The following is a 57,671-nucleotide window of genomic DNA, read 5'->3' on the forward strand; positions in this document are numbered from 1 at the left end:
ACAATACTTGCATTTCCGCTGGCATCCAACTGAACAGTGATGTTCTGGCAGATGGCCGTTGGGTCGACTGTGTCTTCGATGGTGACAGTGGCGGTGCATTGGTCTGTATTGCCACTTGGATCAGTCGCGGTAAGTGTAATCGTGTTGGCTCCTGTGTTTGCACAGGTGAAGGTCAATGGCGTGGCACTCAGCGTTACCGAACAGTTGTCGTTGCTTCCATTATCAACATCTGCTGCTATGATACTTGCGTTGCCGCTGGCATCCAACTGAACAGTGATGTTCTGGCAGATAGCTGTTGGATCTACGGTGTCTTCGATGGTGACAGTGGCAGTGCACTGGTCTGTGTTGCCACTTGGATCGGTTGCAGTCAACGTGACCGTATTTGCGCCAGTGTTCGCACAGGTGAATGAAAGTGGTGTGGCACTCAGCGTTACCGAACAGTTGTCGTTGCTGCCGTTATCAACGTCTGCTGCTACGATGCTTGCGTTGCCGCTGGCATCCAACTGAACAGTAATGTTCTGACAGACGGCCGTTGGATTCGTTACATCTTGTACCGTAATGGTGGCAGAGCAATTATCTGTGTTTCCACCTCCGTCTTCAACAGTCAAAGTCACAACATTAGCACCAAGATCAGAACAGCTAAAAGCGCTTGTTGAAAGTGTGTACGCAGCAATACCGCAATCATCCGAACTTCCATTGTCCACATCGAGACCAGAAACGGTGATGTTTCCAGTAGCATCCAATTGAACAGTGATGTTCTGGCATGCAGCAACTGGTGCGGTATTGTCAGAAATTGTAAGTGTTGCTTGGTCGCAATTTGTTGGGAAAGCTGCCTCACATATCTCATACGTAACGGTGTATGTTGCAGGTGGCGTATTCGGAGCTACATCCACGCTTCCATCTGCATTGATGGTTACATAGCCTGTTGGATCTGGAGTGATTATCGTGAGAACAACATCAGAGATGGATGGAGCACTGCCTCCAAGGTCATCGTTGGTTAGGACGTTTATCACGTTGGTTTCACCATTCTGACAGTCTATTGATGGCACCAAATCATCAACGGCATCAATCGGCTCACAAACACTGATCGTAATTGCAACTCCACAGGCATCGTCCAAAATAGAAGGAACTGCATAGTAGGTGGTTGTGGTACCCGCAACAGCCGGGAAAGAGGTAGTGTACTCGATGGAGGAGACGGTTACCGGAAACTCATTGAAATACCTTGTGCCAGCAGGAAAATGTTCATCAATTGAATCAACCGGAATGCTTACCGTGCTGTAGCAAAAAGGGAAATCCGTCTGAAGTTGTTCAGGAGTACAGTTTTCGGAAACGTAGTTGGCAGGAACCACAATATCTGCAGTAAGCGGTTCCGTCAATGGCTCACCTTGGCAAGTACCACCGCTCTCATAACCTGTAATCAATCCAGAGTTTTGAAGCGCAACACCTGTTACGGATCCAGTTCCTGTTAGGGTTCCAGTTGTTGTAATTGCACTAGCGCAAGCTGCATCATTCAGTAAAATACAATTGTCTACAACCTGAATGGTAAAAGACAAGGTTGCCAACAGATCTTGCGGATCAGCTGGCAGCGGCAATGTTCCAAAATCCCAAATGATTGAACCTGTTGGACCGGCACTTGGGTCAAAGTAAAGGTTATTAGGAGTCGGAGTTGGTGTAAAGAAAATGCTTCCAACCATACTACCCGGAACCAAGGTTCCAGTTGATGGCATTGGAATGGTGATCACGTGATTCAAGACTTCTTCGTTACCGATATTTCTCACATCGATATTAAAGGTCATCAGATCGCCTGGACCTACGACCAATGGGTCTGGCACAACTGGAGAACCATTCAACTGGCTTACCGAAATTAGACCTTCCACTTCTGGCACATACGAGTCGGACGACATCGTGATGTTGTAAATGATATAAGTGTCTTGCGTAGAGCCGTAACGGAAAGTGGTTGATGTTTGGTTATTTGCCATAACCGTGTTACCCGGATTGGGCACGGTAAAGGCGCTGATATCAAGCCCTGAGTTGTTAAGAATGGTCGGGTTTCGTGGATTGCCGCCTGTAAAAATGGACGAGTTAAAGAAGTTTCCGGTTGTGTTTCCACCATGACTGAGTCCGACCCAAGCATTATTGGCAGCATTCCTGATCTGAAAATAATCACCAGAATAGGGTGCATCACCTTCTCCGGCCATAACTCCAACACGAAGATTTACAGGGCCTGCAGGAGTAGTTTGAAATCCAGTAACCGGAATCTGATACGAAGTGGTACTTGAAGGAACGTATGCGTGTCCGTCAAATACGGTGATATCTCTCCAGGTCATCAGGTAATTTTCGTACACCACTACCATTCCCCAACCTCCGTAGAGTCCAATACTTCCGATGGCACCTTCCTTAAGGGCTACATCAGCAACAAAATATTCTCCTGGGCCATGTGTCTGCACATATGTTGTAATGTCCTTGTATGCAGCAAACATTCCATAGGCACTATCTGCTGTATTGGATGAAAGCGGAAAATAGATCTCAGTCGTTGATTGTGTTGAATAATACGTTGCCCCAGGCCCTTTCAATTTAACCTCGCCCTTATCTACCGTTTGGGTATAATTCGAATAAACGGGTGCGATTCCTGATACGTTGACATTAGCATCGGCACCGTTTTGAGTGTCGGTGGTATTAAGGTTTGTGCCCGTATCTCTCACGAGGCTAATAATTGTCAGATCCACACCGCCAATGGTAATGACATAAGGAGTAGTCAATGTGGCTGTTCCATTAGCACCTGCAGTCGTGTAAGTAACAGGAACGTTAACTGGCGTTCCTCCGTTAACAGAAAGAGTTACTCGATTTGCCCCAGTATTATTCGTGAAGCTAAATACGTAGGTATTCGTTCCATCGCTGAAGGTGTAGATCGGATATCTGTTTCCACTTGAACCTCCTCTGCTTACTTGAAGATCATATCCTGTGTCTGGAATATCATCGTTGTGATTAACAGTATAATTCTGGTTGACAGGGGTAGTTCCAGTCTGAATCTGATTAGTTACGTTGAACGTTAGAGGTGAACTCGCATTCTCCTCTGTTCTTCCAGTCCAATAGAGGCCTGCAAAGAGCACATTCGTGCACTCATCCGCAGCTCCATTCTCGGTTGAGTATTCTAATGTGGCAGATGATGAGTTGAACGTGCTGTCAAGCCCATCAATATCCACATAGATCATCTGATTCTGATTCCCAGTGTTGTCTCCATAGTTTTGCAGCGTCAGGTTTGTGTTCCCGATCATCGCAAAATCACCCTTGATCTTATATGTTGCAGGAACCGTTCGCGTGGTAAACGGAACAAATACCTGACCTAAGGTCAATAACGGAGACGTAAGAAAAAGCAACACAAGTAAAGTACATAGACTTGTTCTACGTGTTTCCCGTAAAGAGAAAATGCTGCTTATTAAAGGTCTGTCCATTTGCCTTTCTGTTCGGAAGCTTAAATTATCAGCTGCCATCATGAAGAGCGTTCTACGACAGCTTATCCAAAAGGTTATGGCTTAGTTTGGCCCGTTTCGACCAACTAGTTGTTTCGGCTTACTAGTACCGTGTAAAAATTAAATATTCAGGGTCGATGGTCGATGAAATCGTGTCGTTGGTCAATCAATAAAGGACCGTTACTGAACCAACAATTTTGGGTTTTCCATTTGGTTGTTCCATTCCATCCCAATAAATACCGTTCTTGAAAATGGCATTTATCTTCCAAACATAAGCTCCCTGTGGAACGAGTTTTCCTTTGTAACGCCCGTCCCAACCTTCGGAAGGGCTTCCATTGAACAGCTCCGTAGATTCCCATAGCATGTTGCCCCATTTGTCGTAAACCCACGCATGATACTCGCCAATTCCTTCGCCTTTAGGCAAGAAAACGCCAGCATCTCCAGGATTATCGATCACCATCGCATTAGGCACAAATAAGCCGTAAGTCAATTCAATATAAATAGAGGTTTGGGCGGTATCAACACAGCCATACTCATTGTACACGTGTAGGACGATATCATAGGGACCGAACTCAGGATATGTGTATGTGGGTTCAAAAAGCTGCGAACCGTCTCCATTTCCGAATGTCCAATTGTATTCGTTTCCACCTGTAGAACTATTGATCAACGTGTACTGATTTCCTGGTTCTGGAAAAGACAAAAGAACCGGTGTGAAGTTGGCTATTGGCCTCGGAAAAGCGAATACGGCAGAATCAACAGTCAAAGTGTCCATACAACCATTTTCGTTGGTGACAATTAACGTCACATCATAACTTCCGGGGTTTTCGTAAAGGTGATATGGATTCGGTTCATCGCTGGTCTGACCATCGCCAAAATCCCAAAGAATAGAAGACATTGGTCCACTTTGATTGAACAGTCCAACCAGAATTGGGAAGCATCCGTCCGGATTTGGAATAGCAAAATTCGCTTCTGGTAATGGGTCAATTGTCAACCATTTGTGGGTAGAATCCACACATCCGTCCGCAGAAGTGGCCACCAAAGAAATCCTGTATGCTTGCGCTGTATCGTAAACTGCTGTGGGGAGAAACTGCGTTGAAGAATCTCCGTTACCAAAGGACCAACTGAAGCTGTTGGCATTGGTGCTATTGTTCGCAAAATCAACTACAACAGGGAAGGTACATGCATCAACAATGGTCTCGGTAAATGCGGCTACAACTGGCGCAAAAGTGGTAACGACAACCGAGTTTGGCACAGACGTACAGCCGTTCTGATCAACAGCAGTCACCGGAATATTATGTGTTTGCGTGATGTACGTTTCATAGCTATTGCCAAAGCCTTGTCCGTTGTCCCAAGTGATGAGATACGTTCCTCCACCTCCACTCGCTTCCACACTTAAGGAAACAACCGTTCCCGGACAGACCGTTGTATCATTTGATGTGATAAGAATGATCTGATCCGGCTCTGACACCTGAACTGTGTCTGCGGACACGCAACCATTGGCATCGGTTACTTCATAGAGATAATCGCCCGCTTCAAGACCCGAAGCAGTCTGGGTATTTTGGCCAATTGCAATCCAATTGTAATCGTATGGGCCAACTCCACCACTTGCCAAAATTGTTGCGCTTCCATCATCAAAACCGAAACACGTGGCATCGGTTACTTGAAGGACGCTCACATCAATTGCAGATGGGCTGGTCATTTCCAGCTCCAGCGAATCCTGGCAACCATTCAGGTCGGTAACGAGCACTTCGTAAACTCCAACACCAACGGCATTCAAAATGGGGTCAACATCTCCATTTGACCATAAGTATGAATATGTTGGAACGCCACCAGTAGCTTGAACCACAAACTGGCCATTTTGAGTTCCAAAACAAGTTACGGAAGTCGTATCTGTCGGATTTACAGTGAGGTCGGTAGGTTCAGAAAGCGTGATGCTTTGCGCAAGCTGACAACCGTTGGTATCAGTTACGATCACATCATACGTACCTGCCGAAAGCGAATCTATATCCTGCGTTGTTTCGCCCGTATTCCATTGATAGGAATAAGGAGCTGTTCCGGCAGAAACCTCCACATTGATGAGTCCGTTTGAAAGACCAAAACAAGAAACATTGAATCCGTTATAGGTCGTTGGAAATGACTGAACATCAATTGGTTCTGGTTCTGATAGTGTAATGCTATCCAAATGAGAGCAACCATTCGCATCTGTCACGGTAACCACATACGTTCCGGCCACAACGTCAGAAATGTCTTTCTCGATGGCCGTGTATCCATTCTCGCCCGTCCAGAAAAAATCGTAGTCCAAACAATCGGCTCCGCCAAGTATGCCTAGGTTGATGGACCCATCAGCCAAGCCTGCGCACGAGATGTTTGTACCGCCAATAACCGTTGGACTTGTAATACTTTCGGTTACCAACGGTTCTGGTTCAGTAAGCAAAATTGTTTCTGTTACCTGTGTTCCATTGGCATCAGTTACCACAACGTTGTACGAACCTGCAGCCAATCCTACCGCAGTCTCAGTTGTCTGACCATTCGACCATTGGAATTGATAGGGTGAACATCCCCCAGAAACGTTGGCAGTTGCCTCACCATCATCGGCACCATTACAACTGATATTGTAACCGCAGGCAAGTGTTGGCGATGAAACCTCCACAACAACTGCCGATGGCTGAATGGTAATGGTAAATGAGCACGCAGCTGTGTTGCCTGACTGATCCTCAGCATCGTATGTTACCGTTGTGGTTCCAACTGGGAAATTATCTCCCGATTGGAAATTGCTCGTCATGGTAACGGTGCAATTATCACTTTCGGTCGGTTCTGTCCAAGTAACGGATGGCGTACAATCTGAACTATCCGGTGTAAACTGAATGTCAGCTGGACAATTAGCTATTACTGGCGAAATCGTATCCAAAACAGTAATGACTGCAACACAATTGTCTGTGTTTCCACTTTGATCCGAAACGGTTAGCGTGATGATTTCCTGACCAAGATCGGCACAGAAGAAATCGGCCTGAGAAAGCGACAACGAGTTAATGGCGCAATTATCTGTTGAGCCATTATCTACATCGGCTGGATCAGCCGCAACGCTGCCTGCTGCATCTAAATAAACAGTCAGGTTTTGGCAGATTGCGTTCGGATCAACATTATCCAAAATGGTTACCGTAGCCGAACACGTTGAAGCGTTGCCGCTGTTATCCACCACACTCAGTTCAACCGTATTCTGTCCCAAATTGGAACAATCGAACGAAGTGATATCTAAACTAATAGTGGCAATTCCGCAAAGATCAGACGACCCATTATCTATCTGCGATGGAACGATGGTTGCATTTCCACTCGCATCTAACTGGACATTGATATCCTGACAAATAGCCGTTGGCGGAACGTTATCCTCCACGGTAACATTGGCCGAGCAGGTAGAAGAATTCCCAGTGGCATCCATAGCGGTGAGTGTCACGGTTGCGGTTCCAAGATTTGAACAATCGAACGTGTTTGGAGTAACGGTTAGATCCGTGACAGCACAATTGTCTGTACTTCCAGCGTCTACATCAGCGGCCACGATGGAAATGCTTCCGCTGGCATCTAACTGAACTACGATATCTTGACAAACGGCAGCTGGATCGATGTTGTCTTGGACCGTTACGATGGCAACACATGAGGCTGAATTCCCATTGGCATCCGTGGCAGTAAGTGTCACGTTATTCGCACCTAGACTCGAACAATTGAAGGTTGTTGGATCGGCAGCGAGAGTTGGAACTCCACAATTGTCTGAGGAACCTCCATCCACATCGGAAGCCACAATACTTGCGTTTCCTGAGGCATCCAACTGAATAGTAATATTCTGACAAATGGCTGTTGGAGGCATGTTATCTTCCACCGTGATCGTAGTCGTGCAGGTAGAAGAATTTCCGTTCACATCGGTTACCGTCAGCACTGCTTGAGTTACTCCAATTGTCGAGCAATCGAAGGTGTTTGGCGTTAATGAAACGCTTGCAATGGCGCAATTATCGGTTGAACCATTATCGACCTGCGAAGCATTGACACTTGCATTTCCGCTCGCATCCAACTGCACCAAAACATCTTGGCAAAGCGCGGTTGGAGCCGTTACATCAGCCACAGTAACGGTGGAAACACAACTGGAGCTGTTTCCGTTAAGATCGGTTGCTGTGAGTGTAACCGAATTCGGCCCAACATTGGAACAATCGAACGAATTCTGGTCAATAGCGAGATTGACGATGCCGCAATTATCTGAACTACCTGCATCCACGTCTCCGGTAGTAACGCTGATGGCGCCCGAAGCATCCAATTCCACAGTAATGTCTAGGCATAAGGCAACTGGCGGCACATTTTCCTGAACAGTTACCGTTGCGGTACATGTAGAGCTGTTTCCGTTTGCATCGCTCGCGGTGAGTGTAACGGTATTTGCTCCGATGTTGCTGCAATCGAATGTCGAAGGATCAACCGAAAGATCGGCCACACCGCAATTATCGAACGAACCTCCGTCCACATCGGCACCAACAATACTTGCATTTCCAGTTGCATCCAATTGAATGACAATATCCTGACAAACTGCGGTTGGAGCAGTATTCTCCACAAGTATCACGGTTGCAGAGCACGTAGAAGAATTTCCTGCAACATCAGTAACCGTAAGTTCTACCTGAGCGGGCGCACTCACAGTACAATCGAACGAATTAGGCGTAACAGCAAGCGTCACAGAACCGCTGCAATTATCTGTTGAACCATTATCGATCTGCGCAGCTACGATGGTTGCCATTCCATTGGCATCCAACGCAACCGTAATGTCTTGACAAACGGCCGTTGGGCCAAGATCGTCCTCAACGGTTACTGTGGCGTTGCACGAAGAAACAAGTCCATTCACATCCGTTACGGTAAGCACTACCGCATTGGACCCAATTTCTGCGCACGTGAATGTATTCGGAGATACGGTCATGTTGTCAATTCCGCAATTATCAGTACTTCCTCCGTCCACATCAACTGTGCTGATGCTCGCGTTTCCAGCAGCATCCAACGAAACGGTAGTATTCTGGCAAATAGCGTTCGGAGCGAGGTTGTCAGCCACTGAAACGATTGCCGAACATGATGCCGAATTTCCACTCGCATCCACAACTGTTACGCTTACCGAGTTATCGCCAATATCAGCACAGGTAAAATCGGCTGGCGCAACGGTTATATCGACAACGCCACAGTTATCCGTAGAACCTGAACCGAGCTGACTTCCCGTAACTGAAACGTTGCCCGTAGCATCCAGATCAACAGAAATATTCTGGCAAACAGCTACTGGATCTGCCACATCATTCACCGTTACTGTTGCATTGCAAGTAGATGTGTTTCCGCTTGCGTCTGTAACGGTAAGCGTTACCGTAGTCGAAGGAACATCAGCACAACTAAACGTATTTTGATTGAGCGAAATGCTCTGGATCGCACAATTATCCGTGGAGCCATTATCAACCTGCGCTGCGGTGATGGAAGCATTTCCCGATGCATCCAAGGTCACGGAAACATCTTGACAAACCGCCACAGGCGGAATCTGGTCTTGAACCGTTACGGTAGCATTACAAGTGCTCACATTTCCGTTCACATCCGTAACGGTAAGCACAACAGGATTCGGTCCAAGTTGGGCACACGTGAAAGCATTTGGAGAAACCACTAACGAAGCAATTCCGCAGTTGTCCGTACTTCCATTATCTACAACCGTGGCCGAAATGGTTGCGCTTCCGCTTGCGTTCAACTGTACGGTAGCATTTTGGCAAATGGCATTCGGCAATTCAGAATCATCCTGAATAATGGACGCTGTGACCATGTCTGTACAACCGTTGGCATCCGTCACGTTTACGGTATAGTTGCCAACCGTAAGGTTGGAAATGGAAGCAGTTGTCTCATTATTCGGAAGCCACGTGTAGTTGAAAGGAGCCGTTCCGCCAGATACGAACGTACTCAACGCTCCATCCGAACCTCCAACACAAGAAACATTCTGATCAACAATAGCGAGAATTGCTGGTTCGTCAAAAACCATGATGGACGCATCGGCAGAAGCCGTGCAGCCTTGAGCAATGTAAATGACGTAATGCGTTACAGTATAATTTCCGCTAGATGCGTAGCTGTAACTAGGATTTTCGAAGGAGGAACTGTTGCCATCACCAAAATCCCAGAGATGAGAAACCGTTCCTCCCGTGGCACCGGTGTTGGTAAAATTGAACACGTTCCCGTTGAAACATTGCTGATCATCGGCCACCGTGAAATCTGGAGAAACCACCGTAACCGTTTCGGAACTGCTTAGGCTCTGTCCGGCACAAGCATCGGTAACTGAATAGGTATATGTGGTTGTAGCAGTTGGCGATACTGTAACATTATTGCCAGCAGGCGCGCCATTGTTCCATCCGCTGGCATACGGAGAAATACTTCCAGCAGGATTGGCCGTCAGATTGGCGGATTGACCCAAACAGATGGTAGTGGTTCCAGATGTCGAAAGTGAAAGTTGCGTGTCGTTATCAAGAATATCCATGGAAACAGTTGGCGGGGACGCGCAGGTGCAGCCACCACCAACTAGACCCAACACTACTGTTTCTGTTCCTTCCGTCACGAAATCCAAAACACCTTGAATATTGAGAATCACTGAATCTTGCCCAGCTGGAATGGTGATCGTTCCAGGCAAAGCCGTGTAATCTGCGCCTGGAGTAGCTGTTCCTGAAACATTGTAAGCAACAGTAAGCGGAGCTGCGTTGCTTGCTCCAGACAAGCGTTTGAAAACAAAACTTCCGATATCGCAACCTTCATACACTCCAGACACGCTCGTAATGGCATTCAGTTCTGCACCTTCTCCTCCGCCTGCAGAGAAACTACCTGCTTCTAAGAAAACACCCGAATCCAAAGCCCCGTCTCCTGCATCAGCAACCGCTATTTTAATATGGTACGTTAAACATGGAGTTACCACAGCAACTGCTGTCAGCACGGTTGTGTAAGCATCGTACTGAACCGCTGGACCATTTGAATTATCCACGTAATAAGCACAATTGGTGCACGGACCGTTCAGAGCTGGTTCAGAACCGCTATAGCCGTTGTTCACGTTATCGATTGCCACAGGCGTACTTGTTCCGGGAATCAAGGCAATATTCATTGCTCCTCCAGAAAACGGACCCGCAATTCCAGGGCCTGAAATGAAGAACCCGAAAACATCGTTGTAACCCGAACTCACATATTCTGGATATTCTTCTGAGCCGAAAATGTAATTGAATCTAAGCGTGTCGCTTTGCGGGATGAAATCAAACTCCAAAATAGACGCGTCATAGGTTTGAAAACCCGATGCTAAAACCGTCAGGTCAGGATCGCCACCTAATCCATTACCCGCACCGATGGAATTTGCGTTATCAGGCCCTAATGCAACAATGGCTTGTCCAGTGGTTAATAATACTCCACTATTAAGCCCTAGAATGGTGCCATTTCCATTGAACGTTCCTGCTGCAACAGCCGCTCCGTTATACGTGATATTTGAAGCCGTTACGCACGAACCCAACAGCACATTCTCCACGTAATTCTGGACATCTGCAGCGGTTGTAGCTGGAGATACAGCAATTGATTGCGCCATAGCTGAACGGGCAGAAACAAGACTAAACGAAACGGCCAACGCAAGCCAAACGCTTGTTATATGTGAGCGGAGTTGTTTGATAATTATCCTGGTTTTATGGTACAGTCAACGTAAATGCTGAGTTGTACTTAAAGAATCGTTGTACGCCAATTTGCTCAGAAGGTTTACAAATACTGTGGTTTTTCGACCAACCTGAGTCTGAGTCCATCGAGTGTTAACATTGGCGTAATAAACGCGGTAGCTGTTATTCATACTTTTAGCGAAATTCTTAACGCATGGATTTCGGTTTTGTAGATCTTCTTCAATTGATCGGTGCCCTCGGGTTCTTCATTTATGGAATGAAGGTGATGAGCGATGGCATTCAGAAAGTGGCCGGTTCAAAAATGCGCGAGATCCTAAGCGCCATGACCTCGAACCGTTTCTTGGGAGTGCTTACTGGATTTTTAGTCACGGCACTGGTTCAATCATCTTCGGCCACAACGGTGATGATCGTAAGCTTTGTGAACGCAGGGCTCTTGAGTCTGGTTCAGTCCATTGGTGTGATCATGGGCGCAAACATCGGCACCACCATCACAGCTTGGCTCATTTCTATTTTGGGCTTCAAGGTCAAGATATCTGCTGTAGCGCTTCCCATAATTGCCGTTGCGTTCCCAATGCTCTTTTCGTCACGAACATCCATCAATTCGTGGGCGCATGTACTTATTGGTTTTGCCATTCTATTCATGGGATTGGATGAGTTGAAGAATTCCGTGCCCGACCTCAAATCAAATCCACAGATACTCAGTTTCCTTCAGCATTATGCCCACATGGGTTATCTGTCGACCTTCATTTTCATCATTGTCGGTACAGTAATAACGTTGGTGGTGCAATCATCCAGCGCTGCCATGGCGCTTACACTGGTGATGTGCAATGAAGGTTGGATACCATTTGAGCTTGCGGCCGCTATGGTGTTGGGCGAAAATATCGGAACAACCGTTACGGCAAATTTGGCTGCGCTTGTTGGAAACGTGCATGCAAAGCGAGCTGCGGCAGCTCACTTTATTTTCAATGTTTTTGGAGTTGCCTGGATGTTCTTGTTGTTCCCGTTCTTCCTACGTGGAATTTCGTGGTATATGGCCAAATACATGAATATGTTCCCGTCATCGGCAAGCGAAAATTTCAATCCTGAACACATTCCGATTGCCCTTTCTATTTTCCATACAAGCTTCAATATTCTCAATGTGATTCTTCTTGTTGGCACGGTTCCGCTCATCGCTAAAGCAGTGATCAAACTCATTCCTTCAAAAGGAGATGATGCTGATTTCAGTCTCGAATTCATCGGAAGAGGGCTGGTTCAAACTCCAGAAATATCGTTGGTGGAAGTGGAGAACGAGATCATCAAATTCGGCAAACTGAACATCAAAGGCGTTGAGAAGATCAGCAACCTGATTGAAGAAACTGAATACCGTAAGCAACAGAAGTTGCTTACTCAGATCAAGGAATATGAAGAACACACCGACCTGATTGAACTGAAAGTGGCCGAATTCCTGATGGAATTGGCTAAGGCACCATTATCAAACGAGGGCTCAAGAAGGGTTCAATCGTTTCTTTCTGTGGTCAATCATATGGAATCGATTGGTGATATCTACTATCAAATGTCCCGCTCTGTAGAGCAAAAGATCGAGAAGAAGATCTGGTTTGAAGAAAACCACCGAATTGATCTTCGAGAGATGAAAACGAACGTCATCAAAGCCATGCAATTGATGATGAAAAACATCTCTAAAGACCCCGAAAAAATTGTTTTGGATGAAGCCGTTGCCGTTGAAACCAAGCTCAACGAACTGAGAGATGCATTCAGAGCAAAGAATTTCAAACGTATTGAGAAGAGGAAAGTGAGCTTAGAAGCTGGACTGATCTATATGGATCTGGTAAGTGGATATGAGAAGATCGGTGACAATGTGATCCATGTGTCTCAAGCCTTGCGTGGAGATCATTTGGATCTGGAAGATGAAATCGCCAAATAGCCGTTCCCGAACTCAGAAAGGAAGAATGATATCAGGCGTGACGATCGTATCGCTGTGCTGTAGCGAACGGTCTACAATGTAGATCTCATAGCGAATGGTGTCATAAGGCGTGCTTGGTCGGGCTGTGATGCCAACTTCCATTTCTCCTGCAAGCTCTCCGTTTCCTCCGTCAGAACTCAATCGCTTAAACCTTACGTGAAAAGGAATTGCGGGAACAACATTCACGTATTCGCCATTCTGTTTTTCAAAATAATTGACGAACAGATTGTAGAAATAAGGTTGTCCTGGTCCAAAAACTCCCAAGGTATCTCCTTGGTTGAGACCAAGATCACCATCTCCATCTGTAAAACTGAACTTCACTGCGCCCAATGAATCACCAGCGTTTGTGGCAGCCGGATTAGGATAGAATCCAAGGTATTCAATATAGGGTCTATTGGGGTAATCCACTCGTTTCAGACATGAACTCAGCGCAACAACAACCAACACGAACAGCAAGCCCTTTCTCATCATTCAAAATTAGCCTAAACGGCATAACTACGCAACGCTCTCTAAATTGGTTTAGTATGTTCATTTGAGCAACTTTGCCGCGTCATGTCAAAGCCAAATTGGAGCAATTCCTTCTCAACTCTTTTCCGAAACGAATGGTTCTCGGTTGGTTTTCTATTTGCAATATCTCTTGCAATTAGGTTTTGGCATTATTGTGCTGTGCCAATAGGAATGGACGAACCGTTCACGATTTTCCATTCTCAGCAATCTCTTTCTGAGTTGATGGAGCTTTTCCGAAATGAAAACAATCCGCCTCTTTTCTTTCTTATAATGCATTTTTGGATTGGCCTATTCGGTATAGAAGCCGAAGCCATACGTGTAGTTCCGGTTGTAATTAGCGCACTAACGGCACCCGTGATTCTGGTGGTGGTAAGACGGCATTTTGATGAATTCACGGCTTGGTCTGTGGCAATCATGTTTCTGCTTTCTGATCTTCATCAATACCAAGCACATGATGCACGTGCTTACCCTCTTTTCATATTGCTCACGGTTTGGAGCTTACATCACTTTCTTTCGCTAGTTGAAAAACCATCGAAATTGCATGTGATTGGATTAGGTGTTTCTGGTGCCCTTCTTATTTATAATCACTTTTTGGGTTCAGTTGTGCTGATGTCTTATGCCATTGTGACGCTAGCTTCCAAGCAGTTAAGGGTAAGAATCCTGCTTTACATGATAGGAGCTGGAGCTGTTGTTGTACTTGCTTTCTTGCCTTACGCGCCAATCCTATTTCATAGACTGAGCGTTACTGCTGAAAATGGCGGTACTTGGGTTCCTAAACCTGGTTTTGAAGGACTGTACAACCTACTTTGGGCATTCTGCAATCAACCGGTAGTTGTTGTAAGTGTTCTGACCGTAATGGCATTTGGAATCATATTCAGTTTTAAAAATCGCCAATTTCCGAGCACAAAAGAAGGAGTTATCTACGCCTTATTCCTGATTCCATACCTAGGTTTGTTTGTCAGTTCGCAATGGTTTCCTGTGTATATGAGCAGATATCTTTCGTTCATCTCCATTGCTTTTTTCCTTACCGTTATTCGATTATCACTTAAAATCATACCGAACAAATGGATGGTAGTTCCAGCATTTCTGCTGGTAATCGGCTTTGTAGCTTCGTTCCAACCGAAACAAGGCCATCAAACAGATGAAAGAGTGATGATTGAGCATCTAATGTCTGTTCGAAATCCCAACGAGGCCATACTCGTTAACCCAGAGTGGACCAAACTGAGTTTCGCCTATCATTTCAGCCGGAGTATTTTCAAAGATCATACTCACCTAAACGAAAGACTGAATAGAGAAAACATTTTTCCTGTGTATTCCATCAAAGACCTTCCTGAAGGGTTTAAGGATAAATTTTCGGTTGCATATCAGATCACACCGGTCAATAATAATTCGGACTGGATTCAGAACTTCAAAAGCGATATTCAAGTCAATTATCCGAACGTTAGAACCGACACCGCCATTTCAGAAAACATGCTTTTGGTTTACAGGAAATGAAGATTTCGATAGAAAATATCGCAAAAACAATCTTCTCAATGAACGAACACAACGATGTGTTGTTCGAGAAAATTGCATTGGAGCTGTTCCGTTTGCATGCCAAGAAGAATGAAACTTATCGCGATTTTATTGGGCATCTTAACGTTGACCCGAACAAAATATCGAAGTTGGGCGATATACCGTTTCTTCCCATTTCCATGTTCAAACGGCATCAGGTAGGCATTTTCAATGCTCCGCCCGAAGCGATTTTTCTAAGCAGCGGAACTACTGGAATGGAACGGAGTCATCACTTCGTAGCTGATCTGTCGGTTTACGACCAAAGCCTGTTTCAATGCTTTGACCAGTTCTTCGGAAAAGCCAAAGATCTGTGCATTCTTGCGTTGCTTCCCTCCTATTTAGAGCGCTCGAATTCATCATTGGTTTACATGACCCAGAAGTTGATGAAGAAGAGCGGCCATGCCGATAATGGTTTCTATTTGGATAGGCTGACAACACTTTCGAAAGTGCTGAAGAAGAACTCCAAAAACGGGGTAAAAACATTGCTGATTGGAGTCACTTTCGCTTTGCTCGACCTTGCTGAAAAACATCCACAGGAACTGAAAGATTGCATCATTCTGGAAACAGGCGGCATGAAAGGAAGGCGCAGGGAAATGCCGCGTGAAGAAGTTCATGAAATCCTAAAATCGGCTTTCGGTTTGGAAAATATTGCCAGCGAATACGGCATGACCGAACTCTTGAGCCAAGCGTATTCTTTGGGTGATGGCATTTTCCGAACACCGCCTTGGATGCGCGTTTATGTGCGCGAAGCCACCGATCCACTAGCGGTTTCGCTAAGAGGAAAAGGCGCGTTAAACGTGATTGATCTGGCCAACATGCACAGTTGCCCATTCATTGCCACACAAGACTTGGCTCACATTCATCAAGACCACTCGTTTGAGGTGCTCGGAAGAATGGATGATGCGGAAGTGAGAGGGTGTAATTTGATGGTTTCGAGCTAACCGAGGAGACGCGGAGTTCTCGATACTCGCTCGTTCCTCGCGAACTCGAACTGACCAGCGCGTCACTTCGAGTGATTTTGAGGAACGAAAAATCGTATCGAGAAGTCCTTCCTAAACCACCTTTATCAGGAAGTAATTCTTCTTGCCACGCTGCGCTAAAATGTACTTTCCAGCGATCAGAAACGATGCGTCAACATTCAGGTCAATACTCGAAACCTTGTTCTGATTGATGGAAACGCCATTGCCTTGAATCATCTTTCTGGCTTCTCCCTTTGATGGGAAAACGGCAGCTTTTTCACTTAAAAAATCAATGACAGGAATTCCCGCGTCAATGTCTGATTTGGCAATTTCGAACTGAGGAACGCCATCAAAAACTGAAAGCAGATCACTCTCAGAAAGTTTACGCAATGATTCCTCCGTTCCCTTTCCGAACAGAATCTCAGAAGCAGCAACTGCTGCATTGTAATCTTCTTCAGAATGCACCCGAATGGTCACATCTTTTGCCAATGCTTTTTGCAACACGCGGTTGTGTGGCGCAGGTTCATGTTCTGCCTCAATCGCCTCGATTTCTTCCTTCGGGAGAAGTGAGAAAATGCGGATGTATTTCTTCGCATCCTCGTCAGAAGCATTCAACCAAAACTGGTAGAATTGGTATGGAGAAGTCCGATTTGGATCGAGCCAAACGTTGCCGCTTTCGGTCTTGCCGAATTTGCCGCCATCCGCTTTGGTGATCAACGGAGCAACCAATGCTTTGGCCTCGCCCAATCCCATTCTGCGGATGAGTTCTGTTCCAGTGACGATGTTCCCCCACTGATCAGAACCGCCCATTTGCAGCTTTACGCCTTTGGTTTTCAGCAAGTGAGCAAAGTCGTATCCTTGAACCAATTGGTAGCTGAATTCCGTGAAAGAAAGTCCTGTTTCCAAGCGATTCTGAACCGAATCTTTAGACATCATATAGCTTACCGTGATGTGCTTTCCAATATCGCGCATGAACTGGAGGAAGCTCATTCCTTTGAACCAATCGTAGTTGTTGGCCAATTCCGCATGGTTTTCTCCGTTCTCAAAATCGAGGAATTTGAGCAATTGATTCCGAACGCCTTCCTGATTTTTTCGCAGCGTTTCTTCATCCAACAAATTCCGTTCGGCTGATTTTCCTGAAGGGTCACCGATCATTCCTGTGGCACCACCAACCAGCGCAATCGGTTTGTGACCCGCCAATTGCAGATGCTTCAACAGCATGATCGGAACGAGATTTCCAATATGCAACGAATCCGAAGTTGGGTCAAAGCCCACATAACCCGTCACCATTTCCCGGTTCAACATTTCTTGCGTCTCAGGCATGCTATCGTGCAGCAGCCCGCGCCATTTCAATTCTTCTACTAGGTCGTGGTTGGGTTTAAAAGCCATTCTCAATTATTTGGGCGGCAAAGGTAAGTGTAAGTTGAAAGAGATAAAGTTTACAGAGTTGATAAGTCGCTAGCTGAAATTTATCTGTGCTCCTTTCTGTGAAAACCTGCGTTTCTAGGGCTAACAAACGTTTTCAGAGAAAGTCTTGAATGAATCCACGAACGCCAACTCCTCCCATAAAAAGTGAAAAAAGAAAAATGGCGAAAAGAATGAGGTTGTCCATTTTAGAGTTTACATGTTCGCCCATTATCTGCTTTCGCGAAGTGAGATAGAAAATCCCTCCCACCGTTACGGGAAGTACCAAAGCCGCAAAAGCTTGGCTTGCTACCATCACAAAAACAGGTCGTGCGTGGAAGATCGGAACAACAAGTCCGAGCAGCGACATCACGAGAACCACAATCCGAAAATCGGTCCGTTTCATGTCTGGTTTGATGCTGAAATAATCGCAGATCAACCACGGCAAAAGCAAGGTGTTCGGGAATTGAGATGACAACCCTGCAGCGGTAATTCCTACTACGAAAATCGCCACGGCATATTTACCCGCCACGGGTTCGAGCAGCGTGATCATTTCCTTGGCATCGTTCAGCGAATAACCAGCGAGATACAGCGTTCCGGCCGCAGCAGCCATGATGGAAGCCGAGATCAGGAACATCATCGTGGCGCTCACCAGCGCATCGCGGTTCTGGATCTTCATGTCCTGAATTCCCCAACCGGCTTCTTTCACCAAGGTGGTTCTGACGATAAAGATCATGGACGAAACCGTGGTTCCGACCATACCTGCAATCACCAGATACGAACTCGAATTGGAAGCTGCATTCGTTTCTGGAACCTGCGGAATGAGTCCATTCAACATATCAGCAACTGGCGGCATCATCAGCACAAAATTGATAAAGAAGCACAGTCCCATAAAAGCAACCATTCCCGCCAGGGCCTTCTCAAAGGTGGAAGTCGTTCCGATAAGAAAAATGCCGTAGATCAGCGCAATGGAACCGCTGGCCCAAATGAGGGGCGAAATGCCGCCATCGATCCATGTAAGCGACCAATGATGAAGTACATCGGCCACAATGCCCATCACGCCCATAATTCCGCCCGAAACATTGACCGTAAGTGCCACCAACAGGAACATCCCAAAGGCTGGATGAATGTGTTTTCGGAATGCTGCCAAAGCCGTTTCGCCTGTCACAATGGTGTATTTCCCGAACAGGCGGATGAGATAATACGTCACCAAGCACGAAAGCAGAATGGTCCAAAGCAAGGCCATACCGTAGTTGGCGCCAGCTTTTGCCATGGCCGTTACGCTACCCGTTCCAATGTTGAAACCAATGAGAAACAGCCCGGGAAGAATGGATTGGATGAATTTTTTCACGAAGGAAAATTACTCGATCTGCTTAAGCGCTTCAGCAACTTCACTTGTCGGCATCTGGCAGGCCTTGTCCACACACACATAAATGCGTGTTTCACCTTCCACCAATCGATTTTCGAGCAGTGGAAGACCGTTCTCCCGTTCGGCTCCTACCAGCAATTTGTTTGGCTTGTAGTATTGCTCCAATGCTGCGCGTTTCTGTTCCACTTTTGGGCCAACTATTGCCACTTCGTAGAACGAATTTGTGTGATGCAGCATCAATTCCAACCAATTGGAATACCAACTCGCGCCTTGCGAAATACTTGGTTTAACGTTGTGCAGCATCTGCTCAGAGATGTCTAAATATTCCTTCTTATCGAGGTAATGTCCGAGATAGAAAAGTCCCTTCGCCATGCTGGAGTTTGATGATGGAATGACATTATCTGTCAGCTCCATTTTGCGCGCAATGAGCTGCGCATCGTTGTTGGAATTAAAAAAGAACATTCCAGATTCCGGATCGTGGAAATGCTCGATCGTGTACTTCACCAAGGCATCCGCTTCATCCAACCATTTTCGGTCAAACGTTGCCTGATAAAGCGAAATCAAAGCTTCGATGGTGAAACAGTAATCTTCCAAAAACCCGTTAATGGTGGAGCGCTTTCCTTTGTGGTTGTGCCACAGTCCGCCATCTTCTTTACGCTGCGTTTTTAGAATAAAATCGGCACTTTTCAAAGCTGCGTCCAAATGTGGTTTCTCTCCGAAAACGCGATACGCATCTGCATATCCTTTCAGCATCAGCGCGTTCCACGAAGTGAGTTGTTTATCATCCAATCCTGGACGAATACGTTTGCTTCTTTCAGCCAGCAATCGACTTTTGACACTAACGATTTTCGATTTCAGTTCATCAACCGACCAACCTTGTTTCTTTGCAAAATCCTCATCCGTCTTATCGCGAAGCAAAATGTAATTTCCGTGCTCCCAAAAACCTTTTGAGTTGATGTTGTAGTAGGCTTTTACCCAGTCGAAATCATCTCTCAAAGTGGCTTTCAATTCGTCCTCTTTCCACACATAAAACTTGCCTTCTTCGCCTTCACTATCCGCATCCAAAGCAGAATAGAATGCGCCTTCTTCCGAAGTCATTTCTCGTTGGATGAATGCCAAGGTTTCATCCACAATTTCCTTGTAAAGTGGGTTTTTAGTGGCTTGATAAGCTTCTGAATAGAGTGAAACCAACTGCGCGTTATCGTACAGCATTTTCTCAAAGTGAGGAACTTTCCAAAGTCCGTCCACAGAATAGCGCGCAAAACCTCCTCCTATCTGGTCGTAAATGCCTCCGAAGGCCATTTTTTCCAGCGTCAAGTCAACGTGATTCTTGACTTCTTGATCTTCATTTAAGTATGCGTATCGCAACAGGAATTCGTAGTTATTCGGCAATGGAAATTTAGGTGCGCGGTTTGGACCGCCTTCACGGTTATCGAAATCCAATTTCCACTTTTGGACGTAGCCTTTTACATCCTCTGAAGTGAGTTCCGCAGCACCGGTATTTCTTTGAATGAGCTCACTTTCCTTGATTCCTCTGGTGAGATTAGTGGCATATTCCAGGGCCTTTTCGCGGTCGTTTTCCCAAATACCAGCCACTTTTCCCATCACATCCATCCATTGCTCTTTGGGGAAATAGGTTCCTCCGTAAAGCGGCCTGCCATCGGGCAAGGCGAAACAGTTGAGCGGCCAACCTCCGCGGCCGGTCATCAATTGCACGGCATTCATGTAAACCTGATCCACGTCTGGCCGTTCTTCCCGATCGACTTTGATACAGATGAAATGCGCATTCATGTAAGCGGCAACGGTGCTGTCCTCAAAACTCTCGTGCTCCATTACATGGCACCAATGACAAGCACTGTAGCCAATACTCACCAAAATCGGTTTCTGTTCTGCCTTTGCCTTGGCCAGGCTTTCATCATTCCAAGCCAACCAATTGACCGGATTGTGCGCGTGCTGAAGCAGGTACGGACTCGTTTCGTTGATAAGTGCGTTGGTGTGTTTATGGTCTGTCATAGGTGAATTTTGTTGTCCGCAAGATTGAAACATTGCAATGATGAAAACGAACGGAACAGATAAAACGGTCTTCATGTTCGGTAAATGTAGAAATGAATCAGCGCTACCTTTGCACTATGCAAGAGGCTGCTGTTGATACTGTTCAATTCTTGGTAAGCGATTCCGTTGGATTCGTTTCCGAGCTTGATTCAATCATGCCTGTTGAAATTGAGCCGCCTGTGGTGAGCTTGTTTGAAGGTCATATTCTGCAAGATCAACACCATTACGCTTATGAGAACAAGGTTGATCAAGGCAACACGTTCATGTTCGGCATCTTGTTCATTTGCGCTGCCATCATTGTTTATCTACAGCGGAGTTCAGAAGGTGTTTTCACCGATGTTTTGAAGGCAAGTTTCGATATGAATTTGGCCAATCAGGATGCACGGATTGAAAATGCACAACGTAGCAGAAACATGCTGCTCATACAGGTCATTTCCGCTATCTCCATAGCCGTTTTCATTACTGGTGTTTTACTGAAAATGGTTGGTGGCAGTCCGTCCGTGAGTAGCGTTTTCTTCAAGGTGTTCGGGTCATTGGTTGTTTTTGTTCTACTCAAACGAATTGTTCTTTGGTTTCTGGCATTACTGTTCGATCTGCACAGCGAGCTGCGTTTGCATCGTTTCAACCTCAGTATTCTGTTTGGAATTTCTGGTTTGATTTTACTTCCGCTTTCACTGCTTCTATTTTACAGTCCACAGATTCCTTTCAATGCGATCATTTACGTGGGTTCGGGCATTGGTCTTCTGTTCTATATCAAAGGTCTTCAGCGTGGTTTTTCAATTGCCTTGAGTTCTGTCGGAATATCAGCGCTTCATTTGTTTTATTACCTTTGCGCGCTCGAAATACTGCCTGCTTTTGTGCTGATTCGTTTAGCACAGAACATGTAGCGAAAAACCTTCCTCCGACCAATGGAAAAAGTAAAAAGTATCCTTGTTTCGCAACCGCAACCTGAAGGAGACAAAAACCCCTATTTCGACCTAGCTGAAAAACACAATCTGAAGATCGATTTCCGATCTTTTATCCACGTGGAAGGCGTAGAAGCCAAAGATTTTCGAACTCAAAAGATCAACATCCTCGATCATTCTGCTATCATTCTGACAAGTAAGAATGCGGCTGATCACTTCTTTCGCATCTGCGAAGAAACTAGAGTTACCGTGCCTGAGGGAATGAAGTATTTCTGCGTTTCGGAAGCCATTGCTTATTATCTTCAGAAATATGTGGTTTACCGCAAGCGCAAGATCTTTTTCGGAGGAAACACATTTCACGAACTGATTGAGGTGTTGAAAAAGCATAAAGGGGAAAATTTCCTTTTGCCTTGTATTGACGACCTGAAGCCTTCAATTCCAGAATCGTTGGACAACCATGGCATACAATACACCAAGGCCGTGATATACAAGACAGTATGCAGCGATCTTTCTGATCTTGCCGAAGTGAATTACGATGTCCTCGTGTTCTATAGCCCGACCGGAATCAAGTCGTTGTTTGAAAATTTCCCTGATTTCAAGCAGAATAAGACCCGAATTGCCGCCTTCGGGCCAACCACTATGCATGCCGTGAAAGAAAGACACTTGAAATTGGACATTGGCGCGCCAGTGCCGAATGCACCATCCATGACCATGGCCTTAGATCAATACATTACACAGGCGAACAAGAAAAAATAAGCCGCTTGTTAAAAATCTATAAGTGAAAGGGGCTTTGAATTCATCGCCCCTTTTTCTTTTCTAACTTCAACCAACCATGAGCAGATATACTTTCGGGAAGAAGGAAAAACTCTGTTCGAAATTGGTGATTGATGAGTTGTTCAAAACAGGAAAATCGTTCAAGGAATACCCGATACGCGTGATGTACTTGCCGCTTGCAACAAGCGACACGGCAGCCAAATTGCTGATATCAGTTCCGAAGAAACGCTTCAAAAAAGCCGTATCCAGAAACCACATAAAACGGTTGATACGGGAAACATATAGATTGAACAAACCAGATTTAATTGAAAAATGGCAGGACGAAGCAAAATATTTTGCCTTGGCATTTGTTTACATTGGCAACGAAATACCCGAATATGATGCCCTTAATAAGGTGATGAAGCGGGTTTTGGACAAATTGAAATCGATATCGAAATGAACATTCGAACAGTACTTAAGAAATTCCGAGCAGTTTTGATCATCATTCCTGTGGTGATGTTATCGCTTCTTACAAGCAGCTACGTTGATTCTTTCTTCGAGATCAGCAAGAACCTCGACATTTTCATTACGCTCTTTAAAGAGTTGAACCTTTATTATGTTGATGAGACCCAACCGGGAAACCTGATGGAAAAAGGCATTGACGGTATGTTGGAATCGCTCGATCCTTACACCACCTACATTCCCGAAACAGACATCGAAGATTATCGGTTTATGACCACAGGCCAATATGGTGGCATCGGGGCTTTGATCCGAAAAAAAGACAGCTTAGTAGTGGTTGCTGAACCATACGAGGATTTTCCAGCAATGAAAGCGGGCCTTTTGGCCGGAGATGTGATATTGGAAGTGAATGGAAAAACGACCGAAGGAAAATCAACTGGAGACATCAGTTCGGTTCTTAAGGGCCAACCTCAAACTGAAGTAAAGGTCAAAATCAAACGATTTGGTGTAGACAAACCGTTTGATGTGACCGTGGTCCGCGAAGAGATCAAGATCAAAAGTGTTCCTTATTCCAATATGCTTACCGAAGATATCGGCTACGTGAACCTTTCGAGTTTTACGGATAACTGCACAAAGGAAGTAAGTGATGCGATTCAGGAATTGCAAGGTCGAGGCATGAAAAAATTGGTGCTCGATCTTCGCGGTAATCCTGGAGGATTGCTGAATGAAGCAGTTGCGCTAAGCAACCTGTTTGTGCCAAAAGGCGAATTGATCGTAAGCACGAAAGGGAAAGTAAAAGAGTGGAACAAAGATTATAAGGCCACTCAAACTCCTCTTGATAAGGACATGCCTTTGGCGGTTCTGGTAAACAGCGGTTCCGCTTCCGCTTCTGAAATCGTTTCAGGAGTTATCCAAGATCTAGACCGCGGTGTGGTCATCGGACAACGGACTTTTGGTAAAGGATTGGTGCAAACCACTCGGCCACTCAGTTACAATTCTCAGCTAAAAGTGACCACGGCCAAATATTACATTCCGAGTGGACGATGTATTCAGGCTTTGGATTATTCGAATAGAAATGAAGACGGAAGTGTGGGAAAAGTGCCCGATTCCTTGATCACACTTTATCATACAAAAGCAGGACGTTTGGTATACGATGGCGGAGGAATAAACCCTGATATAGAAGTTGAACCATTAAAGCTTTCAGAGATCGCTTTCAGCCTTGGACTAAAAATGCTCTATTTCGATTTTGCCACCGAATATCGCTTTGCACACAAGGAAATTGCCCCGGTTCGTGAATTTGTGGTGGATGATGCGCTCTTGAAAGAATTTCAGGATTGGCTGGAAGCGAAGGAATTTGATTACACCACTGACAGCGAAATCGTGCTGAATAAGCTGAAAGAAGTGGCAGAAGAAGAGAAATATTTCAAACGTATTGAAGAAGAATATGCAGCCTTGGAAGCCAAAGTGAAGCACAACAAGACCAAGGATATGGAAGAATTTAAAGAGGAAGTGAAAGACCTGCTTCGCGGAGAGATCGTGTCTCGCTACTACCATCAGAAAGGAAGGATTGAAGCGATGCTTGAGGATGATGTGGATGTGATGAAGGCCAAAGAAATCCTGAACGACTCCGAACAATATCAGCGTATCCTTTCGGATGTGAGCGCTTCTAAATAATGGCTACTGATCAATAGTCTTAATGCTCAGGCTAACCGACATGCAACATCGGAACATCGCGTTCTGGGGCATGGCAATGATCGCGTTCGGATTGCCTGTTTCGGTCTTTCTGGTTAGCGTAGGAACTTTTGTTCTTGCCGGAAACTGGTTGCTCGAAGGACAATTTCAGAAACGACTTAAGCAATTCTTCTCCGATCCGCTTTCTCTCATACTGATTTCCATTTTCCTTATCCACCTAGTTGGAATGGCGTGGACAGAGAATTTTCAGATGGGACTTAAAGATCTGCGCATCAAGCTTCCGATTCTGCTCATGCCGCTACTGCTATTCACAACCAAACTTCCCGATAAACAGCGCCAGTATCAATTGCTACTGCTTTTCGTGGTTGGCTGCATCATCGGTTCTTTATTCGGAATGTTGCGGTATTTTCAATTGGGCGATAACGAAGTTCTGAACCATCGGAATCTTTCTGTTTTCATCTCGCACATCAGGTTTGGGTTGATGCTCACTCTAGCGTTTTTTATCCTAGCGTATTTCCTTTTTTCGAAATGGAGCGAATGGTCTGTTGCGGAGAAAATGATCTGTGCGGCTTCCATGATCTGGATTCTCGGATTTATGATTCTCTTGGAAGCGTTTACCGCATACTTCGCTTTCGCAGCCGTCTTGCTCTTTTCATCCATACGATTGCTCAGCAAACAATCGGGTCGATTACTTAAAATGGGGATTTGGGGCACCATCTTTCTTTTGATGATCGCATGCAGCGCTTACTTCCAATTTGTTTCGGACAATCACTTTCAAGAGATTCCATTCGACTATAGAACGCTGACCGTAAAAACAGCTAATGGAAATTACTACGCGCACCAAAAGGATGTGCTTTATCGCGAAAACGGCCATCGAGTTTGGAATTTCGTTTGCTTGGAAGAATTGAAGCAAGAATGGCCAACGAGAAGTAGCGTTGATTTTGAAGGAAACGACAAAAAAGGCCAACCCATCAAATTCACCGCCATCCGTTACCTAACATCTAAAGGATTGATGAAAGATTCCGTTGGAATCCATCAACTGAATTCCGAAGACATTGCGCTGATTGAACAGGGATATACCAACTGCAGATATGCCGATGGAATTGGCATAGCCGAACGCGTTGACCAACTACTCTGGGCATTTGAAGAATACTCATGGCATCAGAATGCAAATAACTCTTCCACATTGCAGCGATGGGTTTACCTCGAGGTCGGTTGGTCCATTTTTAAAGAACATGTCCTTTTCGGAGTAGGAACAGGAGATGTTATCAATGCTTACAGAGAATCTTACTCGATAGACGACCACGGATTAGAAGTACAATTTCAAGGCATTTCGCACAACCAGTTCCTTACGATAGCCATAGCACTTGGTGTTGTTGGATTTGGGTTTTTCCTCTTCGCGCTTATCTACCCGCTTTACCTTTATCGGCACGATTATCTGTACGTGGCATTCTTTATTCTAGTAATCGTTTCATTTCTAACTGATAACACATTTGACCGCCAGTCTGGCGTTACGCTCTTCGCATTCTTCAACTCATTCTTGATACTGAGGCGAGAGTTTGCGGAAACGAATTAGCGGAAAATTACGGTGCGTCCAAAAACAGCCCTGATATGGTTAGTTGAACTAGATTATTCGTTCCAGAATTCTGAACACGTTAGTTCCGCTGCCATTCTAATATGGATGGAAACGTCCATTTCGCCAATCACAACATGATTGTTTCAGACAAGCTCATACAAGACCCAAAACCAGTAGCTACTACCAAAAGGGAAATGGAAGCGGAGTTGGCGAGTTTGAATTAGAGTTTCAACAAAACGCCATTCTTTCTATAGATTTGGCGTGAATGTGATCAGGCAGCGGTGCGTAAGAATCTAAGTGCTTTGTTTCTAGGATTGATAGTTTCCTTCCTGTGCATTTCAATGGTAGAAATTGGATTGAGAAGCCTTCACCCATTGACCGCAGGAACGAATCACAACAAATTGTTCTGCCAATACGATTCGGCCTTAGGATGGAGTAAGATTCCAAACTTCCTTGGAGTGCATATAGGTGCAGAATACTCCGTTGAAGAACAGATCAATTCTCAAGGAATACGTGGGCCAGAATATTCCATCGAAAAGAAGCGTGACGAATATCGAATACTGATTCTTGGGGATTCATTTGCCGAAGGCTACATGGTTGAATTCAATGAGCTATTTTCTCAACAACTTAAGAACAGGTTGAGCAAGGAATATCCTGATAGGATAATTGAGGTGATCAATGCTGGCACTGGAGGCTATTCAACAGACCAGGAACTACTATGGCTTGAACAACAAGGAATCAATTACGCTCCTGACCTTGTCGTTCTGATGTTCTACCAGAATGATATTTGGTTCAATAGCCAAGGTTGGTACTACCGCGGGTATAAGCCATTCTTCAACTTGAAGAATGACACGTTAACCCTTCAAAATGTAACTGTGCCAAAACCCGACCTGAGCAATGAAAATGGGCAGAGTTTGTTGAAAGAACTCGAAATTTTCAAGCGTGGACAAATCGTTGCTTCCAAGTTGAAGTATCACTTGACAAAATCTCAATTTCCCAATCCGCTGAAAAATGCCATTCAAACGAAAAACATACCAAGCGAGTATTCGGTCTATAGAAAGGTCGGCAATTCGGAAGTGCAGAATGCTTGGGAAACGACTCGCCATCTGTTAGCAAAAATGAAACAGCTTACAGATAGCATCGGTTCTGAACTTCTCGTGTTCTACGTCAACCCACGAGAGGAACTTTATCCAGTTGTTTGGGAAAACATGCAAGCCACCTATGCACTTGCTGACACCACTTTTTCCGTGTCAACCCCTCGTGCCAAATTGGATCAGGTCTGTTCTCATGAGGGTTTACTACTCTACGATGCAACAACAGATCTTAAACACGCAAGAGATTCGATAAAAGAGCTGAATGAAATGCTTTTCTACACATTGGATGGCCATTGGAACCCGATTGGTAACGCCATTGTTGGAGAACTGCTACAGAAAAAAATAAGTGCCGAATACATCGCTATTCCTTGATAAGGTCTATTTCGAGTACCCGGATCTTCCGTTTCGAGCGCCCATTAGACAGTAATCAAAAAGATGGCGAACACTTTATCTTCGTGCGTTGTTTAAGGTTTAGAGAATAAAATGCGGTTTCCTTGGCTTATTTCATTGGTAACGTTGGGAATGAGTTTTGTGCTTGTTTCAAATGTCATTGCACAGGAAGGCGAAACCAAAAATCAAGACACTAAAATGAAAGTTGAAGTTTGGAGTGATGTGGTCTGTCCGTTCTGCTATATCGGCAAAACGCACTTTGACGAGGCCTTAGCACAGTTTGCAGACAAGGAAAATATTGAGTTCGTATGGAAGAGCTTTCAACTCAACCCGACCTTAAAAACCGATCTTGACCAAACGCTTTACGAGCACCTGTCGCAAAGCAAGGGGATTTCTGTGGAGCAGGCCAAAGGAATGGGTAATCATGCGGCACAAATGGGCGCGAGCGCAGGGCTACAACTCAACTTCGACCAGGCGGTTGTCGCCAATTCGTTCAACGCACATCGCCTCATTCATTTTGCCAAAGCAAATGGCCTGCAGCAAGAAATGAAGACGCGCTTGTTCAAGGCTTATTTCAGCGAAGGAAAGAACATTGACGACAACGAAACGCTTGTCAGTCTGGCAACAGAAATTGGCTTAGATGGCGCAGAAACAAAATCGGTTTTGGGAAGTGAAAAGTATGCTGAAGCTGTGAAGGCAGACATTCAAGAGTCGCAGCAATTGGGCGTTCGTGGCGTGCCGTTTTTCGTTTTCGATGGAAAGTATGCTGTTTCGGGCGCTCAAGATTCCAAAGCATTTTTAGAAACGCTGGAGAAATCGTTTTCTGAATGGAGACAGGCCAATCCACAAGTGGAATTGCAAGTGAGCGAAGGGCAAAATTGCACACCCGATAAGGTCTGCGACTAATCATCAGAGCTAAAATCACTCTCTCATGAAAACGATTGCTACCATTCTAGTTTTGCTCTTGGTACAGGCATTAAGTTTTGGACAATGCTCTTCGGTTGGTATACAGATATCATCTTCAGACACAAATCAAATTCAGCTATACCATGCAGGATTCTTTAACATGGATTCTGGTTACGCCAATATTTGCGAATGGGAAGTAACAACTTTTCAAGAAACAGTAGTTCATCAAGCCACAACATCTGGACAATGGGCAGATCAGTCTTTCAGTTTATTCAATCATTCTGTTCCAATAACCGACTCTATGCGAGTGACTTTGTTCATCACAAATCCAATTATTGGAATCACGTGCTCAGTTACGGATACGCTCTTTTGGGAAGAGACAGAAGTGTTGCCAGGTTCGTTCATCGGTAATTGGAGTGTTCTAGGCGATTATGTTGGAGAAGAAAATGAACTAATTACTTCTATCCTTTCCCTTCAAACAGGAAAAGAAATACAGATCGTACCTTCTTTGGTCACCGATTGGTTTACCATCAGAAATATTGATGGAAACCATTCAGTGGTCATATTCGACTCTATGGGCAAAAGGATATTGCATAGCTCCGCTTGCAGGCAACAAGCCATCAACGTGTCGTTCTTAAAAACTGGCATGTATTACATCCACGTTTACAATGGAAACGGTGATGTGATTGAAGTCCAGAAGATGATGAAAATGTAGGGTTCAGGCTACTTCGGCAAGTAATACGTATAGCCCACAATGACACTCAATCCGTGAACCACTGGGCTAAAATTCCTTTGTGTTGTGCCAACTAACGATTGTGCACTGATTGGTGCAGAAAAACTGATAGGCTGATTTTGCACTGCTGATTCGCCAAGCGTGTAGTTAAAGCCAAGTGCCATTTTGCTGTTGGTCCGTTTCCAGGTTATGCCGGTAGAAAAATGATATGAATTCCAAAAAGTTGTGTTGATGGATGCGGCAACATTTCTCTGCGAATCGAAATCAGTTGAATTAAAATCTGTTCTAAATGAAGCTAGAAAGTTGAACTTTTCGTTGATGGGTTGCTCTAGACCGATGGCCGCATTGACCACCATTCTAAGTTGATTGGTCTTTAAAAGCACGCTATCCACCGTTGCCCCACCGAAGGCTTGGGACGGGCGAACGGCAACCTCCTTGGTGTCGACAAAAACCGTGTACTGTTTAATGGGCAGGAACAACTCGGAGGTAAACATCAATCGCGTTCCCGATTTGAATTGATACTCATAGCCCAAGGCAAATGACCACGGCAAGCGATAATAGGCGTCTAATTTTCGATTCTGCCCTTCAACAATTACAGATGAATTGTTGATGACCGAGCCACCTGGCATGCGGTTCATGTTGTAAGCTAGGTCAGATGCGCTGGCGTTGGCTCTTCCCCACAGGCGGATACTGGTTGATGTTACCGTGAGACCCAACTTGTGACCGTTGTTCTGATAGGAAAATCCGAGTTTATACAACAGTCCAATGTGATTGATAACGCTGTTGTTCTCCAAAACGCGCTGGGCGGTGAAGCTGGCAGAATCTGCCGCCACATCCACACTTCGGTCTATGGACAAACGCGAATCGTTGTTCAAATAGGATATGAACTGGCTGATCCCGACAGCAAATTTGTCGTTGATCTTGTAGCCCAAACTCAGCGCACCCCATTGCTCAATATTGGAAAGCTCATATACGAAATTGGTCTTGTAATACTCAGTACCATCTCCCAGGTCGGTAATCTCAATCTGTTGTTCGGTAAGCAGGCTGATCTTCATCCGATTGCTGAAACGCGTCAGAATTCCGTAGCCTAACTTGAATTTCGGTGCCTTTTTCAAATTGATCATGCCAGAAATAATCTGCGGATAGATCAAGGTTTGAAAGGAAGTAAGGTCTTGTCCCGTTCCAGCTCCATTCTTCAGCTTCGCGAATTCGAAACCGTAAGCATTGGCGCTCACAGAAAGGTGTCCGTTCTCAATTCGTGCTAGCAATGCAGGATTATAATACAACGCACTATTGTCTGATGCACCGGCAACTACAGCACCTCCAAGCAAGGCAGATTGCGCTCCATATTGCTGCGCCCAATATTGATTCTGAGCTGTGATTGTACTAGCACCAAAAAACAAAACAAGGATGGTAAAAACGTTTTTCATGGTTTTAGAAATTCGATATTCCGTTTCAGCCCTTCAAACTTGGTTCGTTTTATAGCCGATTTCTGGAATACCTTTTTAAACACATCTTCGGTCAGTTCTTCCCAATCGCGTTTTGTCATGTCTAACATATCAGGATGCGGATTGAACTGAGGTTCTGAATGTGGTTTCGAGAAACGGTTCCACGGACAAACATCCTGACATACATCGCAGCCGAAGGCCCAATCGTCAAACTGGCCTTTCATCGCGTTTGGAATGGCTTCCTTTAATTCTATGGTGAAATAGGAAATACACTTGGAGCCATCAACCACATAAGGCGCCACGATGGCTTCGGTCGGACAGGCATCGATGCAGGCGGTGCAGGTGCCGCAATGGTCGCGGATGGGCTGATCTGGTTCTAATTCTATATCAAGAATCAACTCTCCAATGAAGAAGAACGAACCATTTTTCGGGTGAATGAGATTGGTATTCTTGCCAATCCAACCGAGACCAGATTTTGCTGCCCAGGCTTTGTCCATCACAGGCGCGCTATCCACAAACGCCCGGCCGTCTACTTCACCAATCGCTTGATTGATAAATTCAACCAACTCCTTGAGTTTGCCTTTGATCACATGATGATAATCTGCGCCATAGGCATACTTCGATATCTTCGGAGCAGTTGGGTCTTTCTGAGTTTGTTCCGGAAAATAATTGAGCAGAACGGTGATTATGCTCTTGGCACCATCCACCAATTTGGTGGGGTCCAAGCGCTTATCGAAATGATTGGCCATATAGCCCATTTCGCCATGCATCTTGGCATTGAGCCACTTTTCCAAACGAGGAGCCTCTTCCTCCAAAAAACCAGCTTTGGAGATGCCGCATTGCAGAAAGCCCAATCGTTGGGCTTCTTGTTTTATGAGCACTTCAGGTCTCATGCACGCGAAAAATTCATGCAAAGACGCAAAGACGCAAAGGGTCGGATTCTTAGAATAATAAAGATGCCGCTAAAGACCATTGACGATTCGCTGAATTCCGTCTTTTATGAGTCGCTCGTTAAAATTGATGAGCAAGCCCAATTTCAATCCTGTTAGCTTCAAGTAGGTTTGAAGTTGCTTCTGATGGACTGGTTGGATCTTATCAACCGATTTCAACTCAAGGATCACTTTACCATTGACAACAATATCAGCTTTAAACCCCGCTCCGAGTTTGATGCCATCCCATTCAATATCAATCGTTTTCTGACGTTCCACCTCTAGACCTTGGTTTACCAGCTCATATGCCAAAACCTCCTCATAAACGGATTCAAAAAGACCAGGCCCCATGCCCCGATGGATCGTATAGGAACAATCGACCACAATTCGAGCAATTTCATTCTCCGTCATCCTTCAAAAATAATCCTTCGCGTCTTTGCGCCTTTGCGAGAGCTGATCTTCGAGCTTGGCGAGAAACTCATTCGAATAATGTTCCTGATTTTCCAGGATTTACTTTGCCCAAATGCTCATACGCTCGTTCTGTTGCCTGCCTTCCTCTTGGTGTTCGGCTGAGATAGCCTTCCATAATGAGGAATGGTTCGTATACCTCCTCAATGGTTCCTGCTTCTTCACCAACTGCTGTGGCAATCGTAGTCAATCCAACAGGTCCACCTTTGAACTTTTCGATGATGGTTCGTAGAATGCGGTTATCCATTTCATCCAATCCGTGCTTGTCTACATTCAAAGCGTCTAGCGCAAACTGCGTAATGTCCTTATCGATTGTTCCATTGCCTTTGATCTGCGCAAAATCGCGCACACGCCTCAAAAGCGCATTGGTAATCCGTGGTGTACCTCGGCTTCTACGTGCAATCTCGTAAGCTGCATTTTCCTGAATTGGAACATCCAGAATGCCAGCAGAGCGCTTCACAATTCCGGCCAGCACATTGGCATCATAATATTCCAACCGAGCTGTAATTCCAAAACGGGCGCGGAGTGGAGATGTCAACAATCCGGAACGGGTGGTAGCGCCCACCAAGGTAAAAGGGTTAAGATTGATCTGCACCGAGCGTGCATTCGGCCCCGTTTCAATCATGATATCAATGCGGTAATCTTCCATAGCGGAGTAGAGATATTCTTCCACCACAGGACTCAATCGGTGTATCTCATCAATGAACAGGACATCGTTGGGCTCAAGGCTGGTGAGCAGTCCGGCCAGATCGCCTGGTTTATCAAGCACAGGTCCTGATGTCAATTTCAAACTTACTCCAAGATCATTGGCAATGATGTTGGCCAAAGTGGTCTTTCCCAATCCCGGAGGCCCGTGAAGAAGCACGTGATCCAACGCCTCATCGCGTTGCTTAGCTGCCTTCACAAAGATCTTCAGGTTCTCTACCACCTTATCCTGTCCGCTGAATTCACTGAAGCCCACAGGACGGAGTGCTCTTTCCGTCTCACGGTCAACGGGTAATTGTCCTTCTTGGCTTGGGTCGAGATTCTGATTCATGTTCCAAATGTAGAGATTGAAGCCTTGACAAGCTTAGGAAAGAATACGAAGATTTACATAGTTTCAGCAACGAGTGTTGGTGCTATATTTGTCGCAATAGCCACATAACCAAAATTTAAAAAAATGAAAATGAAATCGATTTTATCCCTGTCACTTGCAATTTGCTTTGCAGTTGGCGCTTCTGCTCAGAAATTGTCGTTGAAGAAAGGTTCTTTCAAAGCTCTTTCTGGAGAGAAAAACGTGAATGTTGTTTACGTGTATGACGACATGAATGTTGGAACTGGAAAACGTGAAATGAAAGAAACAGACTACGTTGCCAAGAAAGTTGCTGAATACAACGAGAAAGAGGCTGGACGTGGAGATAGTTGGGCAAAGGCCTGGGTTGCTGACCGCGAAGGACGCTTTCAAGGAAAATTTGAGCAATTGTTCAATAAAGGAATGAGCAAGTTAGGATTGACCATTGGTACTGGACGTTCTGATGCTAAATACACGCTAATTGTTCACACAACCATGACAGAACCAGGTTTCAGCGTTCCTATGGTGATGACCATTCCTTCTGACATCAACCTAAAAATTTCTTTGGTCGAAACCGGTTCTGAAACAGCTCTTGGAGAAATGGAGCTTATCGGTTCACCAGGTAATGCATTTAACGGAGCTGCGTGGGATACCGGAATGCGAATTCAAGAGTCTTATGCAAAAGCTGGAAAAGAGTTTGCAAAATGGCTTCCTGGAAAAGGAATGAAATAAAATTGACTAAAAATTAATCGTTCGTAACGGGCGGCCATGTGGCCGCCCGTTCTTATTTAACACTATTTACAACGCCTTTAAAAATCCCCATTGTTGGGTTTTCTATATTTGACCTCCTTAAAAAATCATAAACGAATGAAGCGTATTTATCTAGTAGCAGTTGCCGGACTCCTTTTTTCAGCTTGCGGCCCTGCAAATCAGACCAAACTTCCAGAAGGCGTTAAGCTTGTGGAAAAGGTCGAAAAGTCCGAATCGGGTCTATCTGTTCCGTACGAAAAGTATGTTTTGGACAATGGTCTACAGGTAATTATTCACGAAGATCACTCTGACCCTATCGTTCATGTGGACGTGACCTACCACGTAGGTTCTGCCCGCGAAGAGCCAGGACGCTCAGGCTTTGCCCACTTCTTTGAGCATATGATGTTCCAAGGATCGGACAATGTGGCTGACGAAGAGCATTTCAAAACGGTTTCCGAATCGGGAGGAACCTTGAACGGAACAACCAATAAAGACAGAACCAACTATTTCGAGACCCTTCCAAGCAATCAGTTGGAAAGAGCGCTTTGGTTGGAGGCAGACAGGATGGGATTCCTTTTGGATGCCGTTACACAGGAAAAATTCGAAGTGCAACGTGCCACGGTTAAGAACGAGCGTGGACAGAGCTACGATAACCGTCCGTACGGATTGGTTGGCGAAAAGGTAATGCAAGCGCAATATCCGCAAACACATCCTTACAACTGGCCAACCATCGGCTACTTGGAAGATCTGGACAATGCTGATGTGGATGACCTCAAACGTTTCTTTATGAGATGGTACGGACCGAACAATGCTGCACTTACAGTAGCCGGAGACGTCAATCCATCGGAAGTACTTGAGTTGGTTAAGAAATACTACGGAACCATACCTCGCGGAACAGAAGTAGTGGCCGATAAACAGGAGCGCGTTGTTCTAACTGAAGACAGATACATTTCCTACGGAGACAACATCCGTTTCCCATTGATCCAATTCTCATATTCTACCGTGCCGAACTACCATGCTGATGAAGCTCCGTTGGATGTGCTTTCTGATATTCTTGGTGGAAGCGAAAACTCCCTTTTCTACAAGAATTTCCAGAAAAGCCAAGTGGCCATTCAGGCCTCTGTGCAGCATCCTTGCCAAGAATTGGCAGGGCAATTTCAGCTATCTGTTCTTCCTTACCCTGGAAAAACCTTGGCTGAAATGGAAGAGGGCATTCGCTCCACATTGAAAGAGTTTGAAGAAAGAGGCGTGAACGAGGATGACCTGAAACGCTTCAAATCGAGCATGGAAAGCCAAATGATAAGCCGTTTGGAGACCGTTTCTGGAAAAGCCTCCACCTTGGCCGGCTATCAGTATGTAATGAACAATCCAAACTATGTGGGCACCGACCTACAGCGCTATATGGATGTAACGGCTGAAGATATCATGCGCGTTTACAACACCTACATCAAAGATCAGCATCCGGTTATTCTGAGCGTCTATCCGAACGGACAGCCAGAACTGGTTGCCAAGCCAGATAATTTCGTTTATGTGAGAGATACCACCTTGGAGGCCAACATGGCCCAATACGAAGGTTTGGCATATCACAAACCAAGCAAAGAAGAGGACGGATTTGACCGAAGCGTGAAGCCAGCATCTGGCCCAAGCCCTGTGATCAACGTTCCTGATTATTGGAAAGAGGATTTCGACAACGGATTGAAAGTGATCGGGGCCAAAAACGATGAGATCCCTAAGGTTTACCTTAGAATTGGTGTGAAAGCAGGACACCGATACGAAGACCCAGCAAAAGCCGGTATTGCCAGTCTTTTCGGATCCATGATGGCCGGAACAACAGAAAGCTATACAACAGAAGAACTATCGGGCGAACTGGAAAAACTAGGTAGTTCCATTGATGTGTATGCCGGAGACGAAGAGATTGTGGTGAACGTGAGCTCATTGACAAAAAACCTGGATGCAACCTTGAAATTGCTTGAAGAGGTGATGATGAAGCCAAAATTCACTGAAGACGATTTTAACCGCGAGAAATTCTCTCAAATGGAATCCATCGCCAATCAGGTAAACGAACCTACATCCTTGGCCGAAAATGAATTCTCAGAGGTCTTGTATGGCAAAGGTCACATTATGGCCATCTCTTCCATGGGAACTGAAAACAGCCTTGGTGGTGTTACGCTTACCGATGTGCAGGATTATTACACTTCGCACTTTGCGCCTAATATTTCCAATCTGGTGATCGTGGGCGATCTTGAGAAAGAAGCCATACTGGGCAAACTGGCATTCCTCAAGGCGTGGGAGAAGAAAGATGTGGTGTTTCCTACCGAACCGGCCACCCCGGAAGCAGGCGCTACCAAGATCTATCTGGTAGATAAGCCTGATGCTGCGCAATCAGAGATCCGAATGGGATACCTATCCATGCCATACGATGCAACTGGAGATTACTACAAGGCCAAGTTGATGAACTTTAACCTTGGTGGCAATTTCAATAGCCGTCTTACACAGAAACTTCGTGAAGAGAAAGGCTGGACCTATGGTTCTTACACATACTTCAGCGGAAGCGAACACAAAGGCCCTTTTACGGCCGGTGGCGCGTTTAAACGTGAGGCTACAGACAGTGCCGTGGCTGAGTTCATTGATCAGTTCAAAAACTTTGCAGAGAACGGAGTAACGGAAGAGGAACTCACATTCCTCAAAAGCTCCATTGGGCAGCAAGATGCATTGAAGTATGAAGCAGGATACCAGAAAACCGGATTCTTGAACACCATCCTGCGTTTTGGGCTGGATGCCAACTACACCGATAAGCAGAACGAGATCCTTAAAAACCTAAGCAAGGAAGATGTTGATGCACTTGCTGCTAAATACATCGACCCAAGCAAAATGGCCATAGTGGTTGTGGGCGATAAGAAGACCATTTACGAAGGGCTGAGCAAATTGCCTTACGAAATAGAGGTGGTTAACCTAAGCGTAGATGTAGCGAAGGATTAAGTTCCACTAGATTGTATCTTAGAAAGCCGCTCCGAAGTGTCTCAGGGCGGCTTTCTTTGTTTACGCAGGGCCGAGAAAACAGACAGATTTCCTGACTGCTTAGGTTCTGCTCTGGTATAAATTAGATTTCACCCTTTTCATGCCTGATACGTCTACCCTGAGGCAATATTGTAACAATCATTGCTTGATTCGTCTCCGCAGTAATCACGTCCAAAGTTACATAGACCGATCTGTCTCCTGTCGGAAAGTAAATACATAAAAAAGGCCCCGAATCGGGGCCTTTTTCACTAATTCTCAAATCTGTGAATTCTATCTGAATAGTACAGACGCAGTTCCTATCAAAGCATTATCAACATATATCTCCACGGTGTGTTTTCCAGCTTCAAATCCTGAAGAAGGTGCAACGTAGTACATACAGATATCCGGAACTTGTTTATTTGCATACTCCACGTCTTTAGATTGACTGTAAGTCATCATTCCGCCTTCGAATTCAAACTCTTCGCCTCGGCCTGAAGTCAAAACCTTACCGTCTGGACCAACAATTCTAACGTAGATTGTCTTGGTTCCAGGTTTAGTGATAGGGTTTTCGCTTAGCGTGAAACAAGTTCTAAGCTTCTCAACTTTGTCGCCTTTATTATTCACTTTATCCTTCTTGCCTCGAACTCCTTCTACAGTGATCTGATACGCAGTAAGAACAGAACCCATCGCCACTTTATTAGCCAAATTCATGTTCTCATTTGTGAGTTCCTTATTCAGTCCAGTCTGTTTTGTGAATTCGCCTTCTAAGTTTCCATATTGGCCTTGAAGAGAGTCGTGCGCTGCATAAAGACTGTCATACTTGGCTTCCATGCTCTCGTATTTTTCATTCATGGCTTTTAGCTGACTTCTATACCATGCCAATTTTCCAGCATCGCCCTTATATTTCTCCACGTCAGCTTTCAACGCAAGAATCTGTTGACGCTGTTGCTCCAACTCTTCTGATAACTGGCCATTTTCTTCTTCTAGACCAGAGTATTTCCCAAGAAGTTCGTCCAACTCAGCGGTAAGCTCATCTCGCTCCACCGTCAACTGTTGTTTTTCAACCGTAAGTTGGTCATTAGCAGCTTTTTGTTCAAACAGTTGCCAGCCGAGAACACCGGACAACAATAGTAGAATAACTGCCAAGATGAGAAATACGCGATTGCTTTGGGTTTTTTCCTTGTCTTCCATTATCGGTCGAAGTGGTTAGTGCTAATAGGTTTGTGCGCTAAAGTATAAAATTCAAGTAACTTGAAACCCTTTAGTAACAACGGTTTCAGGCTTTGCAACATTTATTCGACAGGGTGATTTCAATCGTAAACGATGTGATAGAATTGTTCTATCCGCGAATTTGCGGTGGCTGCAATTCCCATCTCATGAAACACGAACAAAACCTCTGTTTACCATGCTTGACCAAGCTTCCAAAAACATATTATTGGGACTATGATGTAAACCCGGTTGAAAAATTGTTTTGGGGACGGATAAAGGTCAATTCGGCATGTTCATTTCTTCATTTCATTAAACTTTCGCCTACCCAAAAGATGTTGCATCGGCTGAAATACGAGAATAAGACAGGGATCGGAGTAGAGTTAGGAAGGAGCTTTGCGGTTATTCTGAAAGAAAAGAAATGGTTTAGCGATGCCGATCTAATCGTACCTGTTCCACTCCATCCAAGCAAGGAAATGCGTAGAGGATACAATCAGAGTGCGCACATCGCAAACGGAATGGGTGATGTGCTAGGTTTAAAAGTGCAGAGCCGAGCATTAACGCGAACAGTGGCTTCAAAAAGCCAAACCAAAAAAGCAAGATTTGAACGCGTTGAAAATGTGAAACAAGTGTTTAAGATTAGCAAGCGCTACGATCTCAAAGGCAAAAATGTGCTGCTGGTAGATGATGTGGTAACCACTGGCGCTACACTGGAGGCAGCAGGGAAATGCCTGTTGGAAGCTGGCGTGGCGCGCCTTTACATAGCAACTGTAGCCTGTGCTTGAGTGTCTTTCGCCCAATTTGCATTCGTTGGCAATTGTTACAGAAAGTTCTCAAATCCAGCTTTTTCTAATTGGCTATCTTTGCCGCTTATCTTTTAACCACTTCAATGGAGGATAAGAAGTATGTTCCTGGAGAATTGTTATCCAAAGTAAACGTTCCGGCCGACCTTAGAAAACTAAAGGAAGACCAGTTGGAACAGTTTTGTGCTGAACTCCGACAGTACATTATAGATGTGGTGTCTGTAAATGGCGGTCATTTTGGTGCCAGCCTTGGCGTTGTTGAAATGACCACTGCTATTCATTATGTATTCAATACACCGAGCGATCAATTGGTGTGGGACGTTGGCCATCAAGCTTATGGCCACAAGATCATTACGGGAAGGAGAGATAATTTTCACACAAACAGAAAGTATAATGGCATAAGCGGTTTCCCTAAAAGGAAAGAAAGCGAATACGATACTTTTGGCGTTGGTCACTCTAGCACATCCATCTCAGCCGCGCTCGGAATGGCTGTCGGTTCAAGACACAATGGAGATGCCCGGAAGCAACACATAGCTGTAATTGGCGATGGTGCTATGACTGGCGGGATGGCATTTGAAGCCTTGAACCATGCTGGCGTAGAGAATGCCAATCTTTTGGTCATTCTGAACGACAACTGCATGAGCATCGACCCAAACGTTGGTGCACTGAAAGAATATCTCACCGATATTACTACTTCGCCTACCTACAATAAGGTGAGAGATGAGGTTTGGAATTTGCTTGGTATGATCAGCAAATTCGGTCCGAATGCACAGGAAATCGCTTCCAAGATTGAGAATGGAATTAAGAGTACACTTCTCAAGCAAAGCAATCTTTTTGAGTCGCTCAATTTCAGGTATTTCGGCCCAATTGATGGGCATGATGTGAACCATATGGTTCGTGTGATGAAGGATCTGAAAGACATTCCTGGTCCTAAGATTCTACACTGCCTTACCGTTAAAGGCAAGGGTTATGAGTTGGCGGAACAAGATCAGACCAAATGGCATGCACCAGGTCTTTTTAATAAGGACACTGGAGAAATAAAGAAGGTAAAACCAGAACAACCAGAACCTGCCAGATATCAGGATGTTTTTGGGAACACTATGGTTGAGTTGGCCAAAATGAACGAAAAGATCGTAGGTGTCACTCCGGCCATGCCTTCTGGCTGCTCGCTGAATATCATGATGAAAGCAATGCCTGACCGTGCTTTCGATGTAGGAATTGCAGAGCAGCATGCTGTCACGTTCTCAGCAGGAATGGCCACGCAAGGTTTGGTGCCATTCTGCAATATTTACTCAACATTCATGCAACGAGCCTATGATCAGGTTATTCATGATGTAGCCCTGCAGAACCTGAATGTCGTTTTCTGCCTTGATAGAGGCGGACTTGTTGGCGCTGACGGTGCTACTCATCATGGTGCTTTTGATATTGCCTACATGCGTTGCATACCAAACATCAAGGTCGCATCACCTATGAATGAAGAGGAATTGCGCAATATGATGTACTCCTCTCAATTGGAAGATGCAGGTGTTTGGTCAATTCGTTATCCTCGCGGTAATGGTGTGTTGGAAGAATGGGAAACTCCATTCCAACAGATTGAAGTTGGGAAAGGAAGAAAAATAGCAGACGGCACAGACTTGGCCGTGCTCAGTTTCGGTCATGTAGGGAATTATGTGATTGATGCAAACAGGGAATTGATCGCGCGAGGAATTTCTATTGCGCATTATGACATGCGTTTCGCCAAACCATTGGATGAGGAGATGTTGCATGATGTGTTTCAAAAATTCAATAAGGTTATTACGATTGAAGATGGTTGCCTAACAGGCGGTTTCGGTAGTGCCATCATTGAATTCATGGCAGATAACGGCTATGCATCGCAAGTGCAACGTTTGGGTATTCCTGACCGTTTTATCGATCATGGTTCGCAAAAAGAACTTCACGTTGAGTGTGGTTATTACCATAACGATATCGTTGAAGCAGCTACTAAACTTGTCGGACTCAATGAAAAAGCAGCTGCTAGCTAAGTTGCTTAGAGCTTCACTGATCCTGTTGGTTGCATGCCTTGGCACCACAAGATCGTTTTCGCAGAGATTGGCCGTTGGTGCCGACAAGGGAACGAACAACCACGTATTGTATGTTGAGTTTGGCGGTGCTGGGTATTACTACACGGTAAATTATGAACGGCTTCTATTAAGCAAGAACAAATTGGCGCTGTTCGCTAGAGTTGGTCTCGAATATATTCCATTTGGCAGAGCAGATAAACTCATTCATTTCCCTGTTGGAGGTAATCTGACATTTGGCAATAAAAAACACCGCTTAGAAGCAGGAATGGCTGCTCTATTCAGAATAGATTTTGACCCAGGAGTTGGTTTTGGAGAAGGTTTTTACCTGACGAATCCGCCAACAAGAATCTTTCTTTGTCCTTCAGTTGGCTATCGGTTTCATGCTAAACCGAATGAATGGGGCGAAACGTTCTTTCTCCGAGCCACGTTCACGCCAATTATTGGTATGGACGTGTTTCAAGACAAGCCGTACTTCTTACCACACGCAGGTATAAGCATAGGCCGCACGTGGAATAATCCTAATCGGAAAGGCCGTTAATTTTCGGCACCTGATTTAAGCCGTTCAAGAAATTGCTGACGCTCTTGTAACGGGAGCGAATTCAGTTCTTGTTGCAATTTATTCTGCTTAGTAGCGACCGATTTCGTTTTTACTTTTCGTTCCTTAGGAGAGTCGCTTCTTACCAATGAATTGCTCAACTTCCTTAACTGAGCTTCAAGCGTCCGTACGGCTGAAACATTCTTCTTCAACGAAAGACGAATCTCTTTTAACGATTCCTCCAGTTGCTCAATTTGGTCCACATTTTTTTGTTCCATAGTGTCCTTCTTTCGAATCTTTCTACAAATGTAATAATGCAGAAGGAAGTATAATATCGGTAAAGATCATAGACGATTCTCAACCAGACCGAATAAAACGAATCCCCTTTCAAACAAAAAAAGCCCCTGTCATTCGACAAGGGCCTTAACTAGAAGCGTTATTCTTGGCAGATCAGCTTCCACACATTTCACATCCTTCCGGATTATCTAAAGAACAAGTTATCTGAGCCTGAGCTTCTACCATATTCGTTGGTTGAACATTAGAAGAAGCACTAGGTCGTGTTATCATCACAGGCGTTGCCAACTCTGCAGGTTTCGCTGCAACCGGACTAGCTGGTGCTTTACTCATTTCCTCTGTTGATCTATTTTCTGTGGTGTTGGCAGTTGGCTCGGTCTTAGCCTCTTTGCTGACCGTGAACTGAATTGCAGATGCCGCGGCTTGAGTTCTCAAATAGTACATTCCGGTTTTCAGACCTGCTTTCCAAGCATAAAAGTGCATGGACGTAAGCTTTCCGAAATTCGGGTTCTGCATAAAGAGGTTCAAGCTTTGACTTTGATCGATGAAGGCACCGCGGTCTGCAGCCATATCGATAATGTCTTTCATACTTAGCTCCCAGATGGTTCTGTAAAGCTGACGGATGTTTGCTGGAATCTCTTCAATGTTCTGAACAGAGCCGTTGGCAGCAATCAGTTTATTCTTCATGTCATCATTCCACAGACCCAATTTCACAAGATCTTTAAGAAGATGCTTGTTCACAACCACGAACTCTCCAGAAAGAACTCGTCTTGTGTAGATGTTTGAGTGGTAAGGCTCAAAACATTCGTTGTTCCCAAGAATCTGCGAAGTGGAAGCCGTTGGCATTGGAGCTACGAGCAACGAGTTGCGTACACCGTATTTCTTCACTTCTTCTTTCAAAACATCCCATTCCCAACGATTGGTTGGAGTAACGCCCCACATATCATATTGGAAAATACCTTGAGAAACAGGTGATCCAGGATAGCTTTCATAATGTCCGAATTCCTTTGCTTGATCTTTCGAACAGGTCATCGCTGCGTAATAGATCGTTTCGAAGATGTCCTTGTTAAGTTGTTTGGCCTCTTCAGAATCGAATGGCAAACGCAATTTGATGAAGGCATCAGCCAAACCTTGAACGCCAAGACCGATTGGACGATGACGCATGTTTGAATTGCGTGCTTCGATTACCGGATAGTAGTTGCGATCAATGATCTTATTTAGATTCCGAGTAGCCACGTAAGTGATGTCGAACAATTTCTGATGGTCGAATTCACCTTCTGAAGTAACAAATTTCGGAAGCGCGATAGAAGCGAGATTACAAACCGCAACTTCGTCTGGTGCGGTGTATTCAATGATCTCCGTACACAGATTCGAAGACTTGATCGTACCTAAGTTCTGCTGGTTCGATTTTCTGTTAGCAGCATCTTTGTAGAGCATGTAAGGTGTTCCGGTCTCAATTTGAGATTCCATGATGTGGAACCACAGATCTTGAGCTTTCACCACTTTACGTGCCTTACCTTCTCTTTCATATTCTTCGTAAAGCGCTTCGAATTTCGGTCCCCAGCAATCTCCTAATCCCGGAGCTTCGTTCGGGCAGAAAAGTGACCAATCACCACCAGTTTCAACTCGCTTCATGAACAGATCTGGAATCCACATGGCATAGAAAAGGTCTCTTGCTCTGTTCTCTTCTTTTCCGTGGTTTTTCTTCAGATCCAAGAAATCGTACACATCAGCATGCCATGGCTCTAAGTAAATAGCGAACGAACCTTTACGTTTGCCGCCACCTTGATCTACATATCGAGCTGTATCGTTGAACACTCGCAACATCGGAACGATTCCGTTTGATGTTCCATTGGTGCCTTTGATGTAAGAACCTGTTGCACGGATATTGTGCATGCTAAGGCCGATTCCTCCGGCAGATTGCGAAATCTTAGCGCACTGCTTTAGTGTGTCGTAAATACCATCGATACTGTCGTCCTGCATTTGCAACAGGAAGCAACTGCTCATTTGCGGCTTAGGTGTTCCAGCGTTGAAAAGTGTTGGAGTAGCGTGCGTAAACCATCTTTCTGAAAGCAGATTGTAGGTTTCGATGGCCGACTTCACATCTTCTTTATGAATACCAACGGCCACACGCATCAACATATGCTGAGGACGCTCTGTGATCTGATCGTTGGTTTTGAGCAGGTAACTTCTTTCCAAGGTTTTGAAACCGAAGAAATCATATCCGAAATCGCGGTCATAAATGATGGTTGAATCAAGAAGTGCAGCGTTTTCTTCGATGATCTTGTACACGTCATCAGCAATCAGCGAAGCCTTTTCCCCTGTCTTCGGATCGATGTATTCGTACAATTTCTTCATCGTTCTGGAGAACGATTTAAGGGTTGATTTGTGGAGATTGGAAACCGCAATTCGGCTTGCAAGCAACGCATAATCAGGATGTCTTACTGTGAAAGAAGCAGCTGTTTCAGCAGCCAATTCATCCAACTGTTGGGTTGTAACGCCTTCGTAAATTCCTTCAATGACACGCATTGCAACAGGAATCGGGTCAACGATCGGATCCAAACCGTAACACAGTTTTTGAATACGGGCAGTAACCTTATCAAACTTGATGGTTTCTTTTCTACCGTCTCTTTTTACAACAAACATGGGGAATAGGGTTTTGGCGGGTTAATTAATTCTGTATTCAGTACTATTAAAAATCTGCATCGGTGGTGAAGGAATGCTGTGCTGGGTCATTATTACCCATCACACCTGCCTTCTGATATTCTGAAACGCGTTTTTCAAAGAAGTTTGTTTTTCCTTGAAGTGAGATCATTTCCATGAAGTCGAACGGATTTGCTGAGTTGTATATTTTAGGACAACCCAATTCTCCCAATAAACGATCGGCCACAAACTCAATGTACTCGCACATCAGTTTGGCATTCATTCCGATCAATGCAACGGGGATAGCATCTGTCACAAATTCTTTTTCGTACTCAACGGCTTCTGAAATAATGGCCGTTACCTCTGCAACCGAAAGCTTGTTCTGAAGCTGGTTGTACAACATACAGGCAAAATCGCAATGCAAGCCTTCATCTCTAGAGATCAACTCGTTCGAGAACGCCAATCCTGGCATAAGACCTCGTTTTTTCAACCAGAAAATAGAGCAGAAACTACCTGAGAAGAAAATGCCTTCTACTGCTGCAAAAGCCACCAATCTCTGAGCGAAATTTCCGTTCTCGATCCATTTCATGGCCCAATCGGCCTTTTTGGCAACGCATGGTAGGTTTTCAATTGCGTTGAAAAGGAAATCCTTCTCCTTGTTGTCTTTGATGTACGTATCAATCAGCAGTGAGTAAGTCTCTGCGTGAATGTTTTCAATCGCAATTTGGAAACCGTAGAAACATCTTGCTTCTGGATATTGAACTTCATTGAGGAAGTTGATGGCTAAGTTTTCATTCACAATACCATCGCTGGCCGCGAAGAATGCCAACACATGTTTAATGAAGTGACGTTCGTCCTTGGTCAGTTTGTTTTCCCAATCGGTCATGTCTTGCTGAAGGTCGATTTCCTCAGCAGTCCAAAAGCTAGCTTCTGCTTGCTTGTACATGGCCCACATCTCCTTATGTCGGATAGGGAAAATGACAAACCGGTCGTTTGTTGATTCTAAAATTGGCTCAACTGGCAGCGAGGTTTTTTCTGGCAGAATTTCGGACAGATTGGTTGTTTGCTGAGTTGGTTGATCCATTTTTTTGTGTTTTTATTAGTTATTATCTACAGTTGGAAGAGGCCATTTTTAGGGGAAAAGATTCCCTTATAGGTCCTCGACCTAATTTTTTCAAATTGTCAAATCTCTTAAAACGTTGGTTGTAAGGGGGTTGAACTAACCTATGCCCTGACGACTTCCACTCCCCAAATTTTCAGAAAAAAGACCGCGGAGACAACCTTTAGTAATTAACAATCGGAGCTAGTTTTTAACATCGGTCTTATTAACCTAACGTTAATAAAAACTAATAACGCCTGTATCCCTTGCTATCACTGAATTGCTTGTTTGAAGGTGCTAAGTGTAACGCAAAATTGGTTGCGAAACTTAGCTTAAATGTTACGCGAATTTTACCCGAAAAGAGCTACGTGAAATGCGTAATTATCTTTTGTCTTCCGAATTCCGCAACTGGTCGATCATTTCCAGTTCTTCATACCAAGCAGTTCCGTACTTCCTTACCAAGGCCTCTTTTAAGAAACGAAAAAGCGGAACATTCAATTTAGACCCGCAGTCGCACGCAGGTTTGCAAATACTCCACTTGTTGTAATTAACCGCATCGTACTCTTTATACTCCGTGATCCTTACGGGATAGAGATGGCAGGAAATCGGTTTTTTAAAACTGATGGCACCTGCTTTTTCAGCCTTTTCAATGCCGCAGCTTACTAACCCATTTTCATCCGTAAGCGCAAATGCGCAGCGACCATTCTCCAATAGTGCAGTTCCTTTGTCTCCATCAACATCAATCTCAAAAACACCTTTCTTGGCAATCATCTGTTTGCCTTCTTCATCTAAGAACGGAAGAATGTCATCAGTGATGTTTTCCAGAAGATCGATCTCCTCGTCAGTCAGAGGTGCTCCGGCATCGCCCTTTACACAACACGCACCTTTACAAGCGTTAAGGTCGCACACAAAATATTGCTCTAAAAGGTCTAACGAGACCAAGGTGTTCTGAATTGCTAGCATGGCTGCAAATGTATTGCTTGCATAATAATGCAGCACGCTTGTAAACCGAATAGAATATATTCGCCACGGATGAAAAAGAAGTTGACCGTTATCGGCACGCAGGATATGATCGATCTGCCCGAGTTCGATATCTATGAACTCGAATGCAAGATCGACACAGGAGCTTTTACCTCAACGATCCATTGCAGCAAAGTGGAAGTTGTGGATGCTGATGGCGTTCCGACACTGAATTTCTGTGTGCTTGATAGATTCCATCCGCAGTTCAACAATACGGTTCATTCGGTTACGGAGTTCAAAGAGAAGACGGTTCGGAGTTCAAACGGAGTTGCGGAAACGCGTTACGTTGTAAAAACGAAAGCCATTCTGTTCGGGAAAACGTATCCGATCACATTCACGCTCAGTAATCGGAAAAAGATGCGATTTCCTGTTTTGATCGGAAAGAAGTTCTTAAAGAACAGATTTGTGGTTGATGTTGCTCAGAAAGACCTTTCGTTTACCAAAAAGCAACACGATCTAAACTGATCAGAATTCCACAACTCGAAGCGTATCAAGGTCGAGCCGTTGCTTTAACCAAGCTTGCATCACCAGCTTATTCTTTTCTATATCGAGTTTGGATTCACCTGTTTTCCATCGCAACAAAAAGGTTGGAATGGTGTCCAGCTTCTTTCCATTCATCTCAATACTAACTGCATAGGCCATACGGTCTACTGCTGGATAGAGCGTTGAAATCTCCTTGTTCACCCCTTCAAACGGAATGGAGCTTTTCTGATATTGAACAACTTCACTTTCCAGCTCAGCGATCCGCGCATCCTTTGCATTGATCTGGTCTTCGTTTCTTTTGAAGAGATCTTCCAAAATTCCAACGCGCACCTCTTTCGAAAGTTTCCCCGCGATGTCTGTACTGATGTCTTTCGGTTGATGGATTGCAAGAATCGTGTTCTTGAGCCCTTTTTCGAGCATGATCGTTTCCAACTGCTGTTGTGTTTGATCGGCAATTGGCTCGCCCATTACAAATACGTCAATACGCGAAATGGTGTCGGTATAGGTTATCTTCTTGCTGAGGATCTCGGTTCCTTCGAAGCTAAGATTCTGAGCAATGAAGTTTTCTGCCTTACCTAGAAAAAGGGTCTCTTTTACTACTCCGTAGAAAATCCAAGCGCTTGGTAGAATTACCACGATCACAAATACGATCATGTAACGTTTTACCTTCTTTTCGATGTCGACATTCACAAAACTGACGAGTGGAAATTTGAGATACCGTACAATAATGAACGTAGAAAGCGCAATGAAAATGGAGTTGAGTGTGAAGAGATAAAAGGCTCCGAAAAAGAACGACCATTCGCCATTTGCAAGTCCATAACCAGCTGTGCAAAGCGGTGGCATCAGCGCAGTTGCAATTGCCACTCCAGGAATTACGTTTCCTCGCGTCCTTCGTGAAATGCCGATTATTCCCGCAAGTCCACCGAAAATAGCAATCAGCGCATCCAGAAATGTAGGACTTGTTCTGGCAAGTAATTCGGGTTGAGCTTCTCGCAATGGAGTGACAAGAAAATAAATGGTTGAGGTCATTAAAGCCACCACCACCATTACTCCAAAGTTTTTCAAGGCCCGTTTAAGTGTCTCCCAATCGTTGGTTCCTACAGAAAGACCAATGGCCAAAATCGGAGCCATCAATGGAGAGATAAGCATTGCTCCGATGATAACGGCCGTACTATTAAGGTTGAGTCCGATGCTGGCAATGAAAATGGAACAGATCAGAATCCAAACCACATATCCACGGAAAACCATGTCCTTTTTAATGGTTTCGATGGTTCCTTCTTGATCCATGTCGTCTCCAAGAAACATGGTGCTTCTTGCAAAATCGCGGAGCCCAACAAGCATTCTCAGAAACTTCACATTCACTCCAAGTTTGGGTTCTTCGGCAGAACTTGTGTTATCCTGTTTCCCTGAATCGGTTTTCTCTTCCATTTCGTGCTGAATTTCGCCTTGCTCGCCCTTCAATTTTTCTAGCTTTGCGGCCGTAAAATTACGCCATTCCAATTCAGCAAGTTAGATAGATGAACAACGAGGATCTTTTCAAGAATATAATCGGACACAGTAAAGAATACGGTTTCATTTTTCAGAGCAGCGAAATTTACGATGGTCTGAGCGCAGCTTACGATTACGCGCAAATGGGCGTTGAGTTGAAGAAGAACATCCGCGATTATTGGTGGAAAGCGATGGTTCAGCTGAACGAGAATATCGTTGGTTTGGATGCTGCCATTTTCATGCATCCAACTACTTGGAAAGCATCTGGCCACGTTGATGCGTTCAACGATCCATTGATTGATAATAAGGATAGCAAGAAACGCTACCGAGCCGATGTGTTGATTGAGGATTACATGGCCAAGATCGACCAGAAAATCCTGAAAGAGGTTGTGAAAGCTGCTAAGCGTTTCGGTGAATCGTTTGATGAAGATCAATTCATGGCTACAAACCCGAACGTGCTTCGAGATGTGGCTAAAAAGGAAGAGATCCGAAAACGTTTTGTAGAAGCGTTGGAAAACGATGATCTAGCAGATGTTCGTCAGATTATTATTGACCTTGAAATTGCTTGTCCTGTCTCAGGTTCGAAGAATTGGACCGAAGTGCGTCAGTTCAACCTGATGTTCGCTACCGAAATGGGCGCTATGGCTGAAGGAGCAAGCACCATTTATCTGCGACCAGAGACCGCGCAAGGAATTTTTGTCAATTACTTGAACGTGCAGAAAACCGGAAGGATGAAGATCCCCTTCGGAATTGCGCAGACAGGAAAGGCATTCAGAAACGAGATTGTTGCCCGTCAGTTCATTTTCAGAATGCGCGAGTTTGAACAAATGGAAATGCAATTCTTCGTGAAGCCAGGAACTGAGTTGGATTGGTTTGAACAGTGGAAAACCAAACGACTAGCATGGCATGAAGCAATGGGCTTGGGAAATGAGAAATACCGTTTCCATGCACACGATAAATTGGCGCATTATGCCAATGCCGCTTTCGATATTGAGTTCGATTTCCCATTCGGTTTCAAAGAATTGGAAGGAATTCACTCTCGTACTGATTTCGACCTTACTCAGCACGAAAAATTCTCAGGCAAGAAACTACAGTACTTCGACCCTGAAGAAAACAAGAGCTACGTTCCGTATGTGGTAGAAACCTCTATCGGATTGGATAGAACCGTTCTGGCTGTTCTTTCAGCGTCTTATCAAGAAGAAGAATTGGAAGGCGGAACATCTCGTGTTGTGTTGAAAATCCCACCATTCCTGGCTCCAGTTAAACTGGCCATTCTTCCTCTGGTGAAAAAAGACGGATTGCCAGAAAAGGCAATGGAGATCTTCAATCAGCTACGCTTCGACCACAACATTATTTACGAAGAGAAAGACAGTATCGGAAAACGATACCGCAGACAAGATGCCATTGGTACGCCATTCTGCATCACCATCGACCACGATACGCTGAACGACAATTCAGTCACGCTCCGCGACCGTGATACCATGCTTCAAGAGCGAGTTCCAATTGAAAAACTATCTCAGATAGTGGAAGAGAAGGTTGGAATGAAGAAGGTGCTGGAAAGCATAGGTTAGAGCAATGACATCAGTACTTTAGTTCTGATGAAACTGATCCGTATTTTTCTTCTTCTATTCGTTTCCGCTTCTACGTTCGGTCAAGATTTTGTCTGCTTCGAGTTCAATGAGCAAGCTCGAATCAGTTCAAATACTGGATTAAACTTAAGAGCCGAACCAAACAGTAGTTCTGAGGTCCTAGCGAAAATCCCTTTTTGGCAATTGGTTGACCTGTGTGGGCTTGCGTACGTGGCGGATACGATAAACGGGCTTATTGGAAATTGGACCAAGGTCAGGTATGGAGAAGTAAAGGGATATGTGTTTGATGCCTATCTGGTTCCGATAGACTCCTCTCATGTCAAGGATAAGGATTTCAGAATAATGCAAGAACAAGCATCCTGTTCTGCAATCAATTATGATCCATCCCTGTTCTGGTATGGTTTATACCGGTTTGCTAAGTACGATACAATTATCCCAGTTGAAATTGAGTTTGAACGGAATCATGTTGATTCTGACCCAAGAGAAGAAATAGGAGGAGTAAGGACCCAATATTCGGATTCTTTGTTTTCATATCTGCTGATTGGGTTTCGTGATTCTATTGAGGTAAATAGTGTGTTCAATGGCGGGATTTCACAGAAGACCCTGTATCCAGGACAAAGAATTTCTGTTTGGGCGCACACAGACAAATGTGAGGTTACAGACAAAACATCGGTGGATCTTATTGCTATCGGGGATGTTGAGGATGTTCAATATTGTCCGATAATAACTGGATATGATTTAAGACTTCGGAATCGTTGGGGTGAACCGCTTATTCAAGGGTTGGTAAAGTCGGTCAGCTATGCAGGAGAGTGTGGTATGCCAGCGATCTATTGGTTTGGAGACTTGGATGGGGATAAGCGACCAGATTTAGTACTTATGGGCGCAACGAATTCTAGGTACGATTTGCATTTGTTTTTAAGTACTCAAGCTAAGGGAAACGAGTTGGTAGGACTTGTCGATAAGTGGACAGCGTGTAACTGTCATTAGAGACAAACCTTAACCATTAAACTGGCTCATCACAAAGCCAAGTTCCATGGTGCCGAAAGCCTTGATGGCTTCAACGGCTTTTTCAATTTTCGGGTTGATGATGTCGAGGTCTTCCTTGGTCCATTCGCCAAGCACGTAATCCACTTGTTGGCCTTTACCGAAATCGTTTCCTACTCCAAAACGCAAACGCGGATAATCCTGTCGTCCAAGAACTTGGTTGATGCTTTTTAGTCCGTTATGACCACCATCGCTTCCTTTTGACCGAATGCGGATCATGCCTGTTTCCAAGGCAATATCATCTGTAATTATCAGAACCTTATCGATAGGAACCTTTGTTTCTGCCATCCAATACTGGACAGCTTTTCCGCTCAGATTCATGTAAGTGCTCGGTTTTACGAGTACAAAAGTTCGGCCTTTGTGTTTCACTTCGCACATATCGCCCAAACGGCTGGGCTTAAAACTAGAAGTGGACGCCTTAGCCAAGGCGTCCACTATCTTAAATCCTATGTTGTGACGGGTTTCGGCATACTCGCTGCCCATGTTCCCCAATCCAACAATGAGGTACTTCATATTTATTCAGCTGCTTCTGCTGGAGCTTCTCCACCTTCGGCAGGTGCCTCAGCACCATCAGTGCCAGCCTCTTCCTCATCGTTGTCTTCCACCATCGCACCACGTTTCATTCGAACCGCAACAATGATTTGACCTGGATCTGCAAGGAAAGTGACTCCTGGAATAGAAAGATCACCGATTTTGATTGCTTTTCCGATTCGTAGACCTGATATGTCAAGTTCAATTACGCTAGGCATTGCATCTGGCAAACCTTGAACTTTTACGTTTTTTCTTACTACTCGCAAACGACCACCTGAAAGAACACCACGTGCTTGTCCTTTAGTTAGGATAGGCAAGGTTGTTTTGATAGGACGTCCGGCCAATTCCTGAAAATCCACATGAATTATCCGGTCGCTAACTGGATGATATTGAATCGCCTTCATTATTACTGAATACACATCACCATCTACATCTAGATTGACGATATATTGGTCTGGTGTGTAAACCAATTTATTGAATGCACGCTCATCAATTTGAACGTGAACTTCTTCTTTACCTCCGTAGACGATGCATGGAACCAAGCCTGCGTTTCTAGCGGCTTTTGCATCGGCTTTCCCGAGGGACTTCCTTTTTGATCCTGATATTGAGATCGATTCCATTGTTAATTGTTTTTGTTGATTATTGATTTGATTAAAAAATGAATTTGGTGCTGATGGACTCGTAATTGTGAGCCTTTTTGATCACATCAGCAAAAAGTGGCGCTACGGATAGCACCGTTATCTTATTGTTTTCCTGTCTGAGAGGAATGGTATCTGTCGTAACCAACTCAGTCAATTTAGAATTGGTAATGTTATCGTGTGCATTTCCAGAAAGCAATGGATGAGTGATGCAAGCCCGAACAGTTCTTGCTCCGTGCTCCAACATCATTTCGGCAGCTTTACAAAGCGTGCCTCCTGTATCAATAATGTCATCGACAAGGACAACATCTTTTCCTTCCACATCACCGATAACGGTCATGTCTGCCACTTGGTTGGCCACTTTTCGTTGCTTGTAGCAGATGGCAAGGTCAACATTCAACGCCTTAGCGTAAGCATTTGCTCTTCTGGTACCACCAACATCGGGTGTTGCCATCACCAAGTTTTCAAGATCCATGGTGTTCTTAAGGTGATCTAAGAACAAGTATGACCCAAAAAGGTGATCTACTGGAACATCAAAAAATCCCTGGATCTGATCGGCATGCAGATCCATCGTCATCACACGAGTCACACCAGCAGCTTCCAAAAGATCGGCCATCAACTTGGCGCCAATTGGCACGCGGGGCTTCACTTTTCTGTCCTGACGAGCCCATCCGAAATAAGGGATAACCGCAACAATTCTTTTGGCTGATGCGCGCTTTGCAGCATCGATCATCAAAAGCAATTCAAGCAAATTATCGCCTGGAGGAAACGTGGATTGAATGATAAAAACATCATCTCCACGAATAGATTCTTCAAAACAAGGCTCAAATTCACCATCCTTGAAACGCAATGTGGTCTGATTGCTCAGCGGCTGCCCATAACTCTCGGCAATCTTCTCCGAAAGATACTGGGTGGCTTCACCAGTAAACAGCTTGACGTTAAAAGGCATGGCTTCTGCTCGTTTTTTGGGGGTGCGAAAGTAAGGAATTTGTATGCTATTTCAGCAGTAAATCGAAAGCATCTTTCAAAAGTGCTTTTTAGTAAGCGAAAAACGTATAAATTTGCCGCCCCAATTCACTTGCCGAAGTGGCGGAACTGGTAGACGCGCACGACTCAAACTCGTGTTCCTTTGGAGTGCCGGTTCGATCCCGGCCTTCGGTACAGAAAGCCTGATCAACGAAAGTTGTTCGGGCTTTTTTGTTTTTGGGATTCTTTAACGGTACGTTTTCCTTTTCGCTTCTCCGTATATCTTTTTCATCATTAGCTTCGCAAACCTTATGGAAGAAGGATTCATTAAGTACGATAACCCCGAAAAACAAGAGCGTTACGACCGTGCATATTTGCGGATGGCGCTGGAATGGGCAAGACTTTCGCATTGCCAACGAAGACAAGTTGGGGCAATCATTGTAAAAGAAGGGCAGATCATTGCCGATGGTTACAATGGCACTCCGTCTGGTTTTGACAATTGCTGCGAAACCGAAACGGGCGAAACACACTGGTATGTGCTGCATGCTGAGGCTAACGCCATTATGAAAGTGGCAAGATCAATGAACAGCGCACGCGATTCTACGTTGTATTTAACGCTTTCTCCTTGCAAGGATTGTAGCAAGTTGGTGCATCAGGCCGGAATAAAGCGCTTGGTTTTCATAAATGGTTATAAGGATATGAGTGGCGTGGAATTTTTGAAAGAAGCAGGCGTTGAAGTGGTTCAATTACCTGATGTGATGATTCAATGAGCGACAGTCGGTTCAAACTCTTCATCTATTATCCGATCGTGCTGGCCTTGGTGCTGGCCGCAGGAATTTATCTAGGTTCTATCCTAAATGTGGGGCAGTTGTCTCATGTTGGTATCGAATCTTCTTCAGCCAACTCAAAGAAGATCACCAATTTGTTGAACTACGTTCAAGAGGAATATGTCGATTCCGTTAACCTTGATGGATTGACCGAGTCTACAATCATCAAAATGCTGGATCAGCTCGACCCTCATTCGTCTTATATACCTGCTCGTGAATTGGAGTCTTCCAATGAGCCTTTGAACGGGAATTTCGATGGAATCGGTGTTGAATTCAATATTATCAGCGACACTATTGTTGTGGTTGCTCCGATAAATGGCGGCCCGTCTGAAAAATTGGGAATCCGTTCTGGAGACAGGATCGTTTCTATTGAAGATACTGTGGTTGCTGGCACGGGTATTAAGAATGAAGATGTGATCTCTAAACTTCGTGGTGAACGCGGCACGAATGTGAAAGTGGAAATTGCAAGACGAGGAGTGAAAAAACTGATGGTATTCAATATCGAACGCGACAAGATTCCGATCTATAGTGTCGATGCAGGATACATGGTAAACGACAAGGTCGGTTACATCAAGGTCAGTCGGTTTGGCGCAACCACGTATGATGAGTTTTCGGAGAAATTAGTCGAATTGCAACAAAACGGTCTGCAATCACTCATCGTAGACCTTCGCGGAAATCCAGGCGGTTATCTGAATGCAGCCATCAATATCTGCGATGAATTTCTTCCAACAGGAAAACTGATCGTTTATACGGAGGGAAGAGCACGACCAAAAGACAATGCATTCGCCACTTCTCACGGAGATTTTGAAAAAGGAAAATTGGTGATATTGGTTGATGAAGGTTCTGCGTCAGCTTCAGAAATCGTATCTGGCGCAGTACAAGACAACGATAGAGGAACTATTGTGGGAAGAAGAACATTTGGAAAAGGTTTGGTACAAGAACAAGTTGAATTGGCTGATGGTTCGGCAGTAAGATTGACGATTGCTAGATATTACACGCCAACCGGAAGATGTATTCAGCGGCCTTACGGAGAAGGTGACGACTATTATGGCGATCTCTACAATCGGTTGGAACATGGAGAATTGTATGAGGCAGACAGTATTTCTGTTGATAAGAAAGAACGTTTTGTAACCCCAGGCGGAAAGGTGGTTTATGGCGGAGGCGGAATTGTTCCCGATGTTTTTGTTCCATTGGACACGACCAATTACTCAGAATTCCATCGTGAATTGCTGGGCTCAGGAGCGCTGCGGGAGTTTGCGCTGAACTATGCATCGAAGAACAGAAAGGAACTCGAAAAATTCGAAACGCCAGATGCGTTCAGAAAGCGATTTGAATTTGCCGCAAGCATTTATCCGCAACTCATCGACTTTGCAAAAACGAAGAATGTGAAAGCCACCGATTTCGCAAAAGCAAAACCAGAGGTCTTGAACAATCTGAAAGCATTGATTGCGCGTAGCAAATGGAACGGCAACGGGTTTTATCCGATCATTAATGAGAACGATAAGATGATAAACGCTGCGCTAGAGGTATTGGACTAATTAAGTCTGTAAACCTTTCCAGGAAGAGTGCTAACAATTCCTTCGAATTCCAATTCAAGCAGAATAGAAGCCACTTTACTCATCGGAAATCCGGAAAGCACGGCCAATCGGTCAATGGTGTGGTCTTTTTCGCGCAATACTGCAACCACCGTCTCCTGCTCTTCGCTTAGGTCGACCAGCAATTTCGTCTGTGCTTGAGGCTTCTTTTTTGATTCGTCTTGTTGCCATCCTAAAGCTTTTAAAATATCGTTACCGGAAGTAACGAGCGCTGCTTTGTGGTTCATGATCAGATAATGACATCCGGCAGAATATTCATCACTCAATCTTCCTGGCACTGCAAACACATCTCTATCGTATCCATTTGCCAGCTCGGCAGTTATCAGCGCACCACCTTTTATGCCTGCTTCCACCACTATGGTTGCATCACTCATTCCAGCAACAATTCTATTCCGCTTAGGAAAATTCTCCCTGTCTGGATTAGTGCCGATCGGAAAATCAGTGATCAACGCACCATTTTCGAGCATTTCTATGGCTGTATTCGTATGCAGTTTCGGGTACACCCTATCGAGTCCATGCGCCAAACAACCGATGGTTGGTATGTTAAATTTCAGTGAAGCTTTATGTGCAGCTATGTCAATTCCGTAGGCCAACCCACTTACGATGGTCACTTGCGCTTTGGCCAATTGTTCAACGATTGATTCTGTGATTTCTTTTCCTTGCCTTGTAGCATTTCGAGTTCCCACAATACTTAGTGCTCTTGACGGATTTATGCTCCCATTGCCCTTGGCATAGAGAACCACGGGCGAATCATCGCAATGCTTCAATCTTTGAGGATAATCACTGTCTAGAAAGGAAATGGCACGCACGCTATTTTTCAGCGCAAACTGTAGTTCGTCTTCGGCCTGCTTCAGCACCACGCTTGATGACACCACATTTGCAATGGCCGCTCCGATAGAGGGAATCTTCAATAAAAACGATTTCGGTTGCCTGAAAACCTGCTTCGGGCCGCCACAATACGCAACGAGTTTTTTGATTCGCGCATCGCCAATTCCAACCACCTTGCTGAGTGCGATCAGATATAGTGTCTGTTCCTGTCTATCCAACTATACAAATATTGATATATTCGCCCCGTTCAAAATCTGGCCTTTAAACCGCTGAAATCTAACATATGAAAAGAATATTTACTACTGCAATTCTATCATTTTTGGTTCTGTTTGCCTTTGCACAAGATACAGGAACTGTAAAAGGTACAGTAAAAGATAAGGATTCTGGAGAGACCATTATTGGCGCCAGTGTCGTTTGGGAAGCTGATAAAGGCCGTGGTGCTGCAACTGATTTCGATGGGAATTTCTCGCTCACTCTGCCAGAAGGGGCACAAAAAGTTATTATCACTTCTATCGGTTATGATTCGCAGACAATTGCGGTAACGGTAAAAAAAGGAGAGACATCAACCGTTAACGTTAGTATGGGCGTTGGGTCTATCCAAAAAGAGATGGTAATCGTATCTGCTGGTAAGTTTGAGCAGAAACGAGAAGACCTAACCGTTTCGGTTTCGGTTATTGAACCTGAGCTACTTGAGAGTAGAGGTTCTACAAGTGCAGAAGATGCACTTGAGCAAACTCCTGGTCTTACTATCGTTGATTCAGAACCTCAAATGCGTGGTGGTAGTGGCTATAGCTTTGGCGCTGGTGCAAGGGTTATGATGTTGGTGGATGACCTGCCTATTATGACGGGTGATGCAGGTAGAGCAAGTTTTGGATTCGTGCCAATTGAGAATTTGGAGCAGATTGAGGTGATCAAAGGCG

The 57,671-nt window shown here is 44.8% G+C and carries 42 protein-coding genes and 1 tRNA gene (1 of these 43 running past the window's edge); 23 read left to right on the plus strand and 20 right to left on the minus strand.

The genetic code is table 11. The annotated features are described in order from the left end of the window. Together K9J17_00005 and K9J17_00010 are read right to left on the minus strand one after the other, a co-directional pair. The coding region (locus tag K9J17_00005) for a hypothetical protein (GenBank protein MCF8275086.1) at positions 1-3,452 on the minus strand (3,452 nt) is incomplete at its 3' end. Between the two features lie 184 nt (positions 3,453-3,636). Continuing rightward, positions 3,637-11,067 (minus strand): choice-of-anchor L domain-containing protein, encoded by a 7,431-nt coding sequence (locus tag K9J17_00010; GenBank protein ID MCF8275087.1) that lies wholly within the window; start codon positions 11,065-11,067, stop codon positions 3,637-3,639. 275 nt (positions 11,068-11,342) lie between these two features. On the opposite strand from K9J17_00010, the gene K9J17_00015 reads away from it, so the two are divergent. Then, entirely contained in the window at positions 11,343-13,070 is a 1,728-nt protein-coding gene (locus K9J17_00015) for a Na/Pi cotransporter family protein (protein MCF8275088.1), read from the plus strand. A 12-nt stretch (positions 13,071-13,082) separates the two neighbouring features. Here the strand turns inward: K9J17_00015 and K9J17_00020 are convergent, their stop codons facing one another. Next, the gene (locus K9J17_00020; protein MCF8275089.1) at positions 13,083-13,577 is read right to left on the minus strand and encodes a hypothetical protein; all 495 of its coding nucleotides are present in this window, start codon (positions 13,575-13,577) and stop codon (positions 13,083-13,085) included. Positions 13,578-13,787: 210 nt separating this feature from the next. Between K9J17_00020 and K9J17_00025 the strand changes: the two genes are divergently transcribed. Then, a complete protein-coding gene (locus K9J17_00025; protein ID MCF8275090.1) occupies positions 13,788-15,110 on the plus strand; it encodes a glycosyltransferase family 39 protein in 1,323 nt (440 codons plus the stop codon). Beyond that, positions 15,107-16,108 carry an acyl transferase gene (locus K9J17_00030; protein ID MCF8275091.1) on the plus strand — a complete coding sequence of 334 codons (1,002 nt, stop codon included), beginning with the start codon at positions 15,107-15,109 and terminating at the stop codon, positions 16,106-16,108. Before K9J17_00025 ends, K9J17_00030 begins: the two co-directional genes overlap by 4 nt. Positions 16,109-16,219: 111 nt before the next feature. Here the strand turns inward: K9J17_00030 and tyrS are convergent, their stop codons facing one another. The 3 genes from tyrS to K9J17_00045 form a co-directional block, all read right to left on the minus strand. Next, positions 16,220-17,515, minus strand: coding sequence for a tyrosine--tRNA ligase (tyrS, locus tag K9J17_00035; GenBank protein MCF8275092.1), 1,296 nt, complete (start codon positions 17,513-17,515; stop codon positions 16,220-16,222). A gap of 133 nt (positions 17,516-17,648) precedes the next feature. Further along, positions 17,649-18,881: an Nramp family divalent metal transporter gene (locus K9J17_00040; GenBank protein ID MCF8275093.1), complete on the minus strand. Its 1,233-nt coding sequence runs from the start codon at positions 18,879-18,881 to the stop codon at positions 17,649-17,651. 9 nt (positions 18,882-18,890) lie between these two features. After that, a complete protein-coding gene (locus K9J17_00045; protein MCF8275094.1) occupies positions 18,891-20,987 on the minus strand; it encodes a thioredoxin domain-containing protein in 2,097 nt (698 codons plus the stop codon). A 17-nt stretch (positions 20,988-21,004) separates the two neighbouring features. Here K9J17_00045 and K9J17_00050 point away from each other — a divergent pair, with 17 nt between their 5' ends. The 8 genes from K9J17_00050 to K9J17_00085 all read left to right on the plus strand — a co-directional run bounded on the left by K9J17_00050 (position 21,005) and on the right by K9J17_00085 (position 29,441). Further along, on the plus strand, positions 21,005-21,838 hold the full coding sequence (locus K9J17_00050; GenBank protein ID MCF8275095.1) for a DUF4271 domain-containing protein: 834 nt from the start codon (positions 21,005-21,007) through the stop codon (positions 21,836-21,838). A 21-nt stretch (positions 21,839-21,859) separates the two neighbouring features. Beyond that, on the plus strand, positions 21,860-22,612 hold the full coding sequence (locus K9J17_00055; protein ID MCF8275096.1) for a uroporphyrinogen-III synthase: 753 nt from the start codon (positions 21,860-21,862) through the stop codon (positions 22,610-22,612). Between the two features lie 76 nt (positions 22,613-22,688). Continuing rightward, on the plus strand, positions 22,689-23,069 hold the full coding sequence (gene rnpA, locus K9J17_00060) for a ribonuclease P protein component (GenBank protein MCF8275097.1): 381 nt from the start codon (positions 22,689-22,691) through the stop codon (positions 23,067-23,069). Positions 23,070-23,125: 56 nt separating this feature from the next. Then, positions 23,126-24,742, plus strand: a complete 1,617-nt coding sequence (locus K9J17_00065) for a S41 family peptidase (protein ID MCF8275098.1) — start codon at positions 23,126-23,128, stop codon at positions 24,740-24,742. A gap of 22 nt (positions 24,743-24,764) precedes the next feature. Further along, entirely contained in the window at positions 24,765-26,336 is a 1,572-nt protein-coding gene (locus K9J17_00070; protein ID MCF8275099.1) for an O-antigen ligase family protein, read from the plus strand. A 356-nt stretch (positions 26,337-26,692) separates the two neighbouring features. After that, the gene (locus K9J17_00075; protein MCF8275100.1) at positions 26,693-27,802 is read left to right on the plus strand and encodes an SGNH/GDSL hydrolase family protein; all 1,110 of its coding nucleotides are present in this window, start codon (positions 26,693-26,695) and stop codon (positions 27,800-27,802) included. A gap of 216 nt (positions 27,803-28,018) precedes the next feature. Continuing rightward, positions 28,019-28,726: a DsbA family oxidoreductase gene (locus tag K9J17_00080; protein ID MCF8275101.1), complete on the plus strand. Its 708-nt coding sequence runs from the start codon at positions 28,019-28,021 to the stop codon at positions 28,724-28,726. A 25-nt stretch (positions 28,727-28,751) separates the two neighbouring features. Further along, complete coding sequence (locus K9J17_00085; GenBank protein ID MCF8275102.1) at positions 28,752-29,441, plus strand: T9SS type A sorting domain-containing protein; 690 nt, start codon at positions 28,752-28,754, stop codon at positions 29,439-29,441. 8 nt (positions 29,442-29,449) lie between these two features. On the opposite strand, the gene K9J17_00090 is transcribed toward K9J17_00085, so the two are convergent. From K9J17_00090 to ruvB, 4 genes are all read right to left on the minus strand, one after another. Further along, a complete protein-coding gene (locus K9J17_00090) occupies positions 29,450-30,889 on the minus strand; it encodes an outer membrane protein transport protein (GenBank protein MCF8275103.1) in 1,440 nt (479 codons plus the stop codon). Next, complete coding sequence (gene queG / locus K9J17_00095) at positions 30,886-31,800, minus strand: tRNA epoxyqueuosine(34) reductase QueG (GenBank protein MCF8275104.1); 915 nt, start codon at positions 31,798-31,800, stop codon at positions 30,886-30,888. Before queG ends, K9J17_00090 begins: the two co-directional genes overlap by 4 nt. A gap of 69 nt (positions 31,801-31,869) precedes the next feature. Further along, positions 31,870-32,247 (minus strand): GxxExxY protein, encoded by a 378-nt coding sequence (locus K9J17_00100; protein ID MCF8275105.1) that lies wholly within the window; start codon positions 32,245-32,247, stop codon positions 31,870-31,872. 67 nt (positions 32,248-32,314) lie between these two features. After that, entirely contained in the window at positions 32,315-33,340 is a 1,026-nt protein-coding gene (gene ruvB / locus K9J17_00105; protein MCF8275106.1) for a Holliday junction branch migration DNA helicase RuvB, read from the minus strand. Positions 33,341-33,469: 129 nt separating this feature from the next. On the opposite strand from ruvB, the gene K9J17_00110 reads away from it, so the two are divergent. Beyond that, positions 33,470-34,087 (plus strand): hypothetical protein, encoded by a 618-nt coding sequence (locus K9J17_00110; protein MCF8275107.1) that lies wholly within the window; start codon positions 33,470-33,472, stop codon positions 34,085-34,087. A gap of 135 nt (positions 34,088-34,222) precedes the next feature. Further along, the gene (locus K9J17_00115) at positions 34,223-37,084 is read left to right on the plus strand and encodes an insulinase family protein (GenBank protein MCF8275108.1); all 2,862 of its coding nucleotides are present in this window, start codon (positions 34,223-34,225) and stop codon (positions 37,082-37,084) included. A gap of 309 nt (positions 37,085-37,393) precedes the next feature. Here the strand turns inward: K9J17_00115 and K9J17_00120 are convergent, their stop codons facing one another. Continuing rightward, positions 37,394-38,293 (minus strand): hypothetical protein, encoded by a 900-nt coding sequence (locus K9J17_00120; GenBank protein ID MCF8275109.1) that lies wholly within the window; start codon positions 38,291-38,293, stop codon positions 37,394-37,396. Positions 38,294-38,478: 185 nt separating this feature from the next. Between K9J17_00120 and K9J17_00125 the strand changes: the two genes are divergently transcribed. From K9J17_00125 to K9J17_00135, 3 genes are all read left to right on the plus strand, one after another. Next, positions 38,479-39,093 carry a hypothetical protein gene (locus K9J17_00125; protein MCF8275110.1) on the plus strand — a complete coding sequence of 205 codons (615 nt, stop codon included), beginning with the start codon at positions 38,479-38,481 and terminating at the stop codon, positions 39,091-39,093. Between the two features lie 104 nt (positions 39,094-39,197). Beyond that, on the plus strand, positions 39,198-41,132 hold the full coding sequence (gene dxs, locus K9J17_00130) for a 1-deoxy-D-xylulose-5-phosphate synthase (GenBank protein ID MCF8275111.1): 1,935 nt from the start codon (positions 39,198-39,200) through the stop codon (positions 41,130-41,132). Further along, positions 41,110-41,709 carry a hypothetical protein gene (locus K9J17_00135; protein ID MCF8275112.1) on the plus strand — a complete coding sequence of 200 codons (600 nt, stop codon included), beginning with the start codon at positions 41,110-41,112 and terminating at the stop codon, positions 41,707-41,709. The genes dxs and K9J17_00135 overlap by 23 nt, the downstream gene beginning before the upstream one ends. Here K9J17_00135 and K9J17_00140 read toward each other — a convergent pair. The 4 genes from K9J17_00140 to K9J17_00155 form a co-directional block, all read right to left on the minus strand. Beyond that, a complete protein-coding gene (locus K9J17_00140) occupies positions 41,706-41,984 on the minus strand; it encodes a hypothetical protein (GenBank protein MCF8275113.1) in 279 nt (92 codons plus the stop codon). The two genes, K9J17_00135 and K9J17_00140, sit on opposite strands and share 4 nt — an antisense overlap. A gap of 172 nt (positions 41,985-42,156) precedes the next feature. Beyond that, entirely contained in the window at positions 42,157-44,646 is a 2,490-nt protein-coding gene (locus K9J17_00145) for a ribonucleoside-diphosphate reductase subunit alpha (protein MCF8275114.1), read from the minus strand. Positions 44,647-44,692: 46 nt separating this feature from the next. Further along, positions 44,693-45,727 (minus strand): ribonucleoside-diphosphate reductase small subunit, encoded by a 1,035-nt coding sequence (locus tag K9J17_00150; protein ID MCF8275115.1) that lies wholly within the window; start codon positions 45,725-45,727, stop codon positions 44,693-44,695. A gap of 396 nt (positions 45,728-46,123) precedes the next feature. Next, positions 46,124-46,705 carry a DUF3109 family protein gene (locus K9J17_00155; GenBank protein ID MCF8275116.1) on the minus strand — a complete coding sequence of 194 codons (582 nt, stop codon included), beginning with the start codon at positions 46,703-46,705 and terminating at the stop codon, positions 46,124-46,126. Positions 46,706-46,774: 69 nt separating this feature from the next. Between K9J17_00155 and K9J17_00160 the strand changes: the two genes are divergently transcribed. After that, on the plus strand, positions 46,775-47,227 hold the full coding sequence (locus K9J17_00160; GenBank protein MCF8275117.1) for a RimK/LysX family protein: 453 nt from the start codon (positions 46,775-46,777) through the stop codon (positions 47,225-47,227). Here the strand turns inward: K9J17_00160 and K9J17_00165 are convergent, their stop codons facing one another. After that, positions 47,228-48,745 carry a DUF389 domain-containing protein gene (locus K9J17_00165; GenBank protein ID MCF8275118.1) on the minus strand — a complete coding sequence of 506 codons (1,518 nt, stop codon included), beginning with the start codon at positions 48,743-48,745 and terminating at the stop codon, positions 47,228-47,230. A gap of 17 nt (positions 48,746-48,762) precedes the next feature. On the opposite strand from K9J17_00165, the gene K9J17_00170 reads away from it, so the two are divergent. Next, entirely contained in the window at positions 48,763-50,304 is a 1,542-nt protein-coding gene (locus K9J17_00170; protein ID MCF8275119.1) for a glycine--tRNA ligase, read from the plus strand. Positions 50,305-50,331: 27 nt separating this feature from the next. Then, positions 50,332-51,309 (plus strand): SH3 domain-containing protein, encoded by a 978-nt coding sequence (locus K9J17_00175; GenBank protein ID MCF8275120.1) that lies wholly within the window; start codon positions 50,332-50,334, stop codon positions 51,307-51,309. Between the two features lie 9 nt (positions 51,310-51,318). Here K9J17_00175 and pth read toward each other — a convergent pair whose 3' ends face one another. The 3 genes from pth to K9J17_00190 are packed head-to-tail and all read right to left on the minus strand — an operon-like array spanning position 51,319 to position 53,484. After that, positions 51,319-51,879, minus strand: coding sequence for an aminoacyl-tRNA hydrolase (gene pth, locus K9J17_00180; GenBank protein MCF8275121.1), 561 nt, complete (start codon positions 51,877-51,879; stop codon positions 51,319-51,321). A 2-nt stretch (positions 51,880-51,881) separates the two neighbouring features. Then, positions 51,882-52,517, minus strand: a complete 636-nt coding sequence (locus K9J17_00185; protein ID MCF8275122.1) for a 50S ribosomal protein L25 — start codon at positions 52,515-52,517, stop codon at positions 51,882-51,884. Between the two features lie 31 nt (positions 52,518-52,548). Continuing rightward, positions 52,549-53,484 (minus strand): ribose-phosphate pyrophosphokinase, encoded by a 936-nt coding sequence (locus K9J17_00190; protein MCF8275123.1) that lies wholly within the window; start codon positions 53,482-53,484, stop codon positions 52,549-52,551. Positions 53,485-53,615: 131 nt separating this feature from the next. On the opposite strand from K9J17_00190, the gene K9J17_00195 reads away from it, so the two are divergent. The 3 genes from K9J17_00195 (at position 53,616) to K9J17_00205 (ending at position 55,866) form a co-directional block, all read left to right on the plus strand. Further along, positions 53,616-53,696, plus strand: a tRNA-Leu gene (locus K9J17_00195). A gap of 116 nt (positions 53,697-53,812) precedes the next feature. After that, positions 53,813-54,271: a dCMP deaminase family protein gene (locus K9J17_00200; protein MCF8275124.1), complete on the plus strand. Its 459-nt coding sequence runs from the start codon at positions 53,813-53,815 to the stop codon at positions 54,269-54,271. Continuing rightward, positions 54,268-55,866, plus strand: coding sequence for a PDZ domain-containing protein (locus K9J17_00205; GenBank protein ID MCF8275125.1), 1,599 nt, complete (start codon positions 54,268-54,270; stop codon positions 55,864-55,866). Before K9J17_00200 ends, K9J17_00205 begins: the two co-directional genes overlap by 4 nt. Here K9J17_00205 and dprA read toward each other — a convergent pair. After that, positions 55,863-56,969 (minus strand): DNA-processing protein DprA, encoded by a 1,107-nt coding sequence (dprA, locus tag K9J17_00210; protein MCF8275126.1) that lies wholly within the window; start codon positions 56,967-56,969, stop codon positions 55,863-55,865. The two genes, K9J17_00205 and dprA, sit on opposite strands and share 4 nt — an antisense overlap. A 65-nt stretch (positions 56,970-57,034) precedes the next feature. On the opposite strand from dprA, the gene K9J17_00215 reads away from it, so the two are divergent. Beyond that, positions 57,035-57,671 carry the start of a TonB-dependent receptor gene (locus K9J17_00215; GenBank protein ID MCF8275127.1) on the plus strand. 1,883 nt of this gene lie beyond the right edge of the window, so only the first 637 of its 2,520 coding nucleotides appear in the window; the start codon lies at positions 57,035-57,037; the stop codon falls past the right edge of the window.

This window comes from Flavobacteriales bacterium (genome assembly GCA_021739695.1).
GTDB lineage: Bacteria > Bacteroidota > Bacteroidia > UBA10329 > UBA10329 > UBA10329.

Bases quoted from the DNA above. Each gene is read 5' to 3' on its own strand.
- K9J17_00010 (MCF8275087.1), bottom strand. From the start codon at position 11,067: ATGGCGCAATCAATTGCTGTATCTCCAGCTACAACCGCTGCAGATGTC.
- K9J17_00015 (MCF8275088.1), top strand. From the start codon at position 11,343: ATGGATTTCGGTTTTGTAGATCTTCTTCAATTGATCGGTGCCCTCGGG.
- K9J17_00020 (MCF8275089.1), bottom strand. From the start codon at position 13,577: ATGAGAAAGGGCTTGCTGTTCGTGTTGGTTGTTGTTGCGCTGAGTTCA.
- K9J17_00025 (MCF8275090.1), top strand. From the start codon at position 13,788: ATGGACGAACCGTTCACGATTTTCCATTCTCAGCAATCTCTTTCTGAG.
- K9J17_00030 (MCF8275091.1), top strand. From the start codon at position 15,107: ATGAAGATTTCGATAGAAAATATCGCAAAAACAATCTTCTCAATGAAC.
- tyrS (MCF8275092.1), bottom strand. From the start codon at position 17,515: ATGGCTTTTAAACCCAACCACGACCTAGTAGAAGAATTGAAATGGCGC.
- K9J17_00045 (MCF8275094.1), bottom strand. From the start codon at position 20,987: ATGAAGACCGTTTTATCTGTTCCGTTCGTTTTCATCATTGCAATGTTT.
- K9J17_00050 (MCF8275095.1), top strand. From the start codon at position 21,005: ATGAATCAGCGCTACCTTTGCACTATGCAAGAGGCTGCTGTTGATACT.
- K9J17_00055 (MCF8275096.1), top strand. From the start codon at position 21,860: ATGGAAAAAGTAAAAAGTATCCTTGTTTCGCAACCGCAACCTGAAGGA.
- rnpA (MCF8275097.1), top strand. From the start codon at position 22,689: ATGAGCAGATATACTTTCGGGAAGAAGGAAAAACTCTGTTCGAAATTG.
- K9J17_00065 (MCF8275098.1), top strand. From the start codon at position 23,126: ATGTTATCGCTTCTTACAAGCAGCTACGTTGATTCTTTCTTCGAGATC.
- K9J17_00070 (MCF8275099.1), top strand. From the start codon at position 24,765: ATGCTCAGGCTAACCGACATGCAACATCGGAACATCGCGTTCTGGGGC.
- K9J17_00080 (MCF8275101.1), top strand. From the start codon at position 28,019: ATGAAAGTTGAAGTTTGGAGTGATGTGGTCTGTCCGTTCTGCTATATC.
- K9J17_00085 (MCF8275102.1), top strand. From the start codon at position 28,752: ATGAAAACGATTGCTACCATTCTAGTTTTGCTCTTGGTACAGGCATTA.
- K9J17_00090 (MCF8275103.1), bottom strand. From the start codon at position 30,889: ATGAAAAACGTTTTTACCATCCTTGTTTTGTTTTTTGGTGCTAGTACA.
- queG (MCF8275104.1), bottom strand. From the start codon at position 31,800: ATGAGACCTGAAGTGCTCATAAAACAAGAAGCCCAACGATTGGGCTTT.
- K9J17_00100 (MCF8275105.1), bottom strand. From the start codon at position 32,247: ATGACGGAGAATGAAATTGCTCGAATTGTGGTCGATTGTTCCTATACG.
- ruvB (MCF8275106.1), bottom strand. From the start codon at position 33,340: ATGAATCAGAATCTCGACCCAAGCCAAGAAGGACAATTACCCGTTGAC.
- K9J17_00110 (MCF8275107.1), top strand. From the start codon at position 33,470: ATGAAATCGATTTTATCCCTGTCACTTGCAATTTGCTTTGCAGTTGGC.
- K9J17_00115 (MCF8275108.1), top strand. From the start codon at position 34,223: ATGAAGCGTATTTATCTAGTAGCAGTTGCCGGACTCCTTTTTTCAGCT.
- K9J17_00120 (MCF8275109.1), bottom strand. From the start codon at position 38,293: ATGGAAGACAAGGAAAAAACCCAAAGCAATCGCGTATTTCTCATCTTG.
- K9J17_00125 (MCF8275110.1), top strand. From the start codon at position 38,479: ATGAAACACGAACAAAACCTCTGTTTACCATGCTTGACCAAGCTTCCA.
- dxs (MCF8275111.1), top strand. From the start codon at position 39,198: ATGGAGGATAAGAAGTATGTTCCTGGAGAATTGTTATCCAAAGTAAAC.
- K9J17_00135 (MCF8275112.1), top strand. From the start codon at position 41,110: ATGAAAAAGCAGCTGCTAGCTAAGTTGCTTAGAGCTTCACTGATCCTG.
- K9J17_00140 (MCF8275113.1), bottom strand. From the start codon at position 41,984: ATGGAACAAAAAAATGTGGACCAAATTGAGCAACTGGAGGAATCGTTA.
- K9J17_00145 (MCF8275114.1), bottom strand. From the start codon at position 44,646: ATGTTTGTTGTAAAAAGAGACGGTAGAAAAGAAACCATCAAGTTTGAT.
- K9J17_00150 (MCF8275115.1), bottom strand. From the start codon at position 45,727: ATGGATCAACCAACTCAGCAAACAACCAATCTGTCCGAAATTCTGCCA.
- K9J17_00155 (MCF8275116.1), bottom strand. From the start codon at position 46,705: ATGCTAGCAATTCAGAACACCTTGGTCTCGTTAGACCTTTTAGAGCAA.
- K9J17_00160 (MCF8275117.1), top strand. From the start codon at position 46,775: ATGAAAAAGAAGTTGACCGTTATCGGCACGCAGGATATGATCGATCTG.
- K9J17_00170 (MCF8275119.1), top strand. From the start codon at position 48,763: ATGAACAACGAGGATCTTTTCAAGAATATAATCGGACACAGTAAAGAA.
- K9J17_00175 (MCF8275120.1), top strand. From the start codon at position 50,332: ATGAAACTGATCCGTATTTTTCTTCTTCTATTCGTTTCCGCTTCTACG.
- pth (MCF8275121.1), bottom strand. From the start codon at position 51,879: ATGAAGTACCTCATTGTTGGATTGGGGAACATGGGCAGCGAGTATGCC.
- K9J17_00185 (MCF8275122.1), bottom strand. From the start codon at position 52,517: ATGGAATCGATCTCAATATCAGGATCAAAAAGGAAGTCCCTCGGGAAA.
- K9J17_00190 (MCF8275123.1), bottom strand. From the start codon at position 53,484: ATGCCTTTTAACGTCAAGCTGTTTACTGGTGAAGCCACCCAGTATCTT.
- K9J17_00200 (MCF8275124.1), top strand. From the start codon at position 53,813: ATGGAAGAAGGATTCATTAAGTACGATAACCCCGAAAAACAAGAGCGT.
- K9J17_00205 (MCF8275125.1), top strand. From the start codon at position 54,268: ATGAGCGACAGTCGGTTCAAACTCTTCATCTATTATCCGATCGTGCTG.